Origin of the sequence: Pseudomonas gingeri, assembly GCF_013386165.1 — a bacterium.
Classification (GTDB): Bacteria; Pseudomonadota; Gammaproteobacteria; order Pseudomonadales; family Pseudomonadaceae; genus Aquipseudomonas; species Aquipseudomonas gingeri_C.
The window spans coordinates 645,229-702,098 of sequence record NZ_JACAOS010000001.1; the positions used below are offsets into that span (position 1 = coordinate 645,229).

At 62.0% G+C, this 56,870-nt stretch carries 48 protein-coding genes (1 of these 48 running past the window's edge); 22 read left to right on the top strand and 26 right to left on the bottom strand.

Translation table 11 applies throughout. The features are described 5' to 3' along the window. Window positions 1-670 precede the first annotated feature (670 nt). The 4 genes from HX866_RS02875 to bglX form a co-directional block, all read right to left on the bottom strand. The gene (locus tag HX866_RS02875; RefSeq protein WP_177092817.1) at window positions 671-1,993 is read right to left on the bottom strand and encodes an MFS transporter; all 1,323 of its coding nucleotides are present in this window, start codon (window positions 1,991-1,993) and stop codon (window positions 671-673) included. 340 nt (window positions 1,994-2,333) lie between these two features. Then, window positions 2,334-3,665 carry a sigma-54-dependent transcriptional regulator gene (locus HX866_RS02880; protein ID WP_177137949.1) on the bottom strand — a complete coding sequence of 444 codons (1,332 nt, stop codon included), beginning with the start codon at window positions 3,663-3,665 and terminating at the stop codon, window positions 2,334-2,336. Beyond that, window positions 3,662-5,425, bottom strand: coding sequence for a sensor histidine kinase (locus HX866_RS02885; RefSeq protein ID WP_177124290.1), 1,764 nt, complete (start codon window positions 5,423-5,425; stop codon window positions 3,662-3,664). Before HX866_RS02885 ends, HX866_RS02880 begins: the two co-directional genes overlap by 4 nt. Window positions 5,426-5,640: 215 nt before the next feature. Next, the gene (gene bglX, locus HX866_RS02890) at window positions 5,641-7,932 is read right to left on the bottom strand and encodes a beta-glucosidase BglX (protein ID WP_177137951.1); all 2,292 of its coding nucleotides are present in this window, start codon (window positions 7,930-7,932) and stop codon (window positions 5,641-5,643) included. 419 nt (window positions 7,933-8,351) lie between these two features. On the opposite strand from bglX, the gene HX866_RS02895 reads away from it, so the two are divergent. Both HX866_RS02895 and HX866_RS02900 read left to right on the top strand, forming a co-directional pair. After that, window positions 8,352-8,969 (top strand): TPM domain-containing protein, encoded by a 618-nt coding sequence (locus HX866_RS02895; RefSeq protein ID WP_177137953.1) that lies wholly within the window; start codon window positions 8,352-8,354, stop codon window positions 8,967-8,969. A 54-nt stretch (window positions 8,970-9,023) separates the two neighbouring features. Beyond that, on the top strand, window positions 9,024-10,241 hold the full coding sequence (locus HX866_RS02900; RefSeq protein ID WP_177137954.1) for a class I SAM-dependent methyltransferase: 1,218 nt from the start codon (window positions 9,024-9,026) through the stop codon (window positions 10,239-10,241). Here the strand turns inward: HX866_RS02900 and HX866_RS02905 are convergent. Beyond that, complete coding sequence (locus HX866_RS02905) at window positions 10,229-11,140, bottom strand: DMT family transporter (protein ID WP_177092811.1); 912 nt, start codon at window positions 11,138-11,140, stop codon at window positions 10,229-10,231. The genes HX866_RS02900 and HX866_RS02905 overlap by 13 nt on opposite strands. A gap of 203 nt (window positions 11,141-11,343) precedes the next feature. Here HX866_RS02905 and HX866_RS02910 point away from each other — a divergent pair, with 203 nt between their 5' ends. After that, window positions 11,344-11,925, top strand: coding sequence for a DJ-1/PfpI family protein (locus tag HX866_RS02910; RefSeq protein ID WP_177092810.1), 582 nt, complete (start codon window positions 11,344-11,346; stop codon window positions 11,923-11,925). A 14-nt stretch (window positions 11,926-11,939) separates the two neighbouring features. Then, on the top strand, window positions 11,940-12,248 hold the full coding sequence (locus HX866_RS02915) for a ribbon-helix-helix domain-containing protein (RefSeq protein ID WP_177092809.1): 309 nt from the start codon (window positions 11,940-11,942) through the stop codon (window positions 12,246-12,248). Here the strand turns inward: HX866_RS02915 and HX866_RS02920 are convergent. From HX866_RS02920 to HX866_RS02935, 4 genes are all read right to left on the bottom strand, one after another. Continuing rightward, window positions 12,226-14,790 (bottom strand): TonB-dependent receptor, encoded by a 2,565-nt coding sequence (locus HX866_RS02920; RefSeq protein WP_177137956.1) that lies wholly within the window; start codon window positions 14,788-14,790, stop codon window positions 12,226-12,228. The genes HX866_RS02915 and HX866_RS02920 overlap by 23 nt on opposite strands. A gap of 117 nt (window positions 14,791-14,907) precedes the next feature. Further along, the gene (locus HX866_RS02925) at window positions 14,908-15,867 is read right to left on the bottom strand and encodes a FecR family protein (protein ID WP_177137959.1); all 960 of its coding nucleotides are present in this window, start codon (window positions 15,865-15,867) and stop codon (window positions 14,908-14,910) included. Continuing rightward, the gene (locus HX866_RS02930) at window positions 15,864-16,403 is read right to left on the bottom strand and encodes an RNA polymerase sigma factor (protein WP_177092806.1); all 540 of its coding nucleotides are present in this window, start codon (window positions 16,401-16,403) and stop codon (window positions 15,864-15,866) included. Before HX866_RS02930 ends, HX866_RS02925 begins: the two co-directional genes overlap by 4 nt. Before the next feature lie 103 nt (window positions 16,404-16,506). Continuing rightward, window positions 16,507-17,511, bottom strand: a complete 1,005-nt coding sequence (locus HX866_RS02935) for a DUF4917 family protein (protein WP_177137960.1) — start codon at window positions 17,509-17,511, stop codon at window positions 16,507-16,509. 190 nt (window positions 17,512-17,701) lie between these two features. Here HX866_RS02935 and HX866_RS35015 point away from each other — a divergent pair, with 190 nt between their 5' ends. From HX866_RS35015 to HX866_RS02960, 5 genes are all read left to right on the top strand, one after another. Then, the gene (locus HX866_RS35015) at window positions 17,702-19,327 is read left to right on the top strand and encodes a methyl-accepting chemotaxis protein (protein ID WP_177137962.1); all 1,626 of its coding nucleotides are present in this window, start codon (window positions 17,702-17,704) and stop codon (window positions 19,325-19,327) included. A gap of 50 nt (window positions 19,328-19,377) precedes the next feature. Next, entirely contained in the window at window positions 19,378-20,604 is a 1,227-nt protein-coding gene (locus HX866_RS02945) for an HD-GYP domain-containing protein (protein WP_177092804.1), read from the top strand. Between the two features lie 103 nt (window positions 20,605-20,707). Continuing rightward, the gene (yiaY, locus tag HX866_RS02950; protein WP_177137963.1) at window positions 20,708-21,856 is read left to right on the top strand and encodes an L-threonine dehydrogenase; all 1,149 of its coding nucleotides are present in this window, start codon (window positions 20,708-20,710) and stop codon (window positions 21,854-21,856) included. 322 nt (window positions 21,857-22,178) lie between these two features. Beyond that, window positions 22,179-23,042 carry an oxidoreductase gene (locus HX866_RS02955; RefSeq protein ID WP_177137964.1) on the top strand — a complete coding sequence of 288 codons (864 nt, stop codon included), beginning with the start codon at window positions 22,179-22,181 and terminating at the stop codon, window positions 23,040-23,042. Window positions 23,043-23,052: 10 nt separating this feature from the next. Next, window positions 23,053-23,724: an NAD(P)H-binding protein gene (locus HX866_RS02960; protein WP_177124008.1), complete on the top strand. Its 672-nt coding sequence runs from the start codon at window positions 23,053-23,055 to the stop codon at window positions 23,722-23,724. 501 nt (window positions 23,725-24,225) lie between these two features. Here HX866_RS02960 and HX866_RS02965 read toward each other — a convergent pair. Next, window positions 24,226-25,749 carry a fumarate hydratase gene (locus tag HX866_RS02965; protein WP_177092800.1) on the bottom strand — a complete coding sequence of 508 codons (1,524 nt, stop codon included), beginning with the start codon at window positions 25,747-25,749 and terminating at the stop codon, window positions 24,226-24,228. Window positions 25,750-26,084: 335 nt separating this feature from the next. Here HX866_RS02965 and HX866_RS02970 point away from each other — a divergent pair, with 335 nt between their 5' ends. Genes HX866_RS02970 through HX866_RS02980 form a run of 3 tightly spaced genes read left to right on the top strand, consistent with a single transcriptional unit; the run spans window position 26,085 to window position 28,900 of the window. After that, entirely contained in the window at window positions 26,085-27,191 is a 1,107-nt protein-coding gene (locus tag HX866_RS02970; protein WP_177092799.1) for a GGDEF domain-containing protein, read from the top strand. Continuing rightward, a complete protein-coding gene (locus HX866_RS02975; protein ID WP_177137965.1) occupies window positions 27,184-28,122 on the top strand; it encodes an iron-sulfur-binding ferredoxin reductase in 939 nt (312 codons plus the stop codon). Before HX866_RS02970 ends, HX866_RS02975 begins: the two co-directional genes overlap by 8 nt. 28 nt (window positions 28,123-28,150) lie before the next feature. Continuing rightward, complete coding sequence (locus HX866_RS02980; protein WP_177092797.1) at window positions 28,151-28,900, top strand: enoyl-CoA hydratase-related protein; 750 nt, start codon at window positions 28,151-28,153, stop codon at window positions 28,898-28,900. Between the two features lie 8 nt (window positions 28,901-28,908). Here HX866_RS02980 and HX866_RS02985 read toward each other — a convergent pair whose 3' ends face one another. The 3 genes from HX866_RS02985 to pyk all read right to left on the bottom strand — a co-directional run bounded on the left by HX866_RS02985 (window position 28,909) and on the right by pyk (window position 31,081). Then, window positions 28,909-29,229 (bottom strand): hypothetical protein, encoded by a 321-nt coding sequence (locus HX866_RS02985; protein WP_177137966.1) that lies wholly within the window; start codon window positions 29,227-29,229, stop codon window positions 28,909-28,911. A 28-nt stretch (window positions 29,230-29,257) separates the two neighbouring features. Next, window positions 29,258-29,443 (bottom strand): hypothetical protein, encoded by a 186-nt coding sequence (locus tag HX866_RS02990; RefSeq protein ID WP_177124009.1) that lies wholly within the window; start codon window positions 29,441-29,443, stop codon window positions 29,258-29,260. A 186-nt stretch (window positions 29,444-29,629) separates the two neighbouring features. After that, window positions 29,630-31,081, bottom strand: a complete 1,452-nt coding sequence (gene pyk, locus HX866_RS02995; RefSeq protein WP_177092794.1) for a pyruvate kinase — start codon at window positions 31,079-31,081, stop codon at window positions 29,630-29,632. A gap of 172 nt (window positions 31,082-31,253) precedes the next feature. On the opposite strand from pyk, the gene HX866_RS03000 reads away from it, so the two are divergent. Both HX866_RS03000 and HX866_RS03005 read left to right on the top strand, forming a co-directional pair. Continuing rightward, complete coding sequence (locus HX866_RS03000) at window positions 31,254-31,628, top strand: tetratricopeptide repeat protein (RefSeq protein ID WP_177092793.1); 375 nt, start codon at window positions 31,254-31,256, stop codon at window positions 31,626-31,628. Between the two features lie 227 nt (window positions 31,629-31,855). Next, window positions 31,856-32,215, top strand: coding sequence for a PilZ domain-containing protein (locus tag HX866_RS03005; protein ID WP_177092792.1), 360 nt, complete (start codon window positions 31,856-31,858; stop codon window positions 32,213-32,215). Window positions 32,216-32,243: 28 nt separating this feature from the next. On the opposite strand, the gene HX866_RS03010 is transcribed toward HX866_RS03005, so the two are convergent. Genes HX866_RS03010 through HX866_RS03035 form a run of 6 tightly spaced genes read right to left on the bottom strand, consistent with a single transcriptional unit; the run spans window position 32,244 to window position 38,986 of the window. Then, window positions 32,244-33,575 (bottom strand): DUF58 domain-containing protein, encoded by a 1,332-nt coding sequence (locus HX866_RS03010; protein ID WP_177137967.1) that lies wholly within the window; start codon window positions 33,573-33,575, stop codon window positions 32,244-32,246. Window positions 33,576-33,588: 13 nt separating this feature from the next. Then, window positions 33,589-34,605, bottom strand: coding sequence for an AAA family ATPase (locus HX866_RS03015; protein ID WP_177099799.1), 1,017 nt, complete (start codon window positions 34,603-34,605; stop codon window positions 33,589-33,591). Then, window positions 34,602-35,765: a DUF4350 domain-containing protein gene (locus HX866_RS03020; protein ID WP_177137968.1), complete on the bottom strand. Its 1,164-nt coding sequence runs from the start codon at window positions 35,763-35,765 to the stop codon at window positions 34,602-34,604. The genes HX866_RS03015 and HX866_RS03020 overlap by 4 nt, the downstream gene beginning before the upstream one ends. Continuing rightward, window positions 35,762-37,297, bottom strand: a complete 1,536-nt coding sequence (locus HX866_RS03025; protein ID WP_177099803.1) for a DUF4129 domain-containing protein — start codon at window positions 37,295-37,297, stop codon at window positions 35,762-35,764. The genes HX866_RS03020 and HX866_RS03025 overlap by 4 nt, the downstream gene beginning before the upstream one ends. After that, window positions 37,284-38,264, bottom strand: a complete 981-nt coding sequence (locus HX866_RS03030; RefSeq protein ID WP_177099805.1) for a stage II sporulation protein M — start codon at window positions 38,262-38,264, stop codon at window positions 37,284-37,286. The genes HX866_RS03025 and HX866_RS03030 overlap by 14 nt, the downstream gene beginning before the upstream one ends. Then, complete coding sequence (locus HX866_RS03035; RefSeq protein WP_177138073.1) at window positions 38,261-38,986, bottom strand: RDD family protein; 726 nt, start codon at window positions 38,984-38,986, stop codon at window positions 38,261-38,263. The genes HX866_RS03030 and HX866_RS03035 overlap by 4 nt, the downstream gene beginning before the upstream one ends. A gap of 171 nt (window positions 38,987-39,157) precedes the next feature. Between HX866_RS03035 and sbcB the strand changes: the two genes are divergently transcribed. Continuing rightward, window positions 39,158-40,594, top strand: a complete 1,437-nt coding sequence (gene sbcB, locus HX866_RS03040) for an exodeoxyribonuclease I (protein WP_177137969.1) — start codon at window positions 39,158-39,160, stop codon at window positions 40,592-40,594. A 91-nt stretch (window positions 40,595-40,685) separates the two neighbouring features. Here sbcB and mvaT read toward each other — a convergent pair whose 3' ends face one another. Further along, entirely contained in the window at window positions 40,686-41,063 is a 378-nt protein-coding gene (gene mvaT / locus HX866_RS03045) for a histone-like nucleoid-structuring protein MvaT (RefSeq protein ID WP_177092785.1), read from the bottom strand. A 350-nt stretch (window positions 41,064-41,413) separates the two neighbouring features. Between mvaT and purU the strand changes: the two genes are divergently transcribed. Both purU and HX866_RS03055 read left to right on the top strand, forming a co-directional pair. Then, complete coding sequence (gene purU / locus HX866_RS03050; RefSeq protein WP_177092784.1) at window positions 41,414-42,262, top strand: formyltetrahydrofolate deformylase; 849 nt, start codon at window positions 41,414-41,416, stop codon at window positions 42,260-42,262. Window positions 42,263-42,292: 30 nt separating this feature from the next. Continuing rightward, the gene (locus HX866_RS03055) at window positions 42,293-42,490 is read left to right on the top strand and encodes a hypothetical protein (RefSeq protein WP_177124012.1); all 198 of its coding nucleotides are present in this window, start codon (window positions 42,293-42,295) and stop codon (window positions 42,488-42,490) included. Here the strand turns inward: HX866_RS03055 and HX866_RS03060 are convergent. Continuing rightward, window positions 42,480-44,369, bottom strand: a complete 1,890-nt coding sequence (locus HX866_RS03060) for a methyl-accepting chemotaxis protein (protein WP_177092782.1) — start codon at window positions 44,367-44,369, stop codon at window positions 42,480-42,482. The genes HX866_RS03055 and HX866_RS03060 overlap by 11 nt on opposite strands. Before the next feature lie 265 nt (window positions 44,370-44,634). Further along, entirely contained in the window at window positions 44,635-45,090 is a 456-nt protein-coding gene (locus tag HX866_RS03065) for a DUF721 domain-containing protein (protein ID WP_177092781.1), read from the bottom strand. Between the two features lie 306 nt (window positions 45,091-45,396). On the opposite strand from HX866_RS03065, the gene secA reads away from it, so the two are divergent. The 3 genes from secA to HX866_RS03080 all read left to right on the top strand — a co-directional run bounded on the left by secA (window position 45,397) and on the right by HX866_RS03080 (window position 50,442). Next, window positions 45,397-48,132, top strand: coding sequence for a preprotein translocase subunit SecA (secA, locus tag HX866_RS03070; protein WP_177092780.1), 2,736 nt, complete (start codon window positions 45,397-45,399; stop codon window positions 48,130-48,132). Window positions 48,133-48,254: 122 nt separating this feature from the next. Continuing rightward, on the top strand, window positions 48,255-49,472 hold the full coding sequence (argJ, locus tag HX866_RS03075; protein ID WP_177092779.1) for a bifunctional glutamate N-acetyltransferase/amino-acid acetyltransferase ArgJ: 1,218 nt from the start codon (window positions 48,255-48,257) through the stop codon (window positions 49,470-49,472). Window positions 49,473-49,500: 28 nt separating this feature from the next. Further along, window positions 49,501-50,442 (top strand): Nudix family hydrolase, encoded by a 942-nt coding sequence (locus HX866_RS03080; protein ID WP_177099813.1) that lies wholly within the window; start codon window positions 49,501-49,503, stop codon window positions 50,440-50,442. Window positions 50,443-50,701: 259 nt separating this feature from the next. Here HX866_RS03080 and HX866_RS03085 read toward each other — a convergent pair whose 3' ends face one another. The 4 genes from HX866_RS03085 to HX866_RS03100 all read right to left on the bottom strand — a co-directional run bounded on the left by HX866_RS03085 (window position 50,702) and on the right by HX866_RS03100 (window position 55,329). Further along, a complete protein-coding gene (locus tag HX866_RS03085; RefSeq protein WP_177092777.1) occupies window positions 50,702-51,286 on the bottom strand; it encodes a cob(I)yrinic acid a,c-diamide adenosyltransferase in 585 nt (194 codons plus the stop codon). Window positions 51,287-51,288: 2 nt separating this feature from the next. Then, the gene (locus HX866_RS03090) at window positions 51,289-53,325 is read right to left on the bottom strand and encodes a sensor histidine kinase (RefSeq protein ID WP_177099817.1); all 2,037 of its coding nucleotides are present in this window, start codon (window positions 53,323-53,325) and stop codon (window positions 51,289-51,291) included. Between the two features lie 133 nt (window positions 53,326-53,458). Further along, the gene (locus tag HX866_RS03095) at window positions 53,459-54,376 is read right to left on the bottom strand and encodes a putative 2-dehydropantoate 2-reductase (protein WP_177124014.1); all 918 of its coding nucleotides are present in this window, start codon (window positions 54,374-54,376) and stop codon (window positions 53,459-53,461) included. Beyond that, entirely contained in the window at window positions 54,376-55,329 is a 954-nt protein-coding gene (locus HX866_RS03100; protein WP_177099821.1) for a diguanylate cyclase domain-containing protein, read from the bottom strand. The genes HX866_RS03095 and HX866_RS03100 overlap by 1 nt, the downstream gene beginning before the upstream one ends. Before the next feature lie 118 nt (window positions 55,330-55,447). Here HX866_RS03100 and HX866_RS03105 point away from each other — a divergent pair, with 118 nt between their 5' ends. Then, window positions 55,448-55,933 (top strand): YajQ family cyclic di-GMP-binding protein, encoded by a 486-nt coding sequence (locus HX866_RS03105; protein ID WP_121137572.1) that lies wholly within the window; start codon window positions 55,448-55,450, stop codon window positions 55,931-55,933. A 122-nt stretch (window positions 55,934-56,055) separates the two neighbouring features. Further along, window positions 56,056-56,870, top strand: the 5' portion of a protein-coding gene (locus HX866_RS03110) for a mechanosensitive ion channel family protein (RefSeq protein WP_177099823.1). The gene runs 28 nt beyond the window's last position; 815 of the gene's 843 nt are visible here — the first part of the coding sequence; its start codon is at window positions 56,056-56,058; the stop codon falls past the right edge of the window.

Below are 56,870 nucleotides of genomic sequence, written 5' to 3' on the forward strand. Positions count from 1 at the left end.
TGTGATCGAAGCCATCGGAGGCAAGTGCAGCGCTTGCGCTGGCATGGAAAGCGGCAGAGCCGGTACGGTCATAACCATCGGCAGCGAAGGTGTTGGCAGCCAGTACCGAGAGGGCCAGGGCGAGGATCAGTTTGGTTTTCATGGTGGTTGCTCCGTAACGTGTTCGTTTTGTTCAGTGGGTGTGGAAGCGATTTTACGCTTGCTAATTTGATTAAAAAGCGCAAATAAACGCTTAAACATATCGTATAAATCGATATGTTTGACGCCGGGAAAGATCGGCATTCAACGTGATGCCAAGGGGCCGGGGCCAGGTCGATTTAACGTAGGGTCAGAATGTCGCTTGTAAATTAACTGACTATTAATTCAGAAAATTCTTTTGCGATTACGCCGAATGGCGCCGGGATCGTCCTGTCGGGACGCAGGGGAGAGGTGGGACGCGGTCTGGCAAACACCGCTGAACCCTGTAGGAGCCAGCTTGCTGGCGATGGTGTTAGTAAGAACGCCGCAAGACTCACGGGCCTCATCGCTGGCAAGCCAGCTCCTACAGAGACCTCGGCAGCACGATACTTTTGTGGTGAGACTCGATTCTGTAGGAGCCAGCTTGCTGGCGATGGCGTCCGTGGGGACGCCGCAAGGCGCAAGGGCCTTGTCGCCAGCAATCAGGTCGGACTCAGTCGCTCTCGATCCGCGAATGCTTGCGGGTATCCTTCATGGTCACGTACACCACCAGCGAGACGGCGATGCACGCCGTCACATACCAGTAGTAGCCGGTTTCCATGCCGACACTCTTGAACCACAACGCAATGTATTCCGCCGTGCCGCCGAAGATCGAGACGGTCAGCGCATAGGGCAGGCCCACACCCAGCGCACGGATTTCAGTCGGGAACAGTTCGGCCTTCACCACCGCGTTGATCGAGGTGTAGCCGCTGACGATGATCAGTGCCGCCATGATCAGGAAGAACGCGCCCCACCAGGTCTGGATGGTGTGCAGGGTGCTGAGGATCGGCACGGTGAACAGTGTCCCGAGGATGCCGAAGGCAATCAGGATCGGCCGCCGGCCGATCTTGTCCGACAGCGCCCCGACCAGGGGTTGCAGGCACATGAACAGGAACAGCGTCGCCGCCGAAATGGTGGTGGAGTCGGAGATGCTCATGCCGACCGTGTTCACCAGGTATTTCTGCATGTAGGTGGTGTAGGTGTAGAACGCCAGGGTGCCGCCCATGGTCAGGCCGACCACGGTCATCAGTTCCTTGGGATGACGCATCAGGGTGCGCATCAGGCTTTCTTTCGGCGCTTCCTTCTTCTGGGTGAAGGACTCGGTCTCTTCCATGCCGCGACGCAGATAAAGCGCGACCACGGCACACAGGGCGCCGATGGCGAACGGAATCCGCCAGCCCCAGGCTTGCAACTGTTCGGTGGTGAGGGTCTGTTGCAGCACGATCAGCACCGCCAGGGCGATGAGCTGGCCGGAGATCAGGGTCACGTACTGGAAGCTGGAGAAGAAGCCGCGACGTTCCTTGGTCGCCATCTCACTGAGGTAGGTGGCCGAGGTGCCGTATTCGCCGCCGACCGACAGACCCTGCATCAGGCGGGCGACCACCAGCAGGATCGGCGCGCCGACGCCGATGGTTTCATAGCCCGGGGTCAGGGCGATGATCAGCGATCCGAAGCACATCAACAGGACCGAGGCCATCAAGGCCGCCTTGCGTCCCTTGCGGTCGGCGTAGAGGCCCATGAGCCAGCCGCCGATGGGGCGCATCAGAAAGCCCACGGCGAAGATCGCGGCGGTGTTCAGGAGTTGGGCGGTGGTGTCGCCCTTGGGGAAGAAGACCTTGGCGAAGTACAGCGAGAACGCGGCGTAGACGTACCAGTCGTACCATTCGACCATGTTGCCGACCGAACCGCTGAAGATCGACTTCAGGCGGCTGGAGGTGGTTCTTTCTTTGGCCGGCGCGGCCGCCGACCCCAGGGGCAGGGTAGAGGAGTTTTCCATCAGGGAACCTTCAAGTCATTGTTTTTGTGGAGCGCGCGCAAGCGCAGCCTGACAGGGCTATAGCAGGAGCTGTGCCAACGGCGGAAGGCCCGGTTTAGAGGGGTTTGCGGGATTGGGTGAGCGGAAATCCGCTTATCGGCTGTGAGTCGGTAAGCGGAAAGTTGCCTACGGGCGCATGCTCTATTGTGGTGAGCGGGCTTGCCCGCGCTGGGGTGCGAAGCGCCCCTGAAACCAGACATCTCGTTGTGCCTGACGCAGCAAGGTGTCCGGTTTAACGACTGCTGCGCAGCCGAACGGGGGCAAGCCCCCTCGCCACAAGTCACAGATCACAAGGGGGGATTCAGTCGTCCTTGAGGAACATCTCGCGGGCCAGGCCATGGCGCTGCATTTTCTCATTGAAGGTGCGGCGCGGCAGTTGCAGTTCTTCAAGTACCGCTTTGACATCGCCCTTGTGTCGGGTCAAGGCCGCCTTCAGGCAGTGCGCCTCAAAGGCCTCCTGCTGCGCGGCCAGGGATTGGCCCGGGTCGATGCCTTCGGGCTCGGCTTCCCCCAGACCGAGGACCGAGCGTTCGGCGGCATTCGCCAGCTCTCGCACATTGCCCGGCCAGTCATGACTCAACAGGCGACTCAACTGCGGCCCGCTCAACGGCGTCGAGGGCCGCCCCATACGCTCGGCCGCGCCGTAGGCAAAGTGTTCGAACAGCAACGGGATGTCCTCGCGACGCTCGCGCAGCGGCGGCAGGCGCAATTGCGCCACCGTCAGCCGATAGGCCAGGTCTTCGCGAAAACGCCCGGCCCGGGCCTCGTCCAGCAGGTCGGGCTTGGTCGCCGCGACGATGCGCAGGTCCACCGCGATACTCTGGTTCGAACCCAATCGCTCGAGCTTCTGCTCCTGCAATACCCGCAGCAGTTTCACCTGTTGGGCCAGCGGCATGCTTTCGATCTCGTCGAGAAACAGCGTGCCGCCATCGGCGTATTCGAGCTTGCCGATACGCTTGCCCTGGGCCCCGGTGAAGGCCCCGCTTTCATGACCGAACAACTCGGCTTCAAACAACGCCTCGGGAATCGCCGCGCAGTTGAGGGCAACAAACGGCTTGTCGGCCCTCGGTCCGAAATCATGCAGGCAACGGGCGACCAGTTCCTTGCCGCTGCCGGTTTCACCGCGGATCAGCACATTGACCGGCAGCGCCGCCAACTCCAACACCTGCCGACGCAGGGTCTGCAGGCTGCGGGAAACCCCCAGCAGGCTGCGTTCGAGTCGGGAGCGATGATCGGCCTGTTCATGCAACTGGCGGTTTTCCAGCACCAGGCGGCGTTTCTCCATGGCCCGGGCCAGGTTGGCGAGCAGAGTCTGCGGGCTGAAGGGTTTCTCCAGAAAGTCGTAGGCTCCATCGCGCATGGCTTCCACCGCCATGGGCACGTCACCGTGACCGGTCAGCAGGATGACCGGCAGATCACGGTCCTGCTCCTGCAGGCGCGCCAGCAATTCCAGGCCGCCCATGCCGGGCATGCGCACGTCGCTGAGGATCACCCCGGGGAAATCCCGCGGCAGTTGCGCCAGGCACTCCTCGGCGCGACTGAAGGTCTGCACCTGGAATCCCGACAGGCTCAACCATTGCTCGACGGCCGTGCGGATGCTGGCCTCGTCATCCACCACGATCACGGCGTTCATCGTGTGTCCATCTCCGGGGCAATCGGCAGGGTCAGGCTGAAGCAGGCACCGCCCGAACGATTGTCGACGCTCAGGCGGCCGTCCAGTTCATGGATGATGGCGTAGGACACCGCCAGGCCCAAGCCCAGGCCTTCACCCACCGGCTTGGTGGTGAAGAACGGGTCGAAGACCTTGCTCAGGTGTTCCTCGGCAATGCCACCGCCACTGTCGCCGACGCTGAGCAACCACACCGGTGGGCGCGCTTCGATGCGGATTTCCAGGCGCTTGAGGGTTTTGTCGTGCATGGCATCCAGGGCGTTGCGCAACAGGTTGATCAGCACTTGCTCCAGGCGAATGGCATCGCCACGGACCCAGGCCGGACGGGTCAGGTGCAGCACCGTGCTGACCGCGTCTTCGCGCAGGCGTGGGTCGAGCAGTTGCAACGCCTGATCGACCACACCGGCCAGGTCGAGAGGTTCGCGCAGGCCGCTGGGGCTTTGCCGGGCGTAGGTTTTCAAGTGCCCGGTGAGGGCCGCCATGCGGGTCAGCATCTGGTCCAGGGGCGCGAGGGCCTGGTAGGCGTCCTCGACCCGGCCGTGATCGAGCAGCAGGCGCAAGGTGGCCAATTGCATGCGCTGGGCGGTCAACGGCTGGTTGATTTCATGGGCCAGGGCGGCAGACATCTGTCCCAGTGCCGCGAGTTTGGCCGATTGCACCAGGCCGTCCTGGGCGGTACGCAGGTCGCGGGTACGTTCCTCCACCAGGCGCTCCAGTTCTTCGCGACTGCGTTGGCGCATGCGTGCCAGGCGCCAGCGCTGGGTGAGGAACAGCAGCAGAAACACCAGCGCCAGCCACAGGCCGGCCCCGGCGAGGGCGGCATTGCGTTGTTCCTCGGCGGCCATCTGCGGTTTGCGCAGCAGGTGCAGGGTCCAGTCTTCCGGGGGCAGCGGGACCGACTCCCAGAGGTAGTCGGCGCTGCCGTCCGGGCCGTCGACCCGGGTCAGGTAACTGTTGTCGCCGAACATCCGCAGGGGCCGGTATTCAAGGGGGCTGAGGGACTGTTTGTCATATTGCCGGGTGCTGCCGATTTCGCTGCGGTCGTTGTCGCGCAGCGGGCGTAGCAGGCGATAGCGCCAACCGGGCTGATTGGCGATAAAGACGATGTCACGAGAGTCGCTGACCAGCAGGGTGTCGTTGCCCTTGCTCCATTCACGTTCGAGTTCCGGGAACTCCAGTTTCACCACCATTGCCCCGAGGAATTCGCCGTTGTCGCCGGTCACCGCGCTGGCGAGAAAGTAGCCGGGAATACCGCTGGTCACGCCTACGGCATAGAAGTGCCCGCTGCCCTCGACACGGGTCTGGTTGAAGTAGGGGCGAAAGCCGTAGTTGTGACCGACGTAGCTGCTGGGCAGGCTCCAGTTGCTGGCGGCCACCGACAGGCCATTGCGATCGAGCAGTTGCAGGGTGGAGGAGCGTGCCGCGCCATTGATCCGTTCCAGTTTGCGGTTCAGGGCGTCCTGTTGTGCCGCGTCGATGGGGCCGGCCAGAGCCGCGCGCAATTGCGGGTCGAGGGCGAGCACGGCGGGCAGGGCGCGGTAGCGTTCGATCAAGGTGTGCAGGGCGTTGGCGTAGAGCGTCAATTGCGTCTTGCCACGGGAGGCGTCGTCCACCAGTGCCTGTTGTTCGGCGCGATGCACGGCCCAGCCAGCGGCCAGCACGGTACCGGCGGCAATCAGCAGGGTATAGAGCGCCAAACGCAGGGAACGGGGAATCGGCGACATACGGGCAACGACAGGCTGGGGAGGGGCGGGAAAGATAGCATGTCCTGATCGGCAGGCGTTTCGACGAAGCCTTGGCGGCCTCATCGCTGGCAAGCCAGCTCCCACAGAAGACAGTTTGTGGCGAGCCCTGATTTGTAGGAGCCGGCTTGCTGGCGATGGCGTCCGAAAGGTCGCTCAAGGCTCGAGGGCCTCATCGCTGGCAAGCCAGCCGGGGCTTACAACAACTCGAAACTCTGCTGCGTCACGTCCTGGGAATCCAGGCCGATCTGCACGTTGAACTTGCCCGGCTCTGCGGCGTACTTCAACTGAGTGTTGTAGAACTTCAGGTCGTCCTCGTCGATGCTGAAGTGAAGGACCTTCTGCTCGCCCGCCTTGAGCATCACCTTCTGGAAGTTCTTCAGTTCCTTGACCGGACGGATCATGGAGCCGGCGACATCCTGGATATACAACTGCACCACTGTCTCGCCATCACGCTTGCCGGTGTTCTTGACCGTAATGCTGGCATCGAGCTTACCGCTCTTGTTCAGCGTGGTCGAAGACAGCGCCATATTGCTCAGGCTGAAGTCGGTATAGCTCAGGCCATAACCGAAGGGGTACAGCGGGGTGTTGTCCTCGTCGAAGTACTGCGAGGTGTAGTTGCCCGGCTTGCCCGGAGTGTACGGCCGGCCGATGGTCAGGTGGTTGTAGTACATCGGCACCTGGCCGACCGAGCGTGGGAAGGTGATCGGCAGCTTGCCCGACGGGTTGTAGTCGCCGAACAGCACGTCGGCGATGGCGTTGCCGCCTTCGGTACCACTGAACCAGGTTTCCAGTACGGCATCGGCCTGGTCCTGTTCGTGGCCGATGGTCAGCGGACGGCCGTTCATCAGCACCAGCACCAGAGGCTTGCCGGTGGCCTTGAGGGCCTTGATCAGTTCACGCTGGCTGGCCGGGATATTCAAGTCGGTCCGGCTCGAGGATTCGTGGGACATGCCCCGCGATTCGCCCACTGCGGCGATCACCACGTCGGCCTGCTGGGCGGCCTTGACCGCTTCGTCGATCATCTGCTGCGCCGGGCGCGGGTCATCGACAATTTCTGGCGCCGCGAAGTTGAGGAAGTTCAGGTAGTCGACGACCTTCTTGTCGGCGGTGATGTTCGAACCACGGGCATAGATCAGCTGGCCCTTGTCCCCCAGGGCGCGGCTCAGGCCGTCAAACACCGTGACCGATTGTGCCGGCAGGCCGGCGGCGGCCCAACTGCCCATCATGTCGATCGGAGCCTTGGCCAGTGGGCCGACCAGGGCGATCTTCGTCGACTTGTTCAGCGGCAGGGTCTGGTTCTGGTTCTTCAACAGGACCAGGCTGCGGCGCGCCACATCGCGGGCATCGCTGCGGTGCAGGCGGCTTTCGGCATTGGTGTCGGCCGGATCGTCCTCGGCCTTGCCGATACGCAGGTACGGGTCTTTGAACAGGCCCATGTCGTACTTGGCGCCGAGCACTTCACGCACGGCGTTGTCGAGGTCGCTCTGTGGCACTTCGCCGGACTTGATCAGCCCCGGCAGTTCCTTGCCATACAGCGAGTCGTTCATGCTCATGTCGATGCCGGCCTTGATCGCCAGCTTGGCCGCTTCACGACCGTCCTTGGCGACACCGTGCTTGAGCAGTTCGAAAATCGCCCCGTGGTCGCTCACCGCCAGGCCCTTGAAGCCCCAGTCCTTGCGCAGCAGGTCTTGCATCAGCCAGGTGTTGGAGGTGGCCGGCACGCCGTTGATCGAGTTCAGGGCAACCATCACCCCGCCTGCACCGGCGTCGATGGCGGCGCGATAGGGCGGCAGGTAGGTCTGGTACATTTTCACCGGGCTCATGTCGACCACGTTGTAGTCGCGACCGCCTTCCACCGCGCCATAAAGGGCGAAGTGCTTGACGCTGGCCATGATGCTGTCCGGTGCGCTCGGGCTCTTGCCCTGGTAGGCGTGGACCATCACCTGGGCGATGCGCGAGACCAGGTAGGTGTCTTCGCCAAAACCTTCGGAGGTCCGGCCCCAGCGTGGGTCACGGGAAATATCGACCATGGGCGCGAAGGTGATGTCCAGGCTGTCGGCGCTGGCTTCCTGGGCGGCAATGCGCCCGGAGCGACCGATGGCATCCATGTCCCAGCTCGACGCCAGGGCCAGGCTGATGGGGAAAATGGTCCGGTGGCCGTGGATCACGTCATAGGCGAAGAACATCGGGATCTTCAGCCGGCTGCGCATGGCCGCGTCCTGCATCGGACGGTTTTCCGGGCGGGAGATGGAGTTGAAGGTGCCGCCGATGTTACCGGCGGCGATTTCCTTGCGGATCAGTTCCCGGGGCATTTCCGGGCCGATACTGATTAGACGCAATTGGCCGATCTTTTCCTCGAGGGTCATCTGCTTCATCAGCTGGGCGATGAAAGCGTCCTTGTTTTCCAGGGAGGCGGGCTTTGTGTCAGCCACTACCGGGAGACTGGCCAGGCCAATGGCGAGGCCCAGCAAACACAGCTTCTTCATGAATGATTATCTCGGGGCCCGGTCCGGCGACCGATCGTGGGGTGTTGGCCGGGCTGTTTAGTTATAGGGAGCGATTCTTTGTTGTGCTATTTATCCAGAACACTTGCGAAGTGTTTTTCGCGCTGGGCATCTTTTAGCTGATTGGCTTCACACATTCCAGCGGCGGGGGCGGATTATGCCTGAGTCCCGCGTGTGAAAAATCCTGGGATCTTTCCCTTTTTAGCGTTTCAAAGAGCGTTTCATGGGCTTGCTCATGGTTCTCTTCGTGTTGATCTGCGCGCTCTGCAACTCATGGGTTATGGCCCCAGGGGCGGTGGCGGACGCTCCGGCGGTGGTTTCAGCGGTGGTGGTGGCAGTTTCGGTGGCGGCGGATCATCGGGCAGTTGGTAATTCATAATGATTAGGGAGCATGCACAACCATGGCTTTACTGACTGAATATGAACAACGCAAGGTTGCCGAAGCGATTACCCAGGTCGAGCAACGGACCGATGCGGAACTGGTGACGGTGCTGGCGCGGCGTGCCGATGACTATGCCTATATCCCTCTGTTGTGGGCCAGCCTGGTGGCGCTGCTGGTACCGGGAATTCTCAACTTTGTCTTCGGCTGGATGAACAGCCATGTCCTGCTGGCGCTGCAGTGGAGCAGTTTTATCGTGCTGTGCCTGGTGTTCCGCATCCCGTCGATCACCAGCCGGATGATTCCGCGTTCGGTACGCCACTGGCGGGCGTCGAACCTGGCGCGGCGACAGTTTCTCGAACAGAACCTGCACCATACCGTCGGCGGCACCGGCATCCTGATCTTTGTCTGCGAGGCTGAGCGCCATGTTGAAATCCTGGTGGACAAGGGGATTTCCCAGCGGCTTGACGACAGCGTCTGGGAGCCCATCGTCAAGGCCTTCACCGAGCGGGTCAAACAAGGCCAGACCTTGCAGGGGTTTGTCAACTGTATCGAGTCCTGCGGTGAGCTGCTCAACGCCCATGTGCCGGTGACCGAGGCGCGTAACGAGCTGCCTAACCGGTTGGTGCTGCTGGGCTGATACAATGTCGGCCATTCACTGATCCGATTCCCGCACGCTCGAGGCGCCTTTTACATGTCAGCTACTGCAACCCCCGTCCAGTCCGTGCCGGACCATCACGGACAGTTCCTCGAGTTGCTCGAGACCAGCCTGGCGCAAAATGCCTTTATCAAGCTGGTGCTGGCCAAGTACGTCGGCGACGAGGCGGAACTGCAGCGGTTGATCATCAAGCAGGTGACGGTCAAGGAGCAGGCATGCCTGTCCTTTGTCTATCGCTACAAGACCCGTGATATCACCAAGAACTTCGCCCTTGCCGAAGGCCAGGCGCTCATTGCCGGGTTGCTGCCGGCGTCGTTCAAGAACGCGCACCTGCTGTCGCTCACCGACGAAGTGCAACTGGAGTACAGCAAGAAGGGCAAGAGCACCTTGTTCAAGGGCAAGGCCCAGCAGGCGCGGGAGGTGCCGTCCGCCGAGCACAATCGCGAGAAGAACCGCTACCTGGAACTCAGCCGGCCGTTTCTCACCGACCTGGGCGTGACCAACCCGCAGCACGAGCTGATCCCGGCGATGTCGCGCAAGTGGAAGCAGATCAACAAGTTCATCGAAGTGTTCTCCCACGCCCTGAGCCACGCGCCGATCAAGCTCGACCGGTCGGTGCGGGTGGCGGACTTCGGTTCGGGCAAGGGTTACCTGACCTTTGCCATCCACGATTACCTGCGCAATACCTTGCAGGTCGAAGGGCAGGTGACCGGGGTCGAGTTGCGTGAAGACATGGTCAACCTGTGCAACACCGCGGCGGCGCGCCTGGAGCATCCGGGGCTGGTGTTCAAATGCGGTGATGTGCGCAGCGTTGCGCCAAGCGAGCTGGAGGTGATGATCGCCCTGCATGCCTGCGACATCGCCACCGACTATGCGATTCACACCGGCATCCGTTCGGGCGCGGCGATCATCATGTGTTCGCCGTGCTGTCACAAACAGATCCGCTTGCAGATCCAGAGCCCGGCGTTGCTCAAGCCGATGCTGCAATACGGCTTGCACCTGGGGCAGCAGGCGGAAATGGTCACCGACAGCTTGCGCGCTCTGTTCCTGGAAGCCTGTGGCTACGAGACCAAGGTCTTCGAGTTCATTTCCCTGGAACACACCAACAAGAACAAGATGATCCTCGCGGTCAAACGCGCCGAACCCCAGGATCCGGCGCTACTGCTGGCGAAAATCGAAGAGCTCAAGACGTTCTACGCGATCCAGGAACACTGCCTGGAAACCCTGCTGCGGGCCGACGGCTACTTGAGCTGAACCCCCGCTGGCAAGCCGCCCGGTTGCGCCGGGCGGACGCTGGTCTTGCGCCCGAGCACCACGGTGACGATCACGCCACCGGCAAACAGCCAGGTAATCGGCTCGACGTGTTCGCCGAAGAACAGCGCCGAAAAGGCGATGGTGAAGAAAATCTGCAGCAGCTGGATCTGGCTGACCCGGGCGATACCGCCCATTGCAAGTCCGGCGTACCAGGCAAAAAAGCCGAGAAACTGCGAGAACATCGCCACGTAACCGAAGGCCCACCAGGCCTTGCCGGAAATCGCCCCCTGGTGTTGCCAGGCCAGGTACAGCACCGGGCCGATCAACACCGGCACCGACAACACCAGCGCCCAGCAGATCACCTGCCAGCCGCCCATTTCCCGGGCCAGGCGCCCACCTTCGGCATAACCCAGGCCGCCGACGGCGATGGCGCCGAGCATCAACAGGTCACCGGACTGGATGCTCCCGGCACCGCTGATCAGCGCATAACCCAGCACCAGCGCGCTGCCCAGGGCCGCACAGGCCCAGAAGGCCTTGGATGGCCGCTCGTGGGACAGCCAGGCCGCATACAACGCCACGCACAAGGGTTGCAGGCCATTGACCAGGGCTCCGTGGGAGGCCGGCAGGGTCTTCATGGCCCAGGCCGAGAGCACCGGAAAGCCCAGGATGACCCCGGCGATCACCAGCCACAGGCCTTTGAACTGGCTCCAGGTCGGCCATTTTTCCCGACGCCACAGCAGCAGTGCCGCTGCCGGGATGGCTGCGACCAGGGCGCGTCCGAGGCCGTTGAGCAATGGATTGATTTCCTGCACCACGATGCGGGTGAAGGGCAGGGTCAGGCTGAAGATCACCACACCCAGCAGGCCGAGCAGCATGCCGGTGTTTTCACGGGAGGACATAAAGGTTGACCAGGATTCGGGGGACAGGGGGACTGTTATCTAGCCATAAAGTCCCGACGGTTCGGCGCTACAGCTGGGTAGAGAGTTGTCCGTACAGTTTGTAGTGGGCCGCCCGTAGTAGCCGGCGATTACCCGCCGGCGCCCACAGGGTCTACCTTGATAACTCTTATCTGCCCAAGCGTTCACCCAGAGGAGTTCACCCCATGGCCGCGAAAAAGATTCTGATGCTGGTTGGCGATTACGTTGAAGACTACGAGGTGATGGTGCCGTTCCAGGCCCTGCTGATGGTCGGTCATCAGGTCCATGCGGTGTGCCCGGACAAGAGCGCCGGCCAGACCGTGCGCACCGCGATCCATGACTTCGAGGGCGACCAGACCTACAGCGAAAAGCCCGGGCATCTGTTCGCCCTGAACTTCGATTTCGCCAAGGTCGATGCGGCCGATTATGATGCGTTGCTGATTCCCGGCGGTCGGGCGCCGGAGTATCTGCGCCTGAACGACAAGGTCCTGCAACTGGTGCAGGCCTTCGACCGCGCAGGCAAGCCGATTGCCGCTGTTTGTCACGGTGCGCAGTTGCTGGCGGCGGCTGGGGTTCTCGACGGTCGCGAGTGCAGCGCCTATCCGGCCTGTGCCCCGGAAGTGCGGTTGGCCGGTGGTCGTTATATCGATATCGAGGTGACCCAGGCCCATGTCCAGGGCAACCTCGCCACCGCTCCGGCCTGGCCGGCGCATCCGAGCTGGCTGGCGGCGTTCCTCGGCTTGCTGGGTACCAAAATCACCTTGTAAGGGAGGGGTGGGTCATGTGTGAGCTCTACGTCAAGGCTGATCCGATTCTCTACGAATCGCGTTCCCGCTCGCTGCGTATCCGTGGCGTGGTGACCACCTTGCGCCTGGAAAACCAGTTCTGGGACATCCTCGGCGAGATCGCCGAGGCCGACGGCATGACCACCAATCAGTTGATCACCCGGCTCTACGAAGAGGTCATGGACTTTCGCGGGGAGGTGCTGAATTTCGCCTCCTTCCTGCGGGTCAGTTGCACCCGCTACCTGAGCCAGCGGCGGGCTCAGGTCGCGGAACTCAGCGTGCTCAGAAGAACCGCGTCAGGCTGACCTTGAGGTTGCGCCCTTCGCTGTAGGCGCGGTCGCCGCTCAGTTCCGGTCGGTAGTTGCGGTTCGTCAGGTTATCCACCGTCACGTTCACTTCGGTGCCCTTCAGGTAGCGCTGCTGGGGTTTCCATTGAGCGAACAGGCTCTGCACCACATAGCTGTCGTTCGGATACTGGTCGTAGAAGGCGTCACCGACGCTGCTGCCCGGGCCGCCGTGGTACAGGTCGCTGGGCAGGCGGTCGCTCTTGCGCACATAGATCCCCTGCCAGCCGATCCGCGTATCCAGGCTCGGAAGTTTGGTACCGAGCACCACCACCCACTTGGCCGGCGGGATGTCCCGTGCCCAGACGGCCGGTCCCCACGGGTTGGTGTAGGCGTTGTCGCGTTTGCCGGTGGTGTAGGAATAGGACAGCTGGCCGAACAGATGGTCCGAGTCGTAGAAACTCTCGACCTCGAAGCCCTTGATGGTCATGCCGCCGATATTGCGGTAGTTGGACAGGGCACCCGGTGGGCAGGCTGAACTGATGGTGCCGCCATTGATCGCCTGGTTTTCGCAACCGACCCCGGTAGCCTTGAAGATCTCATCCTCGATCCGGTTGTGATACAGCGTCGTGCGCACCAGCAGGTTGTCATTGTCGGTCAGCAGTTTGGAGAAGTTGCTGATGCTGCCCAGGCGCAGGGCGGTGATGCGTTCCGGGTCGAGGTTGGTACTGGTGGCGGTGCGGCTGCCCAGGCCCTGGACCTCATATTGTTCGTCGATCACCGGTGCCCGCCAGGTCTTGCTGTAGTCGGCGAACAGGCCCTGGGTCGGGGTCACCCGCCAGAAGCCGGCCAGGCGTGGCGACCAACCGGTGTAGGTCTGGTCGCTGTAGTCGTGGCCGAAAGTCGGGTCGGGGTTGTCGTAGTAGGGCGCATCGTTGCCCTCGCCACGGTTGCGCACATGGTCGTAACGCAGGGAAGGGGTCAGTGTGAAGTCGCCGAGGGTGACCGCGTCCTGGATAAAGAACGCGTTGGCGTCGACCTTGCCTTGCGGCATGAACGCCGGCTGGAAGTGGCCGTAATTGTAGGTGGCGTTGTTATAGTTGGTGCCTGGCATCCACATCTCGGTTTCCCGGGCGTGTTTGCGGATCTGTATCCCGGCCGTCAGGGCGTGTTGCAGCGAGCCGGTATCGAACAGGCTGGTGTTCTTGATCTCCAGTTCGCGGTCCTTGTAGGCGACGTCCATCCGGCGTCCGCCGGTGGCCAGTTGGAAGAACGCGGTGGCATCGCGCTCGTCGGTCTGGTCGGTGCGGGATGTGGAGTATTTGACCTGCAGGTCCACCAGCGGATTGTCCAGCGGCTTGTATTCGTACTTGCCCGACCAGGTGGTGTCGGTGGTGTTGCGATTGGCGAGGAAACGCTTCAAGGCGTTTTCATAGCCGTACTGCTTGATGTTCGAGGCGGTCGGCGGCGTCGGGTAGCTCTGGGATGAAAACGGAGTCCAGCGCTCGCTCTGGGAGCGCGAGTAGGAGAGCTTGAGGCTCTGTTCGTCGGTGAGGCTGAGGTTCAATTTGAACAGCCCGGCATCCAGGTCCTGGCCGCTGTTGGGCAGGCGCTGGGGGTTGATCGGGTATTGGTTGCCGGGGTTGGGCGCAGTGGCGGCGAGCTTCATGTCGTCGGCATTGCGCTGGGTCAGGAACACCAGGGCGTCGGCCTTGCCGTCGTCGGTACGGCCGTAGACCGCGCCGCTGTAGGTTTGCTCATGGTTGTTGCTGGCGTAGCCGTATTTGACCATCGCACCGCTGTTGCGACCCTTTTCCAGCAGGTCGGGGGCGTCCTTGGTTTCCATGTGCACCGTACCGCCAAAGCCGCCGTTGCCGGTCTCGGGCGAGTGCGGACCCTTTTCCACCTCGATGCTCTTGATCAGCTCCGGCTCGATGAAAATGGTGCCTTGCTGATAACGTTCAAAGCTGCTTTTGGTCGCGCCGTCGACGGTCATCGGCACGTCTTCGGCATCCCCCAGGCCCCAGATATTGATGGTCTGGCCGCCGGGTTTCATCGAGCCGCCCATGGTAATGCCGGGCAGTGTGCCGAGCAGCGCGGGGATATTGTCAGGCTGGTGACGATCAATATCATCCTGGGTCAGGGTCGAGCGCCCGACGGTGCTGGCGTCCACTGCCTTGCCGTCGCCGAGAATACTCATGGCACCGAGCTGGATGGCGCTGTTGCGGGGGCTGGGCTCAGGTTCGTTCTGCCGCACGACAAAGGTCTTGTCGATCATCACCAGGGTGAAGTTGCCGCCCTTGAGCAACAGCACGATGGCCTCCTGGGCGGTAAAGCGGCCTTGCAACGGGCGGGCCTTGACGTTGCGCAGTTGCTCTTCGTCGAACAGCAACTGGATGCGGGTCTTCTGCGCCACGGCACTGAGGGAGGCCGCCAGGGATTGTGCCGGCAGGTCCAGTGCCACCGGATCGGCGGCCATGGCCTGGAGGCTGACGCTCAGGCAGGCGGCGATCAGCGTTGGACGAGAACAGCTGTGGAATAACTCATGGGCAGCGCGAAACATTAAATCCCCCGATGTGGCCAAAGGCCAAAAAGGCGTTCTGGTGGAACGCAGTCGGGGAGGAAGACGCGACACGGGGGAAAAACCACATATGCGAATGTAAAATATTCGCAATAAAATCTATTTGCGGTTTTCGATCCTGACCTGGCCGTCGTCGAGGGTCACGGTTTTCACCGGGATCAAGGCGGGCAGGGCATTGAGCAGGGCATCCGGATCGGTCACGTCGAGGCTGCCGGAGACCTTGAAGTGCGCCAGTGGGCCATCCGCCAGTTGCACCGGCTTGCTGCGGTACAGGCTCAGTTCGTCGATCAGGCTGGCCAGTTCACGATTGCGAAAGGTCAGGTGGCCGCTGCGCCAATCGGCGATTTCCTCATTGCTCAGGGTCTGCTGCTGCACTGTGCCCTTGGCGTAGTCGAAGATCGCCCGTTGCCTGGCTTCGAGCAGGGTGGCGTTGTTTGGATCGCCCTCGGGCTCGAAGGCCACCTGGCCGTGGGCGACGCTGACTACCAACTGGCGCTGGCCGCGACGGACATCGAAGCCGGTGCCCACCACCCGCACCCGGGCGTTACCGGCATGGACCCAGAGCGGTCGTTCCTTGTCGGCGGCCACTTCCAGGTAGAGCTGGCCCTGATCCAGATAGATATCCCGCTGCTGGGAGCGGAAGTTGATGCGCAATCGGGTATTGGCGTTGATGGACAGGGTGCTGCCGTCCGGCAGTTTCAGGGTGCGCGTGCCTTGGGCATGGGCGGCGACCTGATGTCGATACGGTGTGTTCGGTGCACCGAGATTGGCGGTCAGCAGCGCGCACAGCAACGCGGCCGCGGTGGCCAGGGCCGGGCGCCAGAGGCTCTTGCGTCGCGCTGTCGGCAAGAGCGGCTGGTTCAGTTGGCGCAGTTGCGCCAGGTCCGCCCAGAGCGCTTCGAACTCGGCATAGGCCTGGGCATGGGCCGGTGTCGCGCGCCATTCTTCGAACGCCTTGTCCAACGGCTCTTCGGGGGCGTCGCGGTGACGGGTGAACCAGTTCGCGGCCTGGGCATCGATGCTGTTCCCATCCAGGGCGAGGTCGATGACGCGGCTCATTGCGGCTGCTCCCTGTCATTGTCCTGTGCCAGGCGCTGCTTGCAGTGCAGCAGGGCAAAGGCGATGTGCTTCTCCACCATGCTGACGGAAATTCCCATGCGTTCGGCGATCCGGGCCTGGCTGAGGCCCTCGAAACGCGCAAGCATAAGGGCTTCTCGACGCCGAGGCGAGAGTTCCTCGAGCACTTGTTTCAACTGCTCCAGCCGTTGCCGCTGCTGGGCGGCTGCCAGCGGGTCGTGGCGCTCGTCGGCCAAGGGTTGCGCCTGCTCGGCGTCGGGTTCGCGCTGCACCACCTGGCGGACCTTCTGCTTGCGCCAGTGATCGCGCAACAGGTTGCGTGCCATCTGGAACAGAAACGCCCGGGGTTGTTCGACCTTGGCCTGGTCGCGGTAGTCCAGCCACTGGGTGAAGACATCCTGGGTCATGTCCGCCGCATCACTGGGGTTGTCCGTGCGTTTGCGCAGGAAATGCAGGATATCCGCATAGAACCCGCGAAAGGTTTCAGCCGACAAGGGGTCGGGCTTGGGACGAGGCATGGCGATCCTTCACGACGTTTGCTGGGGGAGCGGGAAAGTCGTGAATGATATCGAGAATTATTGCTATTTGTCTTGTTTGAAATAATCCGCTCGCCGGCAAGCCTCAAACCTCGGGGTTGACCTGCAATTGCGGATTGCCCAGCGGATGGCTCTTGGCATCGAAAAACCGCAGCGTCACCTCCCGGCCCTCGAACAACTGGCTGAAGTGGCGCTTCTGATGCTGGATAAACGCCTGGCTGCGCGGGTAGATCGAAATCGCCAGGGTCTTGATCCGTGCATCCAGCAGGGCCTGGACGATGTGTCGGTCCTGCGCGCCGAGGTTGTGGCCGAAGATGCACAGGGCGCCCTGGTGTCCGGCCAACTGTCCGTAGCAGTAGGACAGGTAATCCGAATGACGGATCGCCTTGAGCTTGTCCTGCGCATTCCCTTCGCTGACGAACAACGGTACATCGCCCAGGGTATTGATGGCGAAACTGCCCAGCAGGGTGCTTTCCGAAGAAGTCAGCTTGCGCGTGCTGCCATCGAGGTTTTTCACCAGGTGCAGGCCGCCGTGCAGGTACAGGACGCGGGTGCCGCGGGCATCGGTGTCGCCCAGGTCGAAGGTCGAGTCGTCAGTGTGGAACAGGTCGTCGAAGCGTTCGGGCGCCCGCATGATCGCCCAGTAGGTGAGCAGGTCGTAGTTGGTCGAGTAAAGAGTGTGATAGCGACTCAACTCGGCATTGATCTGCGCCAGGCTCTCGGCCTGCACCCGGTTCCAGGGGATATGCACCGAACGTATCGCATGGATCAGCGCCTCCTTGACCGCGAAGTAGCGGTTACGTGGCGACGACGAACTGATGGTCAGCGCCGCGTTGACCCGGATGGTGCTCTTCAGGGCACTGAGCACTTGCTCGAAGTTACTGGTTTCCAGTGCCTTGAACACTGCCAGTTCGCTCAGTCCCAGCGGGCGGTTGCGGGTGGTCTGGGCTTTTTCGAACAGCGAATCGTAGGCGAACCCCTGCCACATCGCCCGGCTGGCACCGTTGCCGATCAACAGGCCGCTGCACGGAATTTCGGCACGCAGGGCGCTCCAGTCTTCCAACGTCGTATCAAATGCCTGGAGTTCCATCGTTGCCATTCGTCGGTTGCCAAATCTAAAGGGGATCAACGGCGAACTTTAACACGGGGTTTGTTGCGTCATTCCCTCATTCCATAGGCTACGATTTTTTCACGGATCATCTTTTACGGTGATATCGTAATGACATCTCTTTTGGGTATTTTTTCCAGTGCAACGGAATGCCGCATAAAGGGTGATCGATATGTCAGTCCGAAACCTGAAAATAGCCACACGCGCTTTTCTGAGTTTTGCTTTTGTCACACTGCTGTTGATTGCCCTGGGCGTTCTGGCGTTATGGAAAATGCATCTGATTCGCGAAGCGGCGGTCGATCTTCAGGATAACTGGATGGCCAGCCTGCGACAGGCCGGGCGGATCGAGTTGACCGTCTATCGGATACGTCTGGAGAGCTTTCGGTTGGTCTCGGCCACCGATGCCCAGCTGAAACAGACCGAAGCCGTCCGTATCCAGGAGCTCAAGGGTACACTCGACCAGCAGATCAAGGCCTATGGGCCGATGGTCTCGAGCCCTGAGGAACAAAAGGTCTACGAGGCGCTGCAGAGCAACGCCATCCGCTACGAGCAGAAGCTCGCCGAGGCATTGCAGATCGCCAGCGATAAGGGCACCGAAGCGGCGCTTGTCCTGCTTAATGGGGTGATTCCGCCCTTGGTCACTGAGCTGCAAGCCAGCATCGAGACGCTGGAAAAGATCAATGACGAGGGTGCCGTGCAGTCCGGCATCATGGCCCAGCAGCAGTTCGATGGTGGTTTTTACCTGACCATCGCGATCATCGTTATTTCTTGCTTCTTGACCGTAATGCTGGCGGTTATCTTTACCCGCAGCCTGACCGAGCCGCTGCGGGCCTTGCTCGGCTCGACCCGGAAAATCGCCGAGGGTGATCTGCGCAACGAGATCCGCGTGGACGGCAAGGACGAATTGGCGCAGTTGCAGGTCTCGACCGCGGCCATGCAGACCAACCTGAAAAATACCCTCCGGCATATCAGCAATTCCTCCGCGCAACTGGCGTCGGCCGCGGAAGAAATGAGCGCGGTGACCGACGAGTCCAATCGCGGGATCCAACGCCAGAGCCTGGAGACCGACCAGGCCGCCACGGCGGTCAATGAAATGACCGCCGCTGTCGAGGAAGTGGCGCGTAATGCGGTGTCGGCGTCGCAGTCGACCCAGCGTTCCGAGCGTTCGACCCGCACCGGGGCTGACCGCGTGCATCAGACGATTACCTCGATTGAAACCCTGAGTTCGACGGTCAAGGCCACGGGGCAGGAAGTCGAGTCCCTGGCGCAACAGGCGCAGAACATCAGCAAGGTGCTGGATGTGATTCGCGCCATCGCCGAACAGACCAACCTGCTGGCGCTCAATGCCGCCATCGAGGCCGCCCGGGCCGGCGAACAAGGTCGCGGCTTTGCCGTGGTCGCCGATGAAGTTCGAGCGTTGGCGCATCGTACCCAGGTCTCGACCCAGGAAATCGAACAGATGATCGGCGCGATCCAGGCCGGTACCGGGCAGGCCGTGGTCTCGATGCGGCGCAGCAACGAAGAGGCCGACAAGACCTTGCTGATTGCCCATGAAGCCGGTTCGGCCTTGTCCGAAATTGCCCAGGCCATCAGTGAGATCAACGATCGTAACCTGATGATTGCGACCGCTTCCGAGGAGCAGGCCCAGGTCGCCCGGTCGGTGGACCAGAACCTCATCAGTATTCGTGATCTTTCGATTCAAAGTTCATCGGCGGCGAGCCAGACCCTGACCGCCAGTCATGAACTGTCCAAGCTGGCGGTGGAGCTGAACAAGGTGGTCACGCAGTTCTCGATCTGAGGCGCTAGCCCTTGGCTCTCTTATTTGACGCATCCGTTCGGAGACGTGACATGGACCCGGATATCTGCAAAGGCTGTATCAAGATCGAGGTGGCCCAGCTGGCCATTGGCATGCAGATCGAAGCGCTGGATCGGCCATGGGAGGAAACCACCTTTTCCTTTCGTGAGTTCCGCATACGCCGCGAGGAGGAACTGCGGCTGCTGCGCGAGAACTGCGAGTATGTCTGGGTGGATATCGCCAGTGCGTCTGGACGCCAGGCGCCGCCAGTCGAAACCCCCGCTGAATGTGCGGCGCTCGCCGAGCCGGTCGACTTCAATGTGGAAATGGCCCAGGCCGAGCGGGCCTGGGGCTCGGCCCGAGCGCAGTCCTGGCGTATTCTCGAGGCTGTCGAACTGGGCGAGGCGATTCAGGTCGGGGCGGTGAAAGCCGTGGTCAAGGACTGCGTCGATAGCATCCTGCGCAACCCCTCGGCCTTGCTCTGGCTGACCCGGATCAAATTTCAGGACGATTACACCGCCGAGCATTCGCTGCGGGTGGCGATGCTCTCCATTGCCCTGGGTCGCGAGCTGGGGTTGCCGGCTGCGGAGCTGGAGGAGATCGGGGTCGGCGCCATGCTCCATGATGTCGGCAAGCTCAAGGTGCCCGGTGAAATCCTGAACAAACCGACGGCCTTGTCGGAGCAGGAATACGCCATCATGAAAAGCCATCCCATGGAGGGCTATACCTTGCTCGTCAGCCAATCCGGCGTGCCGTTGGCGGCGCTCGATGTGGCGCTGTCGCACCATGAGCGTATTGACGGGACGGGTTATCCCCAGGGGTTGAGTGCCGAGGCGATTCCGCTTTATGCGCGGATCGTTGCAGTGACCGACGCCTATGACGCCATCAGCAGTGACCGGGTCTACAGCAAGGGCCGTTCGACTCTCGAATCCTTGCGTATTCTGTTCAAGGCCGCCAACAGCCATTTCGATGAACAGATCGTCAGTGCGTTCATTCGCATGATTGGCCTGTACCCCAGCGGCGAAATCGTCGAGATGACCAACGAGGAAGTGGCGATCATCCTGGGCGCCCCGACGTGCAATCGGCTCAAGCCGCGCCTGTTGCGGGTGCTCGGGGCGGACAAGCGGCGCTGTCTGGAGAAGGTCATCGATCTGGCCGGCAATACGTTCGATGCCATGGGCCGCCCTTATGCGATTCGTCAGGTCTGCTCGTCCGGGGCCTTTGGCGTGGATATCGAGTCTTATCGCCGACGCGGGTTGATCCAGATAAACGGCGGCTGACGAGCGGCACTCCGGATCCGGGATTTCCTTGAGCCAGGTCAAGGTAGGTGGCAGGTCTTCGACTGAAGCTGGTGGGAGTCTGTCAGCTAAAGGAAGGCCTACCGTGAGCAGCACATTTTTCATTCCCGCCGTGAATATCATGGGCATTGATTGCCTGGACGAAGCCATGACTGCGATTCGCAAGCAGGGCTTTCGCAAAGCGCTGATCGTTACCGACGCGGGACTGGCCAAGGCCGGCGTTGCCGCCCGGATCTCCGGCCTGCTGGCGATGCAGGACATCGACTCGGTGCTGTTCGATGGCGCCAAGCCGAACCCGAGCATCGACAACGTCGAGAAGGGGCTGGTGGCACTCAAGGCCGGTCAGTGCGATTTCATCGTGTCCCTCGGTGGTGGCTCACCCCATGACTGCGCCAAGGGCATCGCCCTGTGCGCCACCAATGGCGGGCATATCCGTGACTACGAAGGCGTCGACCGCTCGGCCAAGCCGCAACTGCCGCTGGTGGCCATCAACACCACCGCCGGCACCGCCAGCGAGATGACCCGGTTCTGCATCATCACCGACGAATCGCGCCATGTGAAAATGGCGATCGTCGACCGTAACGTCACGCCGTTGCTGTCGGTCAACGACCCGGGGCTGATGGTTGCCATGCCCAAGGGCCTGACGGCAGCCACCGGCATGGATGCCCTGACCCATGCCATCGAGGCCTATGTGTCCACGGCCGCGACGCCGATCACCGACGCTTGTGGGATCAAGGCCATTGAGCTGATCAGCGCCAACCTGCGCCAGGCGGTGAATGACGGCGCCGACCTGCAGGCCCGGGAAAACATGGCCTACGCGCAGTTCCTCGCGGGCATGGCGTTCAACAATGCCTCGCTGGGCTTCGTGCATGCCATGGCGCACCAATTGGGCGGTTTCTACGACCTGCCCCATGGTGTGTGCAATGCGGTGCTGTTGCCCCATGTGCAGAGTTTCAACGCACTGGTGTGCCCGCAACGGCTGAGTGATGTGGCCAAGGCGCTAGGTGTCGACATCCAGGCTATGAGTGCCGAGGAGGGCGCCCAGGCAGCCATTACGGCGATTCGCAGTTTGGCCAGGGATGTCGAGATTCCGGCCGGTTTGCGGGAGTTGGGCGCCAAGTTGCAGGATATTCCGATCCTCGCGACCAATGCCTTGAAGGACGCTTGCGGCCTGACCAACCCACGGGCGGCGGATCAGCGGCAGATCGAAGAGATCTTCCGCAACGCGTTCTGACCCCCATCATCCGTCATGTAGGAGCGAGCTTGCTCGCGATGGCGGCGGTGTGGCTTGCATCGTCATCGTCATCGTCATCGTCATCGTCATCGTCATCGTCAGCAGTCGAGCGTCGACCGGCTGCTCCTACAACGGTCTGCTCTTGCAAATAAGCGCTCGCACGGGTTTAATTGAGTGGTCACTCATTTATAGGTTGAGCGCTGTTCCCCATGGCCCATCCCAAAAACGAAGACAAACGCAACTAACTACGCTTAAAGCTTTGTTTTTTAAATGAGTGAGTAGTCACTCAATATCAATCTCAGCAACGGCAAGGAGTACAAGCATGTCTAAAGTCTGGTTGATTACCGGCAGTGCCAGCGGTCTGGGTCGCAATATCGCCGAGGCGGTGTTGGCGGCGGGGGAGCGCCTGGTGGCGACGGCGCGTGAGCCGCAGCGTCTGGATGATCTGGTGGCGCGTTATGGCGATCAGGTGCGGGTGGTGGCCCTGGATGTCACGGACGCCGCAGCGGCTGAGGTGGCGGTGAAGGTGGCGGTTGATACCTTCGGTCGGCTCGATGTGTTGGTCAACAATGCCGGTTACGGCCATCTCGCGCCTTTCGAGCAGACTGAGGCCGAGGCGTTTCGCGCCGAGGTCGAGACCAATTTCTTCGGTGTGGTCAACGTGACCCGTGCGGCCTTGCCGGTCATGCGTGGGCAACGTAGCGGGCACATCCTGCAGATATCCTCCGTAGGCGGGCGTTTCGGCATGCCGGGGCTCAGCGCCTACCAGTCGGCGAAATGGGCGGTGGGTGGTTTTACCGAGGTCGTGGCCCAGGAAGTGGCGCCGCTGGGGATCAAGGTCTGTGCGATTGAGCCTGGCGGCATGCGGACCAACTGGGCAGTACGGGCGGGTGGGGATTCGACGCCCATCATCGACGACTATGCGCCGAGCGTCGGCCTGGTCAAAACCATGCTGGCTGCCTACGCTGGCAATGAGCCAAGCGATCCTGATCGTATTGCGCAGATCGTGCTCAAGCTGGCCTATCACGAGCAACTGCCGCTCCACCTGTTGATCGGCAACGATGCGTTGCACTACCTGGGACAGGCCGAGACGGCACGTGCCGAGGCGGCCGAGCGTTGGCTGCCGGTCAGTCGCGCTGCTGACTACAGTGCGTCGGTCGAGCTGCCAGCGTTTCCTACCCATTGAGAGGTCGTTCATGAACGTTCTGTTGTTTGGTGCCACCGGCATGGTTGGCCAAGGGGTATTGCGTGAGTGCCTGCTGGCGAACGATGTGCAGCAGGTCAGGGTCATTGGCCGTACGCCGGTGACCCAGGTCAATGGGAAACTCAGCCAGGTGGTGCACGCCGACCTGTTCAACTACCAGGGCATCGAGGCCGAGTTGCAGGGCTTCGATGCCTGCTTCTTCTGCCTGGGGATTTCGGTGGTGGGCCTGGATGAGGCGCAGTACACCCGGGTGACCTATGACCTGACGCTGGCTGCGGCCGAGACCTTGTCGCGACTCAACCCGAACATGACCTTTGTCTATGTCACGGGGGCGGGCACCGACAGCAGTGAGAAGGGTCGCAGCATGTGGGCGCGGGTCAAGGGGCGCACCGAGAATGCCTTGCAGCGACTGCCGTTCAAGGCGGTGTACCTGATGCGTCCCGGTGCGATCCAGCCGTTGCACGGCGTGCGTTCCAAAACGCCGCTCTACCAGGCGGTCTACAGCCTGGCCGGGCCGCTGATGAGTCTGTTACGTCGGCTGTGGCCGGACACCATCCAGACCACTGAAACCGTTGGCTTGGCGATGCTGGCAGTGGCCAGAAACGGTGGACCGCAGCCGATCCTCGATCCCCGGGCGATCAATCAGCTGGCTTCACGGGGTTGAGGGCTGGCTGGACCATGGCGGCTGTGCGTGGGGCGTCTTCGGACGCGCTGGGTTCCTGGAGTCCCGGTCTGCTAACCCGCGTACAGTCGCCACCCACCTCGTTTAGCAGCGATGGATGGCGATTCCACTACCCCAGGAGGACGTCATGTTCAAAGCTACGCCCAATCTACCTGCCTCGGCAGATCTGAAATTCGACGCAGCCGTCGAGCTGGCGCGCAAGCGTGTGGATGACACCTTGCAGGGCTGGCCCGTATCCAGCCTTTGAGCTGAACGAGCATCACCACAACATCTCGTCGAGCCCAGTCACCCTGTAGGAGCGAGCTTGCTCGCGATGGCGATGGTGAGTTCAGTACCGCTATCGCGAGCAAGCTCGCTCCTACAGGGGGCAGTGCTTCACTGAACCACCGTGCCGGTACTTCCTGCTACATCCTGGTTGTTCCAAGGCAATAAAAAAGGCGGCCCGGATCATCCGGGCCGCCTTTATGCCTACAACAAAAGCCCTTACTGCACTTCCACCGCCAGGCTGTCGCTGATCTTCTTCTGCCAGATCGCGGGACCGGTGATGTGCACCGATTCGCCCTTGGCATCAACGGCGACTGTCACCGGCATGTCCTTGACCTCGAACTCGTAGATCGCTTCCATGCCCAGTTCGGCAAAGGCGACGACCTTGGATTTCTTGATCGCCTGGGCCACCAGGTAGGCAGCGCCACCCACGGCCATCAGGTACACGGCCTTGTAGTCCTTGATCGCTTCGATGGCGGTCGGGCCGCGCTCGGATTTGCCGATCATGCCCAGCAAACCGGTCTGATCGAGGATCTGCCGGGTGAACTTGTCCATCCGCGTTGCGGTGGTCGGACCGGCTGGCCCCACCACTTCTTCACGCACCGGATCGACCGGGCCGACGTAGTAGATAAAACGACCCTTGAGGTCCACCGGCAAGGTTTCACCCTTGTTCAGCATTTCCACCATGCGTTTGTGCGCAGCATCGCGACCGGTGAGCATCTTGCCGTTGAGCAGGACGGTTTCGCCCGGCTTCCAGCTCTGCACGTCTTCCGGGGTCAGGGTGTCGAGGTTGACGCGACGGGCCGACGGGCCTGCTTCCCAGACGATTTCCGGGTAGGCGTCCAGAGGCGGCGCTTCCAGTGAGGCCGGGCCGGAACCGTCGAGCACGAAGTGCGCGTGACGGGTGGCGGCGCAGTTGGGGATCATGCACACCGGCAGGGACGCCGCGTGAGTCGGGTAATCCATGATCTTCACGTCGAGCACGGTGGTCAGGCCGCCCAGGCCCTGGGCACCGATGCCCAGCTGGTTGACCTTCTCGAACAGCTCCAGACGCATTTCTTCAATGCGGTTGGACGGGCCACGCTTCTTCAGCTCGTGGATGTCGATGGATTCCATCAACACTTCCTTGGCCATGACCGCGGCTTTCTCGGCGGTGCCGCCGATGCCGATGCCCAGCATGCCCGGCGGGCACCAGCCGGCACCCATGGTCGGGACCGTCTTCAGGACCCAGTCGACGATCGAGTCGGATGGGTTGAGCATGGCCATCTTCGATTTGTTCTCGGAGCCGCCGCCCTTGGCCGCCACGTCCACTTCCACGGTGTTACCCGGGACGATGGAGTAGTGGATGACCGCCGGGGTGTTGTCCTTGGTGTTTTTCCGTGCGCCTGCCGGGTCGGCCAGGATCGAAGCACGCAGGACGTTTTCCGGCAGGTTGTAGGCGCGACGCACGCCTTCGTTGATCATGTCGTCCAGGCCCATGGTGGCACCGTCCCAGCGCACATCCATGCCCACACGCACGAACACGGTGACAATACCGGTGTCCTGGCAGATCGGCCGGTGGCCGGTGGCGCACATGCGCGAGTTGATCAGAATCTGGGCCATGGAGTCACGGGCTGCCGGCGACTCTTCCCGCAGGTAGGCCTCGTGCATGGCCTGGATGAAGTCCACGGGATGGTAATAGGAAATGAACTGCAGGGCGTCGGCAACGCTCTGTATCAGGTCGTCTTGCTTGATCACGGTCATGGGTCGCGCTCCTCTATAAGACGGGAACATGGAAATAAGGTGTTTGCGACCTGTTTGTATCTGGTCTGTCGGAAACATCTTTTGAGACGCGCCGGGCACGCATGGCCGGCACAAAATGAGGCGCAGCAGTATAACCCGCCCGCCAGTCCGGCACATCCGTCAGTCGTCAAACCAAGGTCGCAGAGGGGTCGGCACTCTTCTTGCCTTCTCATGCAGATGAAACTGTACGAGCTGCAAAAAATTGAATAGTTATTTTTGATCCAGATCACTAGAGTGGCAAGTGGCCTGTACGGGAAGGAAACCCCTTGAGCCCTCAGCGCACAGTGAGTCAAAGATTGACCCATAAAGCCATACAGAGTCTGTTACGCAAACGCTTTGCCCTGGCTGCCGGTACCTATCTGCTGGTGCTGTCGCTGTTATGGGTAGCGATTTTGACCGATCACTATGAGGCCAGCGTAACGACGGGCCTGGTCGGCAGTGGCCTGGTGATTCTCAGTCAGGGCGTACTCGGCTGGCTGTTTATCAGTGGCCGCAACCGGCTTTTTCACGATCCCAGCCTGACCGAGCTGCAAGTGCTCTTGGGATTGGCCTGGCAAACCTACCTGATGGCCAACCTCGAAGAGGCCCGCGGCACGTTCCTGGTGTTTTATCCGCTGGTATTGCTGTTCGGCATGTTTCATCTGCCGCGACGCAAGTTCGTGCGCTGTGCGGCCCTGGTGTTCTTTACGTTTGCCGCGCTGAATCTCTGGGAAGGTTATCACTTCCAGTTGCCTGACCCGGGACTGGCACTGCTGCAGGTCTGCGTGCTGTTTGTTGTGCTGCTGTGGCTGTGTCTCTACGCCAGCTACGTGCAGGCCTCCCGTCAGCGTATGCGCCAGCGGCGCTTTGCGTTGCAGGCCCACCAGGACACCCTGCGCGGGATGATGCGCCAGTTGGAAGACCTGGTGGCGACCGATGAACTGACCGGGCTGTTCAATCGACGGCATTTCCTGCGGCTGGCTTCCCGTGAGCTGGAGCTGATGGACGCAGACGTGGTCCATGGCCTGGCCTTGATCGACCTCGATCATTTCAAGCGGATCAACGATATGCATGGGCATGCTGCCGGCGACCAGGTCTTGCAGGCGTTTGCCGCCGTGGCCATGGCCTGTGTGCGCGACGGCGATGTGCTGGCACGCTATGGTGGAGAAGAATTCGTGTTGCTGTTGCCCAATGCCGACCCCGATCGCCTGACCTCCTGTTGTGAACGCTTGCGCCAGGCCTTTACCCAGGTGGAACTGATGGGGATGGCGGTGAGCAACTTGAGCCTGTCGGTGGGCATGACGCTGGTCGGGGTGGAGGACGACCTAGACGATGCCTTGCAGCGTGCCGACCAGGCGTTGTATCGCGCCAAGCGCGACGGCCGTAATCGTTGTTGTGCGGCTTGGGAATACACCGATGCCTGAGCTGCGGGTTGGCGAGCGGGAGTGGTCGGTGGCGCTCGGCAGCAACCTGCTCGATGCCCTGAACCAGGCGGGCGTGGCGGTGCCCTACAGTTGCCGGGCGGGCAGTTGCCATGCCTGCCTGGTGCGTTGCGTGCAGGGCGAGCCGCAGGACAACCAACCGCAAGCCTTGGCCTTCGCCCAGCGCGAGCGTGGCTGGCGGCTGGCTTGCCAGTGCCAGGTGCATGAAAACCTCCAGGTTGAAGTCTTTGATCCGCGTCGTGACGGTCTGTCGGCCGCAGTGGCTGAGCTTGAGTGGCTGAGCCCGACGGTCCTGCGCCTGCGCCTGCTGCCCGAACGTCCCTTGCGTTACCGGGCCGGCCAGCATCTGGTGCTCTGGACGGAGCAGGGGGTGGCCCGGCCATATTCGTTGGCCAGTCTGCCCGAGGAAGACCGCTACCTGGAGTTCCACCTCGATTGTCGCCAACCGGGTGCGTTCAGCGACGCGGCCCGCCGGCTCCAGGTCGGCGCGCCGATTCGCCTGGGCGAACTGCGCGGCGGGGCCTTGCATTACGACCCGGACTGGCATGCCCGGCCGCTCTGGCTGCTGGCGGCCGGTACGGGGCTGGCGCCGTTATGGGGGGTGTTGCGCGAGGCGTTGCGCCAGGGCCATGAAGGACCGATCCGCCTGGTTCACCTGGCCCATGACGCCAGCGAGCATTACCTGGCACCGGCGCTGAACGAACTGGCCGCGCAGTTCCCCAACCTGAACGTCGACTACGTGATCGGGGCCGAACTGCCGGACTTTCTGGCCAAACTGCGCCTTGTCTCCCGGCAAACTCTGGCTCTACTCTGTGGGGCCCCAGAGAGTGTCGAGGCGTTGGCGAAACGCCTTTACCTGTCCGGGCTGCCGCGCAATCAACTGTTGGCCGATGTGTTCGTGCCGCACGCCTGAGCGCTTGGTCCACAACAAGAGAACAGCCATGACTGACGCGATTGTGCTGGAGCGCGAAGGCAGCTTGCTGACCCTGCGCCTGAACCGTGCCGATAAAAAAAATGCCCTGACCCGCGCCATGTATAGCCAGTTGGGCCAGGCGTTGCAGCAGGCGGACGTGGACCCGACGATCAGGGCCGTGTTGATTTGCGGTAGCGCCGAGTGTTTCACCAGCGGCAACGATATTGCTGATTTTCTCGAGGATCCACCCCGGAGTCTCGACAACCCGGTGTTCCATTTCATGCGCCGCCTGCTCGACTGCCGCAAGCCTGTTGTGGCGGCGGTGGCCGGTCCGGCCGTGGGCATCGGCACGACCCTGCTGCTGCACTGCGACCTGGTGTATGTCAGTGCCGATGCGCGTCTGCGGATGCCATTCGTCAACCTGGGTTTGTGCCCCGAGTTCGGTTCCAGCCTGATTCTGCCGCGCTTGCTCGGTCCGACCAAGGCGGCGGAGTTGCTGTTGCTGGGGGAAGGTTTCAGCGGTGAGCAGGCGGTCGCCTGGGGGCTGGCAACGGCGGCGTTACCGAGTGGCGCCGAGGCGTTGGCCAAGGCCCGGGAGGTGGCACTGCGCTTCGAACAGCTGGCGCCCGAGGCGGTGCAGATCAGCAAGGAACTGATGAGGGCCCCGGGGCGTGAGCAACTACGCCAAGTGGTCGAGGCCGAGGGCGAGTTGTTTATTCAGCGACTGTGCTCGCCTGAGGCGATAGCTGCGCTGTCGGGGTTTCTGAGCAAGCGTTGATGGTGGGGTCAATGTGGCCCCGGCGATTTTGCCAGACGCCTTGGGTGCATCAGGCTGGCATAGGCGGTTGTGACCGAAACCCAGCTCAGCGCCAGTGCGCCGACCAGGATACTGTTCTTCTGGTTGCGCAGGATACCCAGTTCGTCGGCATGGGCAAAATAGGTCAGTGAACCCAGTGCGATGGCAGCGACCAAGCTCGAAGAGGCGGTGATGAGGATCACCGCATGGGTCAGTTCGGCTGCCTGCCGATGGTAGAGAGAACGCCCCAGATAGCAGGCAATGAGAATCAGGCTGCCGAGAATCGAGCAGTTGGTCTGGTCCAGTGGCATAACAACCCTTCCTTGGGTATTCGCGGTATCAAACCGTGGAGGCTGCCCGGAATCCTGCAAGGGCACCGAGTAGCGCACCCACCAGTGCGCTTCCCGTGTCGGGGAAAAGCATGTTGGCCAGGCAGGCACCACCCAGCGTCGCGCCGATCATGTTGATATCCATCAGGCAACTGAAGGGGTTGCGGGTCGCGGGATGACGGCTTTGATCATTCATGGAGTACTCCTCGTCGGCATGTGCCAAACGTTCAGAGGGACATGCTAATCCTTGAGGAGATCCATGGGGTGTGAGTACAGGGAAAACAGAAAAAGCCTACAAAGGCTTGTTGGATCGCTTTTTTCAGGCATGAAAAAAAGCCTCGCAGCGATCAGCTACGAGGCTTTGGGTATTGCCTGAGCGAACTCAGACCAGTGGGTCGCCCACGTGCAGGATCTTCATGCCGTTGGTGCCACCGATGGTGTGGTAGCTGTCGCCCTTGGTCAGGATGACCCAGTCGCCTTGCTCGACCACGCCGCGCTTGAGCAACTCGTCCACGGCAGCCTGGCTGACTTGCTCAGGCGGCAGCGAAGCCGGGTCGAACGGCACGGTGTAGACACCACGGAACATCGCCGCGCGGGCCTGGGTTTCACGGTGCGGGGAGAACGCGTAGATCGGTACCGAGGAACGAATCCGCGACATGATCAACGGCGTGTAGCCGCTTTCGGTCAGGGCGATGATCGCCTTGACGCCCGGGAAGTGGTTGGCGGTGTACATGGCCGCCAGCGCAATGCTCTGGTCACAGCTTTCGAAGACCTTGCCGATACGGTGGCTGGAGGTCTTGCTGGTCGGGTGCTTTTCGGCGCCGACGCAGATACGCGCCATGGCTTGCACCGCTTCCAGCGGGTAGGCACCGGCAGCACTTTCGGCCGAGAGCATCACGGCGTCGGTGTAGTCCAGTACGGCGTTGGCTACGTCGGACACTTCGGCGCGGGTCGGCATCGGGTTGAGGATCATCGACTCCATCATCTGGGTCGCGACGATCACTGCCTTGTTGTGGCGGCGTGCATGCAGAATGATTTTCTTCTGGATGCCCACCAGTTCGGCGTCGCCAATTTCCACACCGAGGTCACCACGGGCAACCATCACCGCGTCGCTGGCCATGATCAGGCCGTCGAGGGTTTCGTCGTCCGCCACGGCTTCGGCGCGCTCGATCTTCGCCACCAGCCAGGCAGTGCCGCCGGCCTCGTCGCGCAGTTTACGGGCGTATTCCATGTCGGCAGCGTCGCGTGGGAAGGATACGGCGAGGTAGTCCACTTCCATTTCGGCGGCGAGCTTGATGTCGGCCTTGTCTTTTTCGGTCAGGGCCGGGGCGGTCAGGCCGCCACCGCGACGGTTGATGCCTTTGTGGTCCGACAGCGGGCCACCGATCAACACCACGCAGTGCAGCTCGGTTTCGGTCGCGGTTTCAACGCGCATCACCACACGACCGTCGTCGAGCAGCAGTTCGTCGTCGACGCCGCAATCCTTGACCAGGTCCGGGTAGTCGATACCCACGACCTGCTGGTTGCCCTCGGTCAGCGGATGGCTGGTGGAGAAGGTGAAGTGATCACCGACCTTGAGTTCGATACGTTTGTTGGCGAACTTGGCAATACGGATCTTCGGGCCCTGCAGGTCACCCAGCAGCGCGACGAAGCGCCCGTGCTTGGCCGCGAGGTCGCGTACCAGCTTGGCACGAGCCTTGTGCTCGTCGGGAGTACCGTGGGAGAAGTTCAGACGGGCAACGTCCAGGCCAGCCAGGATCAGCTGTTCGAGAACTTCCGGCGAGTTGCTGGCCGGGCCCAGTGTGGCGACGATTTTAGTACGACGAGCGGACATGCAGAGACTCCTGAGTTCAAGCGCAGCGAGAGGCTACTATGCTCCTCTGCTGTAGTCATTGTTCATTTGCACTACTTTTCAGCGAATGATTTTTTTCGAATAGGTTGTTTGGCGAACACTCTGGAGATTTTCGCCATCGGGTCGATACACTAGCAAGAACAGGAGACCCCCCATGCGAATTTTGCTCGTTTTAGCCCTGGCGACCAGTGTGGTCGGTTGCACCCGCTGGTCGATGGATAGCCATCTGAACAATGCCTATCGTTCCTATGATCTCGGCAACTGCGACGACGTCATGCTGCAGTTGTCCAAGGTCGATCGTGAGAGCCGCACCCGGCCCTACATCCAGCCGGAAGTGTCGATGCTGCGCGGTCAGTGCCTGGAGCGCCAGAAGCTGTTCGTCGATGCGGTACAGACGTATCAGTTCATCCTCGCCCAGTACCCTTACAGCGAATACGCGTATCGCGCACGGGCGCGCCTGGAAACCCTGCGTCAGTTAGGGCACGCTGATGGCGCTGTGCCTGCTCAGCCGAGCCCTGCGCCTTTGTAATGATGCATACAATATTATTGGCTGGCTCTCTGCCAGCTTTGCGCTAATATTCGGGTGTATGGTTTCAGTTTTATCAATTCGTTTGAGTTGAGAGCCATGGCTCGGTAGAGGTTTTGCGATAGAGCGGTTTGCTGCTATCGCGCCGAGACCAAGGGAGAGCAGCGCCGTTCGTCTGCTCCGAAGCATTAGCGCGGCCATGCTGAATGGCCTATACAGCGATTATTGCCATGTCTACTGAACGTCGAATCGAGCGGCATCAACTGCCTTATTTCCTGCAAGTGTTCAATCGCTACACCGGCAAGCCCATCGGCTACCTTGGGAATGTCTGCGAAGAGGGGCTGATGTTGATCAGTCAGCTACCCTTGCTGGTCGAGGCCGAGTTCGAGTTGCAACTGAAGCTTCCGCTCCATGATGGGAGCTTGCAATTGATCGACCTGACCGGTCGCTGTCTGTGGTGCCATGAAGAGACGTCACCGGGTTATTACGACTCGGGGTTCAAGCTGTCGGAGTCATCCCCGGAGTATCTGCAACTGGTGGCAGCGTTGCAGCACTACTTCAGCTTTCATCCGTTGGAGGCTTCCGCTTAGCGCGGGGGCTTGAAGGGGCCGGGTTCCTCTATAGGGTCCCGGCTCGTTTCCAACTCAGGTAGCGGCTGACCAGATCGGCACCCAGTTCGCTCGGACGGGCGTCGAGCACCGGTACGCCATGAGCGGCCAGCCGTTCATGAAGGGTCGCCCGGGCATTCAGATAATCGACGGTGCCGCAGTAGGCCAGGGCTTCGGGCAGGGTCTGCACCGGCGTCTGGCGCAACTGGTCGAGCACTTCCTCCCTCAGGCTGGCTACCAGCACCCGGTGTTGGCGGCCCAGGCGCTTGACCGCAGTCAGCAGCGCTTCATCGTCGTCATCGCGCAGATTGGTCACCAGCACCACCAGGGCCCGACGTTTCTGCCGGGCCAGCAACTGGCTGGCCGCGGCCTGGTAGTCCGCCGGGCGCTGGGTGCTGTTCAGGTCATAGACACTGTTGAGCAGCACGTTGAGTTGCCCCTGGCCCTTGACCGGGGCGAGAAAGCGCGGCTGCTCGCCGGCAAAGGTGCACAGGCCGACCGCGTCGCCCTGGCGCAAGGCCACGTAGCTGAGCAACAGGCAGGCGTTGAGGGCGTGATCGAAGTGCGCCAGCTCACCGTCCTGGCTACGCATCCGCCGTCCGCAATCGAGCAGGAAGACGATCTGCTGGTCGCGCTCATCCTGATATTCCCGGGCGATCGGCGTGCGCTGCCGGGCGGTGGCCTTCCAGTCGATCTGGCGCAGGCTGTCGCCTTCGCGAAACTCGCGCAACTGGTTGAACTCCAGGCCCAGGCCACGACGCTGGCGCTGGCGCACGCCGAGTTGGCTGAGCCAGTTGTCGACGGCCAGGAGCTGGGCGCCATACAGGCGGGCGAAGTCCGGGTAGACGCGGGTGGCATCGGCCAACTCCAGGTAGCGTCGTTCGGACCACAGGCCCAACGGGCTGGGCAGGCTGACTTCACAACGCTCGTAGCGAAAATGGCCACGGCTCAAGGGCCGTACGCGATAGCTCAGCTCGCTGCCTTCGCCCGGTTGCAACGTGATGGCTTGGGGCAGGTTGGCGAACGCCAGGCCTGCTGGGACGTGATCGAAGCATTGCACCCGCAGCGGCGCGGGGTGATCGTGGCTGAGCTCGATCCGCACCTCTCCCCAGCGGCCCAGGGCCAGGCTGCCGGGCAGCTTGCGCTGGAGGCGCGGCGAGGGCAGGCGCCTCAGTCGGGCGCCGTCGAGCAGGCTCAACAGCAGCAGGGCCAGGAGCAGGCCCCAGGTAATCGAGCCGAGGCGTTCGGGCAGTTCGATGCCCAGGGCTCTGAGGGTGCCCAGCAGAATGCCCAGCCCGAGCAGGACGCCGAGCCAGATCAACAGCAGCCGTGAAGGTCTCATGGACGCGGGGGCCTCACTGGCGCGGCGCCGGGATCTGGTCGAGCAGTTGCTTGAGCACCTGGTCCACCGACAGCCCTTCTATATCCAGTTCGGGCGCGATCCGCACCCGATGCCGCAGCACGGCCAGGGCGCAGCCCTTGATATCGTCCGGGATCACGAATTCGCCGCCGCGCAACAGGGCCCGGGCGCGGGCGCCGCGAACCAGGGCGATGGACGCCCGCGGCCCGGCACCGAGGGTCAGGCCCGGCCAACTGCGGGTGGCCCGGGCCAGGCGCACGGCGTAGTCGAGGACCTGCTCGTCCAGCGGCAATTCGCTGGCGATCCGTTGCAAGGCCAGCACGTCCTTGGCCTGCAACAGGGTCCGTAGGGGTTGGACTTCGAGCATGTCGGCCTTGGTCGAGCGGGTCACCTGGCGGACCATGTCCAGTTCCTGCTGGGCATCGGGGTAGTCCATGCGCAGCTTGAGCATGAAGCGGTCCAGCTCGGCCTCGGGCAGCGGGTAGGTGCCTTCCTGTTCGATCGGGTTCTGGGTGGCGAGCACCATGAACGGTTGGGCGATGGGCAGGGCGCGGCCTTCGAGGGTGACCTGGCGTTCCTGCATGGCTTCGAGCAGCGCCGCCTGGGTTTTCGCCGGGGCGCGGTTGATCTCATCCGCCAGCAGCAGGTGGGTGAACAATGGCCCCTTGCGCAGCTTGAACTGTTCGGTCTGCAGGTCGTAGACCGCATGGCCGGTGACATCGCTGGGCATCAGGTCGGGGGTGAACTGGATACGCGCGAAGTCGCCGCCGAAGCAGCGCGCCAGGGCTCGCACCAGCAGGGTCTTGCCCAGCCCGGGGACGCCTTCGAGCAGCACGTGACCGCCGGCAATCAGTGCGGTGAGCACATCGTCGATCACTCTGTCCTGGCCGATCAGCACTTTTTGCAGTTCGTGGCGCACCGCCTGGGCCAGTTGGCTGGCGCGGTGCCGCTGCTGCTGGGCATGGGCCTCGGCGTCGACCGGGCTGGTCGGTTCGGCTTGTTGTTCGCTCATAGGGCATTCCTGAGAGTTTGCAGGTGGGCGACCTGGCGACTGAAGTCGACGCTGGAAAGGCGCTGCTTCGGTCGCGGGCGCAAGGCCTGGCTGATGGCGCTGGTGGGTTGGCGGGTCAGGCGCGCGAGCACCTGCCATTGTTCGGCAACGCCGAGTCGTTCGAAACCTTGGTGACGTTTGCGGGCCCGGCGCAGGATGTCCTGTTGCAGGGCCTGGAGCAGGGCTTGATGGCCGCTGCGGCGCAGCAGGAAGTCGGCGCTGGCCCGCAGGTGCTCCTGCAATTGTCGGCGCGCCCGGGAGGCCGGGGCCTGCAATGGCCCCTGGCGCAGGCCGACATGCCATAACCACAGGCCGACAAGGGCGGCGAGGGCGACCAGGGCCTGGGGGAAGTAGCGCCACAATAGTTCCAGCAGGTTGTCGTGCTCGGTGTTGAACAGCAGGGTCACGTCGCTGTCCTGGGCCAGGTACCAGAGCAGCCAGGCGTTGTCGTAGCGGCCGATGGCGGGGTTGGTCCAGAGGTCGGCGTCGGTCAGCACCGTGACCGTGCCGGCGCCGTAGTTCAGTTGCATCAGGTGGGTGGACGTGGCGCTGCTGGCCCAGGATTGCGCCAGGTTCTTCGGGTCGGACAAGTGGAACGCGGTGTCGAAACTGAAGTAGGCCGGGGCATCCTCGTCTTCCAGGTACATGCGGGTCAGCAGCGGGTAATGCTCGTCTTCCGGTTCCGGGCCGTCACCCTTGAGGTCCTTGCTCAGGAGTTGGTGCAATTGCACCCGGTCGAGCAGCAGGTCGCCACTGCTGCCGGTCTTGGGATTCCACAGGGCCTCGGCGACGAACAGCAGTCGCCCACCGGCCCGGGCCCAATTGAGCAGTTGGTCGGCCTGGCGCGGGGTCATGTTCGAGCGCTCCCCCAGCAGCATCAGGTTCCGCCCGCGTGGGTCGAGGCCGGGGAGGATGTCCAGGCTGTTGGCATGGGTGACCTTCAGGCCACGCTGGCGCAGGAACTGTTCGGCAGCCAGGTAAGGGTTGGCCTGGGCCTCGGGCGAGGGGCCGTGATCGATGACTTCGGTGTAGGGGGTGGCCTTGTGATAGAGGTAGAGGCCGCCCCCTGCGAGCACCGCCAGCAGTGCCAGACCGATCAGCCAGGACAGGCGCCGGCTCATTGGGTGACTCCCGGACCGAACAACTGTCGCCAGCTTGCGCACAGCGCCTGTTGTTGAGGGGGCGTCGGCAGGCGATGACCGTAGGCGAGGTTCTGCCAGTGGCGGGTCAGTTCCTGGCTGAAGGCCTGGAGGTCCGGTTTCGGCAACTGGGCGAGCCGTTCCAGGACCTGGCCCTCGGTGTCGGCACTTTTCAAGGGCAGTTGGTAGTCATGCAACAGGCGACTGAGCAGGCCACGGTAGAGCAGGCTCATGGCTTCGCGCGGCTGCTGGGGCCAGAGGGCCTCGGCGCTGGCGGCGATATCGTCGGGCAAGCTGTCGAGGTCCAGCGCCAGGCCGAACAGTTGCGGTGTGGCGCTCGGCGCGGGTTTGAACTGTGGCTTCGGGCGCCGGCCGACTAAGGTCTGCAAGTCATTCCGATAACGCCAGGCCAACCAGGCCAGCAACCCGAACAGAGCGGCCCAGAGCAGAATCTCCAGGACTTGGGCGAGTCTGCCCGCGATACGGCTGTCGAAGCGCTCCAGCAGCGCCTTCAGCCAGCCGGAAGACATTTTGTCACTGGCCTTGGCGGAGGCTTCGCCCAATCGCCAGCGGGTGACGGTTTCCGGGTTCTTGAACGGCGGCGCCTGCAACTGCGCCTTGATCGCGTCCTGGGAGGCCTGGCTGGTCAGCGGTTGCTTGAGCAGCCGTGGCGTGTTCGGCGCGGGCGGCTCGGCAGCCATGACCGGTGGCGCGAAGGGCACTGACAACAGGCCGACGCCGAGCAACAGCGCGGCAACCACCGGTAGCAGGCGCTGGCGCAACTGGCGGAAAATAAGCTCTATGTCCCAGGCTTCGAGCACGGTCCTGCGATTGAGGTAGAGGCTGAAGCCGCAGGCGACATAAACCGGTTCCCAGAGGACCAGGATCAGCGCATAGAAAGCGTTGCTCAGGTGTTCCAGCCAGAGCCATTCATGCTGGGCGGCGAAGAGCAATTTCTGCCAGTGCCAGTCGATGTCGATCTGCCGCGGCAACAATAGATAGAACACCGCCATCAGGCCGATCCACAGGACATATTCCAGGTGTGTACCGATCAGCGTCAGCCAGCGCGCTCCGCTCAGGCTCTGCGGCAAGAGCACCCGCAGCCGCTGCTGGCGGGCCTGGCCGTCGAGGCCTTCAAGTTGTTGCACTGGCAAGGTGAAGCTGCGGCTCAGGCTCAGCCGGCGCCAGGTCAGGCTTGCCAGCAATTGCGGCTTGAGCAGGCGCGGCCAGGCGCTGAGCGCCTGTTTCAAGGTCGGGGTATCGCCGAACAGGGCCGTGGACAGGATGTACAGCGGCAAACGCTCGAACGCCGGTTTCAGCCACCAGAACAGCAACAGGGCAATGGAGGGGTGTTCCCAGAGCAGCAGGCTCAGGAGGGCGAAGATCGGCAAGGTCACGAGGGCCCAGGAGCCCATCAGCACACCGCGATGTTGCTGGACCAGCAGCACGCCGAGGTCCATGGCTTCCCAGGTGCTGCGGGGGCGAATGGCGACGCTGGCGTCAGTCAGGCGCATGCTTGCCCCGTCCGGCCAATAGCAGATAGGCGCCCACCAGCAGCCAGAGTCCCGCGCCCACGGTGTATTTGATCCGTGGTGCGAGGTGGCTCATGGAGGACCAGTAGGCTTCGATAAAGGCGGCGATCAGCAGGAACAGGATCACCCCGCCGACCATCTGGATGCTTTTCTGCGCGTTCAGGCGCAGGGCCTCGCCACGGGGCAAGCGCCCCGGCGCCACCAGCGCCCAGCCCAGTTGCAGGCCGGCCGCCCCGGACAGGACGATGGCGGTGAGTTCGAAGGCGCCGTGGCCGATGACAAAGGACCAGAAGGTTTGTCCGTAGCCGATCTGGGTCAGATGACCGGCCACCGCGCCGATCGTCAAACCGTTGAACAGCAGGAAGAACAGGCTGCCCAGGCCGAACAGCAGGCCACCGGCGAAGGTCTGAAAGGCAATGCCGATATTGTTCATGATGTAGTAGCCGAACATCACCCAGTTTTCGCTGGAGGCCCGCGCGACGGTGCGTCCCAGGCGGCTGGCGGCGGGGTCGTACATGGCCTGCATGTCGGCGACCTGCTGCGGGCTGACGATGCTGTAGACCAGGTCTGGAAAAAGGTAGATCAGCACGCCGGTCAGGCCCAGGCTGGCGAAGAACAACACGCCGGCAACCAGGACGAATGGCCATTGCTCACGCACCAGGCGTGGGAAACCGGCGAAGACGAAACCCAGCGCTGAGGCACCAAGGTGGCTGCGGTGCCGATAGAGCTGCTGGTGCCCGCGCAAGGCCAGCTGTTGCAGGGCATCGACCAGATGACTGCTGTAGCCGCGCTCCTGGGTCAGGGCCAGTTGTTGGCAAAGGCGCCGGTAATGGGCGGGGAACTCCCGCAGATCGGTGGCTTTCGCCCTGCCGCGTTCCATCTGCTCGAGCCATTGGGCAAAACGTTGCCACTCGGGCTGATGGCGGCTTTCAAAGAGGCTCTGTTTCATAGTGGGCCCAACAAGCCGTGGGCGATGCCGTTCAATTCAGTGGCAGCCCGGGATGCCGGTACGCCCAGGGGCGTCGTCAACAGCGCCGCGAGCTCCTGGGTGCGCTCGGCGCTGAGATCGCCCTGGCGTTCGGCGAAACTCAAGACGGCGCGTTGTTCCGCCAGGTGCAGGACGAAAGGCGCGGCGCGGGGTGTCGCCTGGGGCAGGCTGGGGCGCAGCAGTGCCTGTTCGCGATAGACCACCAGGGTGCCACCGGCCAGGTCGCCGAGGCGCTTGAAGGTCGGGTGTTGCAGGCAACTGATCGCGCCGAGAAAATAGCCGAAGGGCAGCATATCGACAAAACGCAGCAGGTTGCGGGTCAGGGAGGCAGGCCAACCGATCGGCGTGCCGTCGTCATGGACCACCCGCAGGCCCATTATCTGCTTGCCCGGCGAGCGTCCCTGATTCAGCACTTCGAACAGCACCATGTACCACCAACTGACGAGGAACAGCACGATCGAGCCGAGACCCAGCCCCAGTTTGCCCAGTAGCATCAAACCGCTCAGCAGGGCACCGAGCAGCACACCGCGCACGCCCAGGTCGATGGCGAACGCAACGGCTCGCACGGGCAGGCCGGCTGGACGCAGGGGCAGGTCGATACCTTCCGGGGTTTCGACGCGGTAGTGGGTGTCCAGGGGTGTTTGCAGCGCAGTCTTCCTTTTCGGTGCTGAAGTCGACGGCAGGGTAGCCGGTCCTTGCGGACAGAGGCCCGATCCTAGCCAGCGGCGCCTGGCTAAGCAACTTAACTCTGTAATGAGTGGTATCGAAGTCGCAGCGCCCAGTTGTTACGGGATGCTGGTCCGAGGGGGCGCTGAGCGCCTAGACTGCGTCGGTCTTCTGTTCAGGAACCCGCCGTGACCTCTATCTTCTGGTACGACTACGAAACCACCGGGATCAATCCGCGCAATGATCGCGCCTTGCAGGTGGCGGGCATCCGGACCGATGCCGAGCTCAACGAGATCGATGAACCGGTCAACCTGTATTGCCGGCCGAGCGAGGATATCCTGCCGCATCCGGCGGCGTGCATGATCACCGGTATCACCCCGCAGCAACTCGCCGAACAGGGGTTGGCGGAAGCCGACTTCATGACCCGGGTGCACGCCCAGTTGTCCCGTCCGGGGACCTGTGGGGCAGGCTACAACACCTTGCGTTTTGACGACGAAGTCACCCGTTACAGCCTCTATCGAAACTTTTTCGATCCCTATGCCCGCGAGTGGCAGGGCGGTAACAGCCGTTGGGACTTGATCGATGTGGTGCGGGCGGCCTACGCGCTGCGTCCGCAAGGTATCGTCTGGCCTGAGGACGACGGACGGGTGACCCTCAAGCTCGAACGCCTGACTGCGGCTAATGGGATCGACCATGGTCACGCCCATGAAGCCTTGTCCGATGTCCGCGCCACCATTGCCCTGGCACGGTTGATCCGCGAGAAACAGCCGAAGTTATATGACTGGCTGTTTCATTTGCGCAGCAAGCAACGGGTCATGGATGAGATTCGTTTGTTACAGCCGGTGGTACATATCTCCGGGCGCTTCTCGGCCGCGCGTCATTACTTGGGAGTGGTCCTGCCATTGGCCTGGCACCCACGTAACCGCAATGCCTTGATTGTCTGTGATCTGTCCCAGGATCCGCAGCCGTTATTTGACCTGGATGCCGAGACCTTGCGCGAGCAGCTTTACATCCGTCATGAGGCGAGGGCTGAAGGGCAGTTGCCCGTGCCGCTCAAGTTGATTCATGTCAATCGTTGTCCGGTGGTGGCACCGCTGAAGGTATTGCGTGCCGAAGATCAGAAACGTTTGCAGTTGGACATGGCGCTTTATGAGGCGCGCCGTCAGCAACTGAATGACACCCAGGAAGTTTGGCGGGATAAAGTCCAGGCCCTTTATGCCAGCGAAGACTTTGCTCCCAGCGAGGATCCGGAGCAGCAGTTATACGACGGCTTTATCGGCGACCGTGACCGACGTTTGTGTGAGCAAGTTCGCATTGCGGAGCCCGAGCAGTTGGCGCGCGGGCAATGGCCTTTCGATGATGAGCGGCTGCCGGAATTATTATTTCGTTACCGGGCGCGCAACTTTCCCGCCAGCCTGAGTGAAGAGGAGCAACAGCGTTGGCGGACATTCTGTCGACAGCGCCTGAGCGAGGCGGGCTGCGGCGCGCCGAATACGCTGGCAGATTTTACCGAGCACCTCATGAAGTGTTTACCGGATGCAACAGCGGCGCAGCGTCAGGTGCTGGAGCAGTGGCAGGACTATGCACAGTCTTTGTACGTGCGCTTTAACGTGACGGCCAGTTAAACACCCTGGTGATTAAATGGCAGGCAATAAAAAACGCCAGTGAACTGGCGTTTTTTTGTAGGTCGCGAATAGCGTCCGTGACCGGCCTGGCTTAGCCCAGCAGGGTAGCCCAGCTTTCAACCACGTCGCCGCCCCACTTGGCTTTCCACTCTTTCAGAGTTTTGTGGTTGCCCCCTTTGGTTTCGATCACTTCACCGTTGTGCGGGTTTTTGTATTGCTTGACCTTGCGCGCGCGCTTGGTGCCGGTAGCTTTCACGGCGCCACGGACGGCTTTGCCAGCTTTGGCCTGTGGGTCCAGGATGTTGATCACATCTGGCAGTGCCTTGTTGTACTCACCCAGCAGAGTGCGCAGTTTGCTTTCGAATTCCATTTCTTTTTTCAGCGCGCCGTCTTTTTCCATTGCAGCCATTTGGGCTTGCAGTTCTTTGATGGCTTCCTGGGTGGCGTGGTATTTCTGGATCAGGGACATGGACACTACCTTATGATGAGTCAGGACGACAGGGGTACAGTGACGCAATAGTAGTCAGTGTATTTGGGCAAGTAAACATTTAATAGGTGGTTTATTGCATTTAATTTGAAACTTAAGCATGACCTTGTCTCAGACTTAGATATTTTTGCAGCGGCGGTCAAGAGCGGTCTTGTTGTGGCGATGTTTGAATTACCGGCGCGCTGCGCTGCGTCACTCGGGGAAAGCCCACTGCAAGTGAAGGGGGAAACCGACACCGGGACACGAGAGGGCCGCCTGTGCAACGAATACTGCAGTTTTTTTCCGCACTCGCTAGAATGGCGACCTTTGCGAAGTTCTGGAGTTCCCCCCTCATGCGCACTTTCCGGCTGGTGATTGCCTGCCCTGACCGCGTTGGCATCGTTGCCAAAGTCAGTAACTTTCTGGCGTCTTACAACGGTTGGATCACCGAAGCGAGCCATCACTCCGACAACCTCAGTGGTTGGTTCTTCATGCGTCACGAGATTCGTGCCGACAGCCTGCCGTTTGGTCTGGACGCCTTTCGTGAGGCATTTGCCCCGATTGCCGAAGAATTTTCCATGATCTGGCGCGTCACCGACACCGAGCAGAAAAAGCGCGTGGTGTTGATGGCCAGCCGTGAATCCCATTGCCTGGCGGACCTGCTGCACCGCTGGCACAGCGATGAACTCGATTGCCAGATCTCCTGCGTGATTTCCAACCACGACGATCTGCGCAGCATGGTCGAGTGGCACGGTATTCCTTATTACCATGTGCCAGTGAACCCCCAGGACAAAGAACCGGCCTTTGCCGAAGTATCACGCCTGGTCAAGCACCATGACGCCGATGTCGTGGTATTGGCGCGCTACATGCAAATCCTGCCGCCGGAACTGTGCCATGAGTACGCGCACAAGGTGATTAACATCCACCACAGCTTCCTGCCCTCGTTTGTCGGTGCCAAGCCTTATCATCAGGCATCCCTGCGTGGCGTGAAGTTGATTGGGGCAACTTGCCACTATGTAACCGAAGAGCTGGATGCCGGCCCGATCATCGAACAGGACGTGGTGCGTGTCAGCCACAGTGATAGCATCGAGGACATGGTGCGTTTCGGCCGCGACGTCGAGAAGATGGTGCTGGCCCGTGGCCTGCGTTATCACCTGGAAGATCGTGTGCTGGTGCACGGCAACAAGACCGTGGTGTTCTGATCGCCCGTTGACGGGCCTGGAGGCGTGGCGATGACCGATCCACTCGACAAGGCAACCTCCAAGGCACCACCGACAGTGGGTGAAGGCTGCCTGAGCCGCTATGACACCGATGCGATGACCAGCGAAGATGGCACCGAGTTTCCCGGTGCCGCCGAACTCTGGCGACAGTTGCAGGAAGCGTCCGAGGCTGACAAGCCCACGGACTCTTCTGCACCGGTCAAATCCTGAAACTGCCCACCAGTTGTTTCAACCGGGCCGCCTGCTGTTCCAGGTCGGCACAGGCCCGCAGGGTCGACTGCAGGTTCTCCACGCCTTCCTGATTGAGGGTGTTGATCTCGGTAATGTCCATATTGATCGACTCGACCACCGAGGTCTGTTCCTCGGTCGCCGTCGCGACAGACTGGTTCATGCCGTCGATTTCGCCGATCCGCAGGGTCACGCTGCTCAAACGTTCGCCGGCCAGGTTGGCGATCTCCACGCTTTCCAGGCTGTGACGCTGGCTATGGCCCATGGTGCCAACCGACTCCCGGGCGCCGACCTGCAATTCTTCAATCATGGTCTGGACTTGTTGTGCCGATTCCTGGGTGCGATGAGCCAGGTTGCGTACCTCATCCGCGACTACCGCAAAGCCGCGTCCGGCTTCACCGGCCCGGGCCGCTTCGATGGCGGCGTTGAGGGCCAGCAGGTTGGTTTGCTGGGAAATGCTGGTGATCACTTCGAGGATCTGCCCGATGTTCACCGTCTTGCTGTTCAGCGACTCGATGTTGGTGCTTGAGGTCGCGAGCATTTCCGACAACTGGTGCATGGCCTTGATGCTGCGCTCCACCACCTGCTGACCGTCTGCGGCCAGGCCGCGTGCGTCGCTGGCCTGGGTCGAGGCCTGGGCGGCATTACGGGCGATTTCCTGGGCGGCGGCGCCCAACTGGTTGATGGCCGCGGCGACGCTGTTGGTGCGGCTGGCCTGCTCATCGGAGTTGTGCATCGACGAGTTGGAGGCGCTGACCACCCGCAGGGCCACTTCGTTGACTTGCTGGGTCGCCGAGGACACTTCGCGGATCGAGGTGTGAATGCGTTCGACAAAGCGGTTGAAGGCGGTGCCGAGGATCCCGAACTCGTCCTGGGATTCAATCGTCAGGCGCCGGGTCAGGTCGCCTTCACCGTCGGCAATATCCTGCATGGCGCGGGTCATCACGTGCAGCGGCTGCATCAGTGCGCGGATCAGCAGGCCGAGGAGGGCGATGATGATCAGTACGGCGATGGTGGTGGCGACCACGGCCGAGCTGCGGAAGTTGCTGAGCATCGAGAAGGCCTTGTCCTTGTCCACGGACACGCCGACATACCAACTGACCGAGGACAGGCCCTTGATCGGGGCGAAGGCAACGATGCGGGTCTTGCCGTTGGCCACGGTTTCGCTGATCTCGTTGCCGATGCGCGGGGTGTCCTGGGGATAGACATCGCTGAGGTTTTTCATCACCAGGGCCTTGTCCGGGTGCACCAGGATCTTGCCATCGGCGCTGACCAGGAAGGCGTAGCCGTTACCGTCGAAACTCAAGGCGTTGAGGCTGTCGGCGATGGCTTGCAGGCTCAGATCGCCGCCCACCACGCCGACGCTCTGGCCGGCCTTGCGCACGGTGTTGACGATGGAAATCACCAACTGCCCGGTCGCCAGGTCGATGTAGGGTTCGGTCAGCGCCGAGCCACTGCTGTTCTCGGCACTTTTGTACCAGGGGCGGGCACGCGGGTCGTAACCGTCCGGCATCTTGCTGTCCGGGCGGATCATGAAGCTGCCGTCCTTGTTGCCCAGGTAGGCGCCCATGAAGGTCGAGGTGATGGCCTTCTGTTCCAGCAGGTTGGAGACGTTGGCCGGGTCGGCATTGAGGGCGACCGACTGGGACAGGTTTTCGATCAGCAGGCTGCGGCCGGTCAGCCAGGTCTGGATATTGTTGGCGGTGACGCTACCCATCTCATGCAGGTAACTGTTGAGGTCATCGCGGATCGCATTGCGTTGCAGATAGTCGTTGTACAGCGTGAAGAGCGCGAAAGCCGCCAGTACGATCAGCGACGCGGCCAGCAGGATTTTGTGACTGAATTTGAGGTTTTTATTCATGGCTGTGAAGATCCGCTGAGGTTTGGGGTGTGCAGGTGGGCGGCCAGGTGGCACGCGCTGGACAGCGTTGAACGTAAGCGGGTCCTCTGCTCCTTAAGGGCTCTTTTTGTTGTCTTGATGGTTTTCCGGGCGGTCTTCTTGCTATCGACTGGACAGGCGCAAAGATTAGTCAGGACAGCTGCGTCCCCGCCGGGCGGAAAAGGCTGGCGAGTTTCTCAGGATGTCGGGTGCTGAAGGGCGTCAGGTGACAGGCGGGCGAGGCGCCTCAGGCCTTGGGCTTGGCGTGACTGGCCAGGCGCTCCAGGGCGGCGCGCAGGTTCGGGTCGCTGATGCCGTCGGCGGTGTCCTGGATGGTTTTTGCCGCATTCACGGACAAATCCATGGTGTGGCCCGCCGCGCCCTGCTGGACCGTCGGCGGCTGTACCTTGAACAGAATGCGGGTCAGGCCTTCGAACATCTCGAAAGCCTGCAATTGCCGTTGCAGGCGTTTTTGCTGGTAGCGCAGGCGGGTCGCCCAGTGCCCGTCGGTGACGATCAGCAGCAGGCTGCCTTCACGCCACGAGGCCACATGGCAGTGTTCGCGGGCAGCGGGTTGCAGCTGGCTTTCCACCAGGCGCTGCAAATGCGCGAGGCGTTGGGCATGGCCGAAAATGGCTTTCAACGGCTTGGCTTCGCGAAGCAGGGCGGCGGGTGCCCGGGCCGTGAGGGGGCGAAATGCCATGATTCAGACACCTGAAGAAACAGAGCCGCCATGGTAGCAGAAGCGCCCGCTCTACCTGCGGCCATTGATGTGAATCGTCTTTGGCCCTAAAGTCCGCGGTTAATGTCTGTACCGATGGCTTGAAGTTCGGGAAAAAGACCTTATTTTAGAGTGGCCCCGTCACAACGCCGTGCCAGTATCGTGGATCAACGCCACTTTCCTCACCACCGTTTCCGGGTAGAATACTCGTTCGCATGCGGCCATGAGGGCTGCTCGGGCGACTCACGGGGCCGCCCTCCATCCCTATGTGTGGAAGAACCTGCCGATATGTTTGCGCCTTTGTTAAAGAAACTTTTTGGAAGCAAGAACGAGCGTGAAGTCAAACGCATGCTCAAGACGGTACAGATCGTCAATGCCTTCGAAGAGCAAATGGTGGCCCTTTCGGACGAGCAGCTGCGTGCCAAGACCGGAGAGTTCAAGGCCCGCATAGCCCAAGGTGAGACCCTCGACAAACTCCTGCCCGAAGCCTTTGCGGTTGCCCGTGAAGCCGGCAAGCGGGTCATGGGCATGCGCCACTTCGACGTGCAGTTGATCGGCGGCATGACCTTGCATGAAGGCATGATCGCGGAAATGCGCACCGGTGAGGGCAAGACCCTGGTGGCGACCCTGGGCGTTTACCTCAACGCACTGTCCGGCAAGGGCGTGCACGTGGTGACGGTGAACGACTACCTGGCCCGCCGCGACGCCAACTGGATGCGTCCGCTCTATGAGTTCCTCGGCCTGACGGTCGGCGTGGTCACGCCGTTCCAGCCGCCGGAAGAGAAGCGTGCCGCCTACGGTGCCGACATCACCTATGGCACCAACAACGAATTCGGCTTCGACTACCTGCGCGACAACATGGCGTTCAGCATGGAAGAGAAGTTCCAGCGCGAGCTGAACTTCGCCGTGATCGACGAAGTCGACTCCATCCTGATCGACGAAGCGCGCACCCCGCTGATCATCTCCGGCCAGGCCGAAGACAGCTCGCGGCTGTACACCGAGATCAACAAGCTGATCCCGCGCCTCACCCAGCACATCGAGGAAGTGGAAGGCGTGGTGACCAAAGAAGGTCACTTCACCGTTGACGAGAAGACCCGTCAGGTCGAGCTGAACGAAGCCGGTCACCAGTTCATTGAAGACATGCTGACCCAGGTCGGCCTGCTGGCAGAGGGCGAGAGCCTCTATTCGGCGCACAACCTGGGCCTGTTGACCCACGTCTATGCCGGCCTGCGTGCCCACAAGCTGTTCAATCGCAACGTCGAATACATCGTCCAGGAAGGCCAGGTCGTCCTGGTGGACGAACACACCGGTCGGACCATGCCGGGCCGTCGTCTGTCCGAGGGCCTGCACCAGGCCATCGAGGCCAAGGAAAACCTCAATATCCAGGCCGAAAGCCAGACATTGGCGTCGACCACCTTCCAGAACTACTTCCGTCTGTACACCAAGCTGTCCGGCATGACCGGTACCGCGGACACCGAAGCGTTCGAGTTCCACCAGATCTACGGCCTGCAAGTGACGGTCATCCCGCCGAACAAGCCATTGGCGCGCAAGGACTACAACGACCTGGTATTCCTCACCGCCGAAGAGAAGTACGCGGCGATCATCACCGACATCAAGGACTCCCTGGCACAGGGCCGTCCGGTGCTGGTGGGTACGGCGACCATCGAAACCTCCGAGCACATGTCCAGCCTGCTCAACCAGGAGAACATCGAGCACAAGGTCCTGAACGCCAAGTTCCACGAGAAGGAAGCGGAAATCATCGCCCAGGCCGGTCGTCCTGGCGCCCTGACCATCGCCACCAACATGGCCGGTCGTGGTACCGACATCCTGTTGGGCGGTAACTGGGAAGTCGAAGTGGCGGCCCTGGAAAACCCGACGCCTGAGCAGATCGCCCAGATCAAGGCCGACTGGCAGAAGCGTCACCAGCAGGTGCTCGAGTCGGGCGGCTTGCAGGTAATCGCCTCCGAGCGTCACGAATCCCGTCGTATCGACAACCAGCTGCGCGGTCGCGCCGGTCGTCAGGGTGACGCCGGTTCCAGCCGTTTCTACCTGTCCCTGGAAGACAGCCTGATGCGTATCTTCGCCTCGGACCGGGTGAAGAATTTCATGAAGGCCCTGGGCATGCAGCCTGGCGAAGCGATCGAGCACCGCATGGTGACCAACGCCATCGAAAAGGCCCAGCGCAAGGTCGAAGGCCGCAACTTCGACATCCGCAAGCAATTGCTCGAGTTCGACGACGTCAACAACGAACAGCGTAAAGTGATCTATCACATGCGTAACACGTTGCTGGCCGCTGACAATATCGGTGAAACCATCGCCGACTTCCGTCAGGACGTGCTCAACGCTACCGTCAGCGCCCATATTCCTCCACAGTCGCTGCCTGAGCAGTGGGACGTGGCGGGCCTGGAGTCGGCGTTGCAGAACGATTTCGGCGTGCAACTGCCGATCCAGCAGTGGCTCGACGAAGACGATCACCTGTACGAAGAAACCCTGCGCGAGAAGCTGCTCAGCGAGCTGCTGCTGGCGTACAACGAAAAAGAAGAGCAGGCCAGCGCCGAAGCCCTGCGTACCTTCGAGAAGCAGATCGTGCTGCGCGTGCTCGACGACCTGTGGAAAGACCACCTGTCGACCATGGATCACCTGCGTCACGGCATTCACCTGCGTGGTTATGCGCAGAAGAACCCGAAGCAGGAATACAAGCGCGAGTCGTTCACCCTGTTCTCCGAGTTGCTGGATTCGATCAAGCGCGATTCGATTCGTGTCCTGTCTCATGTCCAGGTACGTCGCGAAGACCCGATCGAAGAAGAGGCGCGCCTGCGTCAGGAAGCCGAGGCCCTGGCTCAGCGCATGCAGTTCGAGCACGCTGAAGCGCCTGGCCTGGAAGCGCCGGAAGTGCTTGGTGAAGAAGTCGATGTCGCCCTGGCCACCGCGCCGGTGCGCAACGAGCAGAAACTGGGCCGTAACGAACTGTGCTACTGCGGTTCGGGCAAGAAGTTCAAGCACTGCCACGGGCAGATCAGCTAAGGTTTCTGCCTGATCCTGATATATCCACGCCGCGACCGGCTTATGCCGTCGCGGCGTTTTTCCATTTGAAACACTGTCCTTTGTGACGACAGTGCAGACATCACATTAAAAGGAGCGCATTCATGGCTGTTGGTCTTGGTCCTTTGCCAACGTTGCACCCGGTTGCCGGTTTTGAACTCGGTATCGCCTCGGCCGGCATCAAGCGCCCGGGGCGCAAGGATGTGGTGGTGATGCGGTGTGCCGAAGGCTCCAGCGTGGCCGGGGTGTTCACCCTCAACGCGTTTTGTGCAGCTCCCGTGATCCTGGCCAAGCAGCGTGTCCAGGGCACCGTGCGTTATCTGTTGACCAACACCGGTAATGCCAACGCCGGAACCGGTGAGCCGGGCCTGGCCGCTGCTGAGCGGACCTGCGCCAAGCTGGCCGAACTGACCGGCGTCGACGCCAGCGCCGTGCTGCCGTACTCCACCGGGGTGATCGGCGAGCCGTTGCCGGTAGAGAAAATCGAAGGTGCCCTGCAGGCTGCCCTGGATGATCTGTCCGTGGACAACTGGGCCGCTGCCGCCACCGGCATCATGACCACCGACACCCTGCCCAAGGGCGCCAGCCGCCAGTTCCAGCATGACGGCGTAACCATCACCGTCACCGGGATCAGCAAGGGCGCGGGGATGATCCGTCCGAACATGGCGACCATGCTCGGCTACATCGCCACTGACGCCAAGGTCTCCCGCGAGGTCTTGCACAGCCTGATGCTGGACGGTGCCAACAAGTCGTTCAACCGCATCACTATCGACGGCGACACCTCGACCAACGACTGCTGCATGCTGATCGCCACCGGTCAGGCTGCGTTGCCGGAGATCACCGAAGCCCGCGGCCCGTTGTTCGACGCGCTGAAAAAGGCCGTGTTCGAAGTGTGCATGGACGTGGCCCAGGCCATCGTTCGTGACGGCGAAGGCGCGACCAAGTTCGTCACCGTCGAAGTCAACGGCGGTGCCAACCACCAGGAATGCCTGGATGTCGGCTACACCGTGGCGCATTCGCCGCTGATCAAGACCGCGCTGTTCGCCTCCGACCCGAACTGGGGCCGTATCCTCGCCGCTGTCGGCCGTGCCGGCGTGCCGGACCTGGATGTCAGCAAGATCGACGTGTTCCTCGGCGAAGTCTGCATTGCCAGCCGTGGCGCCCGCGCCGCGAGCTACACCGAAGAGCAGGGCTCGGCGGTGATGGCTCGGGAAGAGATCACCATTCGTATCGAACTGGGTCGCGGCGAGTGCAGCGAAACCATCTGGACCACCGACCTGTCCCACGAGTACGTGAAGATCAACGCGGAATACCGCACCTGATTCACAGGTTCCAGCAGGAGGTTTCAACGTGAAACGCGTTCATGTGGCGGCGGCGGTTATCCGCGGCATCGACGGTCGCATCCTGATTGCCCGTCGGGCGGATACCCAGCACCAGGGTGGTCTCTGGGAGTTTCCCGGCGGCAAGGTCGAGGACGGCGAAGCCGTCCAGGTGGCCCTGGCGCGCGAGCTCCAGGAAGAACTGGGCATTGTGGTCAGTGCCGCTCGGCCGTTGATCAAGGTGCGCCACGACTACCCGGACAAGCAGGTCTTGCTGGATGTCTGGGAGGTCTCGGCCTTTACCGGCGAACCCCACGGTGCCGAAGGGCAACCGTTGGCCTGGGTCACCGCGCGGGAGTTGGCGGACTACGAATTTCCCGCCGCCAACCAACCGATTGTCGCGGCGGCCCGTTTGCCGGGCGAGTACCTGATCACGCCGGGCGAGCTGGAAACCCCGCAGTTGCTCCAGGGTATCCAGAAGGCAATTGCCGGCGGGATCAAGCTGGTCCAGTTGCGCGCGCCGAACGGTTACGACCCCAAGTACCGCGACCTCGCGGTGGATGCCGTGGGGCTCTGTGCGGGCAAGGCGCAGTTGATGCTCAAGGGGCCCTTCGAGTGGTTGGGGGACTTCCCATCGGCGGGTTGGCACATGACGTCCGCGCAGTTGCGCAAATACGCCAGTGCCGGGCGGCCGTTGCCGGCGGATCGCTGGTTGGCGGCTTCGTGCCATAACGCTGAAGAGTTGGCGTTGGCTGAGCAGATGGGTGTGGATTTTGTCACGCTGTCGCCGGTGCAGCCGACACAGACCCATCCCGAGGCGCAGCCGTTGGGCTGGGAACAGGCTGAACAGTTGATTGCCGGGTTTAACAAACCTGTATATCTGCTGGGCGGGGTTGGACCGAATGAGTTGCAACGTGCCTGGGAAGCCGGCGCACAGGGCGTGGCCGGTATTCGGGCGTTCTGGCCGCAGTAACGACGGTTTGTGGCGAGCGGGGGTAGTTAAGGAAGTTTGAAGTCGAGCGCGGTCTTGTGGCGAGCGGGCTTGCCCGCGCTCGGCTGCGAAGCAGTCGCAAAACCGGCCATCTCGGTCTGTCTGATGGAGTGAGCTCGCAGGTTTTAGGGGCGCTTCGCGCCCCAGCGCGGGCAAGCCCGCTCGCCACAAATCTCAGCCAGACTGGAGAGCACTCCTTTACTGAGGGAACCGCTGGTCCAGGTTCCGTTGTGTTCGGTCTTCAGTGAGAGATTGGTTTCTTTGCCGCCTCCCACAAGACTTCGGCAATCTTCTCGCGCCGCGCAATCAATCGCGCCGCGACGAACAGCAGGTCCGACAGGCGATTGATGTAGGCCAACCCAAACCCTCCCAACGGTTCGATCGCATTCAACTGCTGACAACGCCGCTCGGCGCTACGAGCCTGGCTGCGGCAAATATGTGCCTGGGCAATCAACATCGAGCCACCCGGCAGGATAAAGTTCTCCAGCGGGCCCAACTCTTCGTTCCAACGATCGATAGCGATTTCCAGACGCTGGATCTCAGCCGCATCGAGCGCCTGGTAGGTCGGCATCGCCAGCTCACCGCCCAGGTCGAACAAGCGATGCTGAACCGGCGCCAGCACTTCGATCAGCTCATTGAGCTGCGGATGGATCACCACCAGCTCCGCCAACCCGGCCAATAGCAGCCCCAGCTGGCTGTTGAGCATATCGACCTCGCCGATGGCTTCGATCCGCGGATGGTCCTTCGGCACGCGGCGGCCATCGCCGAGCCCGGTTTCCCCGGTGTCACCGGTGCGTGTGTATATCTTCGACAGACGAAAACCCATGCTCAAGACTCCGCTTTGCTCAGTTCGGGAAGTGCCGCCTGGCTGCCGGCCAACGGCAGGCGCAGGGTGACGCAGGTGCCTGCGCCCGGTGCCGATTGCACTTCCATCTGGCCTTTATGGTTATTGGTGATGATGAAGTAGGACACCGAAAGGCCCAGCCCGGTGCCCTGGCCGATTTCCTTGGTGGTGAAGAAGGGTTCGAAGGTCCGTTTGCGGATGTGCTCCGGCATGCCGACGCCGTTGTCCTCGACCTGGATCTCGGCCCAGGGCGGGTTCAAGCGGGTACGCAGGGTAATGCGCCCCGGTTCGCGTTCGTTTTCGCGCTGGTGGATGGCCTGGGCGGCGTTTTTCAGCAGGTTCAACAGCACCTGTTCCAGTTCGTTGGCGGTGCCCGGGACCGGGCCCAACTGCGGGTCGAACTGGCGGATGATCGCCTGGCCCTTGAAGTCGAAACCGATGGTCAGGTCGAAGTCGTTGCCAGCGATTTCCACCGCCTGGTCGATCAGTGCCGGCAGGTCGCAGGGGGCCATCTCGCGGTTGCTGCGCCGACTGAAACTGAGCATGTGGGTGACGATCTTCGCCGCCCGCGCACCGGCCTGCTGGATACCGTCGAGCAGTTGCGGCACCTCGCGGCTTTGCAGGTACTGGTTGACCGTGTCCAGGTCGATACCGGCCTGTTGGGCGTATTCGAGGTTTTTCGGCAGCTCCGAGGACAGGCGTCGACGGATGTTCTGCACGTTGTGCAGGATGGCCCCCAGGGGGTTGTTGATCTCGTGGGCCATGCCTGCCGCCAAGCCGCCGACCGAGAGCATCTTTTCCGATTGCACCATCATTTCTTCCAGTGACAGGCGCTGGGAGATGTCGTCGATACGGATCACCACGCCGCGCCCCGCGCCGCCCATCAGCGGATAGAAGGTCAGGGCGTAGTGGCGCGCTTCATCGTCCTTGATCCAGGTCACCCGCTCGATCTTCGCCACGCTGTGTTGCTCGACGGTTTCCTTGAGCTGCGGCAGGAACGGCTTGAGCGGTTCGAAGGCGAGGAAGATCGGCTGGTTCAGTGCTTCGTCCAGCGGCGTCCCGGAGAGGGCGCTGGCCTCCTGGTTCCACTGGGTGACATAGAGCTGCTCGTCCAGGGCGATCAGGGCCGAGGGCATGGAGTCGATGATGCTGTTGAGGTAGTTCTGGAAGCCCGTGAGTTTTTTCTCGATCTTGCTGCGCACCTGGACTTCGAGTTCCAGCTTGCGGTTGGTATGGCGGGTTTCCTCGGCCAGCCCCTGGGCCTGGTCGTAGGCGGCCTGGGAATCGTCACGGGCCCGTTTGAGCTGCTGCTCCCGGGCTTCGATCCGCGACAGCATGGTGTTGAAGGCTTCGGCCAGGCTGCCGATCTCGTCGTGGTTGCCACGGGAAGCCCGCAACGAGTAGTTCTCTTCCCGGGTGACCTGGCGCGACAGCTCTTCGAGTTCGTGGATCGGCCGGGTGATCAGGCGCTTGATCTGGCGGGCGATGATCAGCCACAGCAGGATACTGAAGGTCAGGATGCCGAGGCTGGCGGTCAGGGTGCCGGTGTAGAACGCTACCGGCAGTTCGCTGCTGGCCACCAGCAGGAGGTGCCCGGGCGCGGAGCCCGGACGCGGCATCTCGATGACCTGGTTGCTGCGAAACTCGGTCAGGCGCCAGGCTTCGATATGGCGAAAGCGTTCCGGCAGTTTCAGGTGATCGCCGTGTTGCAGTTGCGCCATGCGATTGCCCGGACCGTCATAGATGGCGGCGGCGCGCAACGGCGAGTAGCTATCGAGTTCCTTGAGCAGGGCTTCGGCGGCTTGCGGCGAGTCGAGGGCCTGGCTGACCAGGTTTGGGCTCGACACCAGCCGACCGATGGTCTGCAAGGCCTGGGGCGCCATGCTCTCCTGGGAGATCCAGTAGGCGGCGCTGATGAACGTCAGGTTGGCGACCAGTAGCACGGTGGTCAGCAGGACCAGCAGGGCGGCAAGGAGTTTCTGGCCGACCGGCAGGTTTTCAAGGCGCTGGCGCAGGGGCATCGGTTGTCCTGTTCAGAGAGACGAATGGCGACGGGCAAGGTTTGACCGCCGAGCCGTCCTTGAGTGTATCAAACCGTCGATTTGGCTCGGGTCTTTTGCGCGGCTCAGGTTTATGAGCTTAGGGTCTACGGGCTCAGGTACTGGGCAAACCCTTTGCCATCAGATGGGCCACCAGCCGGTTGTACAGGCGGCTCAGGTGCGGCAGGTTGCGGTGATGGCGTGCCGCGGCCGCGCAGGCATAACCCAGCAGGTAGCCAATCTCGGTGCGCCGCCCCTGGCTGACGTCCTGGTACATGGAGGAGTAGTTCGCCGCCGTGGCCTGGATCACCCGTTCGACTTCACTCTGCAGGTCCAGGGCAGCGGCCGGCTGGCCGCAGCATTCGAGCAGTTCGGCCAGCTCGGCGCAAAGCGTGGCGACTTCACAATGATGTTCCAGCAAACCGCCGTTGCGGCAATCGTAGAGCACCGTCAGTGGGTTGATGGCGCAGTTGAGCGCCAGTTTGCGCCAGAGTCGGGTGAGGATCTGGGTGTTCCATTCGTGGGGAATGCCGGCCAACGTCAAATCATCGAGCCAGTACGGCGGTTGCGGATGGGCTACGTCGCCCAGCCAGGTGAAACCGTGACCGGCGAACACCACCCGCCAGTCGCCGTCGCGAAAGGCGCCTTCGGTGCTGGACGCGAACAGGCAGCGCGCGTGCGGTGCCCGGGCCGCCACCGCGTCCTGGCTGCCGAGGCCGTTTTGCAACAGCACCAGCTCGGCGCCGGGTGTGAGCCGTGCGGCGAGGCGGGCCACTGCTGCTTCGGCGTCGTAGGCCTTGCACGCCACCAGCAGGCGCTCGATGGGTGTGTCGGAATCGAGGGTTTCGGCAGGAATCGTAAAACGTTGTGCGTGACCCTGTTCGACCAGGGTCAGGCCGCCCGCGGCTTGGTAGGCCGCCAACCGCGCGGCATCGCGCAGAATCAGTCTGACCGGCAGGCCGGCCCTGGCCAACCGGGTGGCCCACAGGCTGCCCAGGCTACCTGCGCCCAGGACATGCCAGTGGGTGCTCATCAGTTGCGCGCCGGCAGACGTTTGGCGCTGACCACGCCTTCGGCGTAGGACTCGAGCAGCAAGCGCTCGGCCTCGTCGAACAGCGTTTGCGGGTCCAGCGGGAAGCATTTGCTGTCCAGACCGATCAGGCTGATGCCGGCCTTGAGCTCGATGGAGCCTGCGTTGGTCATGAAGGTCTTGAGGTTCAGGCCTTCATGCAGGCGCTTGAAGCTGCTGGGGGCGCACTCCTGGAGGTCGGCCGGCAAGGTCATCAGGACAAAATGCCGCTCGTCCAGACGGGCCAGTACATCCAGTGGTCGTACCAGTTGTTGCAGGCGGCGGGCGATGGCTTGCAGCAGTTCGTCGTAGAGGTCGTTGCCATATTGGCGTTGCAGCGCCTCGGCCTGTTCGATCCCGATCAGCAGATAGCAGATGGCCCCGCCGCGGGCCTGGACCTGGCGCAGGCTGTCGGTGAGCTTCTGACGCAGGTAGCGGGCATTGCCCAGGCCGGTCAGGGAGTCCACCAGATTGCGCTGTTCGAGGCTGGCGATGTTCTGGCGCAGCAGGCGGTTTTCCTGGCGTAGCCGCTGCAAGGTATTGCACAGACGGTCGGCGGCGAGCACCCGGGTCAGCAGATGACGGTCGACGTCGACAGGGGCGAGCAGGTCGTCGATGTCGTTGTCCGAGGTCTCGTCCAGCAGCACCGAGGGTGATTGGTCGCTGATCAGGATCACGTAGGTGTAGTGATCGTTCATCTCGTCCCTTTGTCGGACCTTGGCGGCAAGCGCCAGACCTGCGCTTCCCGCGCAGATCAGCAGGCCGGCGGCCCGCTGGTCGAATTGCTCCAGTGCCAGAACACCGTCATTGGCCTGACGAATGTCCTGATAACCCGCGCGCTGGAGACTGCTGCCCAGCGTGCTGCTGGCCAGATTCTCGTCACTCACCAGCAAAATGCTCAGATCCGGGTTCGGCATGGGTGACTCGCAAGTGAATGAGTGGGAAGAACCGCTATAATGCTCGCGGATTTTAACCGTCAAACCAGGCGCGCTCCATCGGTATTGAGCTGCGCCGATCTTATTTTGGAGAAATACGATGCCGTCGTTCGACGTGGTATCCGAACTGGACAAACACGAAGTCACCAACGCCGTCGAGAACGCCGTCAAGGAACTGGATCGTCGTTATGACCTCAAGGGCAAAGGCACCTTCGAGTTCAAGGACAAGGAGCAGACCATCACCCTGACCGCCGAAGCCGAATTCCAGCTCGAAGCCATGCTGGAGATCCTGCGCATGTCCCTGGTCAAGCGCAAGATCGACGTCAAGTGCCTGGAAATCAAGGATGCCTATGCGTCCGGCAAGCTGATGAAGCAGGAAGCGACCTTCAAGGAAGGCATCGACAAGGACACGGCGAAGAAGATTGTCGCGCATATCAAGGACGCCAAGCTCAAGGTCCAGGCGGCGATCCAGGGCGAGCAGGTCCGGGTCACCGGCAAGAAGCGCGATGACTTGCAAGAGGCCATTGCCAACCTGCGGGCCAAAGAGTTCGACGTGCCGGTGCAATTCAACAATTTCCGCGACTGATCTAGCCTGTCAGGGAACCTCTGGGAATTATCGGCGTCGGAGGGCCCTGCCAGGGTGAAACGCTGGGCTGCGCTGTGCAGCCGGTGTTTCACCGGGTCATCCCATGGTAACCGGAGAGAACAATGGATTTGAACGCGCAAGTGGATCAGTTGGTGAAGGCCTCCGAGGCCTGGATCCCGATGATCATGCAATACGGCAGCCGTGTGCTGCTGGCCATCGTCACCCTGTGCATCGGTTGGTGGTTGATCAACAACCTGACCCATCGCGTGGGCAGGTTGCTGGCGCTGCGCAATGCCGACCAGACGCTGCAGGGGTTTATCAGCAGCCTGGCGAACATCATTCTCAAGGTGCTGCTGATTGTCAGCGTGGCGTCGATGATCGGCGTGGAGACCACCTCCTTCGTCGCGGCCATCGGTGCGGCGGGTCTGGCCATTGGTTTGGCCTTGCAGGGCAGCCTGGCGAATTTCGCCGGCGGGGTGTTGATCCTGCTGTTCCGGCCGTTTCGTATCGGTGACACGATCACCGCCCAAGGGATCACCGGGACGGTCGACAGTATCCAGATTTTCCACACCATCCTGCGTACCGGTGATAACCAGACGGTCATCGTCCCCAACGGCAATCTGTCGAATGGCATCATCACCAACATCAATCGTCAGGCCACCCGCAAGGTGGTGTTCGATGTCGGCGTGGATTTCCAGGCGAATCTGCAGGACGCCCGCGAAGTGTTGCTGGAGATGGCGAAGGATGGGCGGGTGCTGGCCGATCCGGCGCCGGTGGTCGTGGTCGCCACGCTGGGGGCGCACTCGATCACGGTATCCCTGCGGTTGTGGGTCAATACCCCGGATTACTGGGATCTGATGTTCATGTTCAATGAACAGGTACGTGACCGCCTGAAAGCGAAGGGGATTGATATTCCGTTTCCGCAGCAGGTGGTGCG

What these genes read in the sequence shown, in the direction of transcription:
- HX866_RS03030 (WP_177099805.1), bottom strand. Translation starts at nt 38,264, where the DNA reads ATGAAACAGAGCCTCTTTGAAAGCCGCCATCAGCCCGAGTGGCAACGT.
- argJ (WP_177092779.1), top strand. Translation starts at nt 48,255, where the DNA reads ATGGCTGTTGGTCTTGGTCCTTTGCCAACGTTGCACCCGGTTGCCGGT.
- HX866_RS02945 (WP_177092804.1), top strand. Translation starts at nt 19,378, where the DNA reads ATGGACCCGGATATCTGCAAAGGCTGTATCAAGATCGAGGTGGCCCAG.
- HX866_RS03005 (WP_177092792.1), top strand. Translation starts at nt 31,856, where the DNA reads ATGTCTACTGAACGTCGAATCGAGCGGCATCAACTGCCTTATTTCCTG.
- HX866_RS03055 (WP_177124012.1), top strand. Translation starts at nt 42,293, where the DNA reads ATGACCGATCCACTCGACAAGGCAACCTCCAAGGCACCACCGACAGTG.
- secA (WP_177092780.1), top strand. Translation starts at nt 45,397, where the DNA reads ATGTTTGCGCCTTTGTTAAAGAAACTTTTTGGAAGCAAGAACGAGCGT.
- HX866_RS02915 (WP_177092809.1), top strand. Translation starts at nt 11,940, where the DNA reads ATGTGTGAGCTCTACGTCAAGGCTGATCCGATTCTCTACGAATCGCGT.
- HX866_RS03025 (WP_177099803.1), bottom strand. Translation starts at nt 37,297, where the DNA reads ATGCGCCTGACTGACGCCAGCGTCGCCATTCGCCCCCGCAGCACCTGG.
- HX866_RS02955 (WP_177137964.1), top strand. Translation starts at nt 22,179, where the DNA reads ATGTCTAAAGTCTGGTTGATTACCGGCAGTGCCAGCGGTCTGGGTCGC.
- HX866_RS02900 (WP_177137954.1), top strand. Translation starts at nt 9,024, where the DNA reads ATGTCAGCTACTGCAACCCCCGTCCAGTCCGTGCCGGACCATCACGGA.
- HX866_RS03060 (WP_177092782.1), bottom strand. Translation starts at nt 44,369, where the DNA reads ATGAATAAAAACCTCAAATTCAGTCACAAAATCCTGCTGGCCGCGTCG.
- HX866_RS03020 (WP_177137968.1), bottom strand. Translation starts at nt 35,765, where the DNA reads ATGAGCCGGCGCCTGTCCTGGCTGATCGGTCTGGCACTGCTGGCGGTG.
- HX866_RS02925 (WP_177137959.1), bottom strand. Translation starts at nt 15,867, where the DNA reads ATGAGCCGCGTCATCGACCTCGCCCTGGATGGGAACAGCATCGATGCC.
- HX866_RS03010 (WP_177137967.1), bottom strand. Translation starts at nt 33,575, where the DNA reads ATGAGACCTTCACGGCTGCTGTTGATCTGGCTCGGCGTCCTGCTCGGG.
- HX866_RS02880 (WP_177137949.1), bottom strand. Translation starts at nt 3,665, where the DNA reads ATGAACGCCGTGATCGTGGTGGATGACGAGGCCAGCATCCGCACGGCC.
- HX866_RS02910 (WP_177092810.1), top strand. Translation starts at nt 11,344, where the DNA reads ATGGCCGCGAAAAAGATTCTGATGCTGGTTGGCGATTACGTTGAAGAC.
- HX866_RS02895 (WP_177137953.1), top strand. Translation starts at nt 8,352, where the DNA reads ATGGCTTTACTGACTGAATATGAACAACGCAAGGTTGCCGAAGCGATT.
- bglX (WP_177137951.1), bottom strand. Translation starts at nt 7,932, where the DNA reads ATGAAGAAGCTGTGTTTGCTGGGCCTCGCCATTGGCCTGGCCAGTCTC.
- HX866_RS03015 (WP_177099799.1), bottom strand. Translation starts at nt 34,605, where the DNA reads ATGAGCGAACAACAAGCCGAACCGACCAGCCCGGTCGACGCCGAGGCC.
- HX866_RS02980 (WP_177092797.1), top strand. Translation starts at nt 28,151, where the DNA reads ATGACTGACGCGATTGTGCTGGAGCGCGAAGGCAGCTTGCTGACCCTG.
- purU (WP_177092784.1), top strand. Translation starts at nt 41,414, where the DNA reads ATGCGCACTTTCCGGCTGGTGATTGCCTGCCCTGACCGCGTTGGCATC.
- HX866_RS02920 (WP_177137956.1), bottom strand. Translation starts at nt 14,790, where the DNA reads ATGTTTCGCGCTGCCCATGAGTTATTCCACAGCTGTTCTCGTCCAACG.
- HX866_RS03085 (WP_177092777.1), bottom strand. Translation starts at nt 51,286, where the DNA reads ATGGGTTTTCGTCTGTCGAAGATATACACACGCACCGGTGACACCGGG.
- HX866_RS02990 (WP_177124009.1), bottom strand. Translation starts at nt 29,443, where the DNA reads ATGAATGATCAAAGCCGTCATCCCGCGACCCGCAACCCCTTCAGTTGC.
- mvaT (WP_177092785.1), bottom strand. Translation starts at nt 41,063, where the DNA reads ATGTCCCTGATCCAGAAATACCACGCCACCCAGGAAGCCATCAAAGAA.
- HX866_RS02905 (WP_177092811.1), bottom strand. Translation starts at nt 11,140, where the DNA reads ATGTCCTCCCGTGAAAACACCGGCATGCTGCTCGGCCTGCTGGGTGTG.
- pyk (WP_177092794.1), bottom strand. Translation starts at nt 31,081, where the DNA reads ATGTCCGCTCGTCGTACTAAAATCGTCGCCACACTGGGCCCGGCCAGC.
- HX866_RS02930 (WP_177092806.1), bottom strand. Translation starts at nt 16,403, where the DNA reads ATGCCTCGTCCCAAGCCCGACCCCTTGTCGGCTGAAACCTTTCGCGGG.
- HX866_RS03090 (WP_177099817.1), bottom strand. Translation starts at nt 53,325, where the DNA reads ATGCCCCTGCGCCAGCGCCTTGAAAACCTGCCGGTCGGCCAGAAACTC.
- HX866_RS02985 (WP_177137966.1), bottom strand. Translation starts at nt 29,229, where the DNA reads ATGCCACTGGACCAGACCAACTGCTCGATTCTCGGCAGCCTGATTCTC.
- HX866_RS03065 (WP_177092781.1), bottom strand. Translation starts at nt 45,090, where the DNA reads ATGGCATTTCGCCCCCTCACGGCCCGGGCACCCGCCGCCCTGCTTCGC.
- HX866_RS02875 (WP_177092817.1), bottom strand. Translation starts at nt 1,993, where the DNA reads ATGGAAAACTCCTCTACCCTGCCCCTGGGGTCGGCGGCCGCGCCGGCC.
- HX866_RS02935 (WP_177137960.1), bottom strand. Translation starts at nt 17,511, where the DNA reads ATGGAACTCCAGGCATTTGATACGACGTTGGAAGACTGGAGCGCCCTG.
- HX866_RS02975 (WP_177137965.1), top strand. Translation starts at nt 27,184, where the DNA reads ATGCCTGAGCTGCGGGTTGGCGAGCGGGAGTGGTCGGTGGCGCTCGGC.
- HX866_RS03105 (WP_121137572.1), top strand. Translation starts at nt 55,448, where the DNA reads ATGCCGTCGTTCGACGTGGTATCCGAACTGGACAAACACGAAGTCACC.
- HX866_RS03000 (WP_177092793.1), top strand. Translation starts at nt 31,254, where the DNA reads ATGCGAATTTTGCTCGTTTTAGCCCTGGCGACCAGTGTGGTCGGTTGC.
- HX866_RS02965 (WP_177092800.1), bottom strand. Translation starts at nt 25,749, where the DNA reads ATGACCGTGATCAAGCAAGACGACCTGATACAGAGCGTTGCCGACGCC.
- HX866_RS02885 (WP_177124290.1), bottom strand. Translation starts at nt 5,425, where the DNA reads ATGTCGCCGATTCCCCGTTCCCTGCGTTTGGCGCTCTATACCCTGCTG.
- HX866_RS03100 (WP_177099821.1), bottom strand. Translation starts at nt 55,329, where the DNA reads ATGCCGAACCCGGATCTGAGCATTTTGCTGGTGAGTGACGAGAATCTG.
- HX866_RS35015 (WP_177137962.1), top strand. Translation starts at nt 17,702, where the DNA reads ATGTCAGTCCGAAACCTGAAAATAGCCACACGCGCTTTTCTGAGTTTT.
- HX866_RS03095 (WP_177124014.1), bottom strand. Translation starts at nt 54,376, where the DNA reads ATGAGCACCCACTGGCATGTCCTGGGCGCAGGTAGCCTGGGCAGCCTG.
- HX866_RS02960 (WP_177124008.1), top strand. Translation starts at nt 23,053, where the DNA reads ATGAACGTTCTGTTGTTTGGTGCCACCGGCATGGTTGGCCAAGGGGTA.